Annotated in this window: 57 protein-coding genes (2 of these 57 cut by a window edge); 32 read left to right on the forward strand and 25 right to left on the reverse strand. The window is 69.1% G+C overall.

All coding sequences use genetic code 11. The features are described from left to right. On the reverse strand, positions 1 to 1,251 hold the 5' portion of the coding sequence (locus DI276_RS49185) for a S8 family peptidase (protein WP_198681374.1). 543 nt of this gene lie to the left of the window's left edge; only the first 1,251 of its 1,794 coding nucleotides appear in the window; it begins with the start codon at positions 1,249 to 1,251; the stop codon falls past the left edge of the window. A gap of 183 nt (positions 1,252 to 1,434) precedes the next feature. Between DI276_RS49185 and DI276_RS49190 the strand changes: the two genes are divergently transcribed. From DI276_RS49190 to DI276_RS49205, 4 genes are all read left to right on the forward strand, one after another. Further along, positions 1,435 to 2,361: a LuxR C-terminal-related transcriptional regulator gene (locus DI276_RS49190; protein WP_157985442.1), complete on the forward strand. Its 927-nt coding sequence runs from the start codon at positions 1,435 to 1,437 to the stop codon at positions 2,359 to 2,361. An 87-nt stretch (positions 2,362 to 2,448) separates the two neighbouring features. Continuing rightward, positions 2,449 to 2,997: a hypothetical protein gene (locus DI276_RS49195; protein WP_112277255.1), complete on the forward strand. Its 549-nt coding sequence runs from the start codon at positions 2,449 to 2,451 to the stop codon at positions 2,995 to 2,997. Positions 2,998 to 3,041: 44 nt separating this feature from the next. Beyond that, entirely contained in the window at positions 3,042 to 3,611 is a 570-nt protein-coding gene (locus DI276_RS49200; protein ID WP_157985443.1) for a hypothetical protein, read from the forward strand. 132 nt (positions 3,612 to 3,743) lie between these two features. Further along, positions 3,744 to 4,325 (forward strand): hypothetical protein, encoded by a 582-nt coding sequence (locus tag DI276_RS49205; protein WP_157985444.1) that lies wholly within the window; start codon positions 3,744 to 3,746, stop codon positions 4,323 to 4,325. A 71-nt stretch (positions 4,326 to 4,396) separates the two neighbouring features. Here DI276_RS49205 and DI276_RS49210 read toward each other — a convergent pair whose 3' ends face one another. Continuing rightward, positions 4,397 to 6,277 carry a S41 family peptidase gene (locus DI276_RS49210; RefSeq protein WP_112277258.1) on the reverse strand — a complete coding sequence of 627 codons (1,881 nt, stop codon included), beginning with the start codon at positions 6,275 to 6,277 and terminating at the stop codon, positions 4,397 to 4,399. A gap of 118 nt (positions 6,278 to 6,395) precedes the next feature. Between DI276_RS49210 and DI276_RS49215 the strand changes: the two genes are divergently transcribed. Next, positions 6,396 to 8,798 carry a hypothetical protein gene (locus tag DI276_RS49215; protein ID WP_112277259.1) on the forward strand — a complete coding sequence of 801 codons (2,403 nt, stop codon included), beginning with the start codon at positions 6,396 to 6,398 and terminating at the stop codon, positions 8,796 to 8,798. 15 nt (positions 8,799 to 8,813) lie between these two features. Next, positions 8,814 to 9,404, forward strand: coding sequence for a superoxide dismutase family protein (locus DI276_RS49220; protein WP_112277260.1), 591 nt, complete (start codon positions 8,814 to 8,816; stop codon positions 9,402 to 9,404). A 109-nt stretch (positions 9,405 to 9,513) separates the two neighbouring features. Here the strand turns inward: DI276_RS49220 and DI276_RS49225 are convergent, their stop codons facing one another. After that, complete coding sequence (locus DI276_RS49225) at positions 9,514 to 10,566, reverse strand: helix-turn-helix domain-containing protein (protein WP_198681375.1); 1,053 nt, start codon at positions 10,564 to 10,566, stop codon at positions 9,514 to 9,516. A 232-nt stretch (positions 10,567 to 10,798) separates the two neighbouring features. Between DI276_RS49225 and DI276_RS49230 the strand changes: the two genes are divergently transcribed. The 3 genes from DI276_RS49230 (at position 10,799) to DI276_RS49240 (ending at position 16,542) form a co-directional block, all read left to right on the forward strand. After that, positions 10,799 to 13,381 (forward strand): type 2 lanthipeptide synthetase LanM family protein, encoded by a 2,583-nt coding sequence (locus DI276_RS49230; protein WP_232837452.1) that lies wholly within the window; start codon positions 10,799 to 10,801, stop codon positions 13,379 to 13,381. Positions 13,382 to 13,407: 26 nt separating this feature from the next. Next, on the forward strand, positions 13,408 to 13,596 hold the full coding sequence (locus DI276_RS49235; protein ID WP_157985445.1) for a hypothetical protein: 189 nt from the start codon (positions 13,408 to 13,410) through the stop codon (positions 13,594 to 13,596). Between the two features lie 75 nt (positions 13,597 to 13,671). Then, the gene (locus DI276_RS49240; RefSeq protein WP_112277264.1) at positions 13,672 to 16,542 is read left to right on the forward strand and encodes an ATP-binding protein; all 2,871 of its coding nucleotides are present in this window, start codon (positions 13,672 to 13,674) and stop codon (positions 16,540 to 16,542) included. Here the strand turns inward: DI276_RS49240 and DI276_RS49245 are convergent. Next, entirely contained in the window at positions 16,491 to 16,895 is a 405-nt protein-coding gene (locus DI276_RS49245; RefSeq protein ID WP_112277265.1) for a hypothetical protein, read from the reverse strand. The two genes, DI276_RS49240 and DI276_RS49245, sit on opposite strands and share 52 nt — an antisense overlap. Positions 16,896 to 17,379: 484 nt before the next feature. Here DI276_RS49245 and DI276_RS49250 point away from each other — a divergent pair, with 484 nt between their 5' ends. Genes DI276_RS49250 through DI276_RS49260 form a run of 3 tightly spaced genes read left to right on the forward strand, consistent with a single transcriptional unit; the run spans position 17,380 to position 19,766 of the window. Next, positions 17,380 to 17,811, forward strand: a complete 432-nt coding sequence (locus DI276_RS49250; protein WP_112277266.1) for a DUF4383 domain-containing protein — start codon at positions 17,380 to 17,382, stop codon at positions 17,809 to 17,811. Beyond that, positions 17,795 to 18,772: a carboxylate-amine ligase gene (locus DI276_RS49255; RefSeq protein ID WP_232837462.1), complete on the forward strand. Its 978-nt coding sequence runs from the start codon at positions 17,795 to 17,797 to the stop codon at positions 18,770 to 18,772. Before DI276_RS49250 ends, DI276_RS49255 begins: the two co-directional genes overlap by 17 nt. Further along, positions 18,747 to 19,766 carry an iron-containing redox enzyme family protein gene (locus DI276_RS49260; protein ID WP_112277268.1) on the forward strand — a complete coding sequence of 340 codons (1,020 nt, stop codon included), beginning with the start codon at positions 18,747 to 18,749 and terminating at the stop codon, positions 19,764 to 19,766. Before DI276_RS49255 ends, DI276_RS49260 begins: the two co-directional genes overlap by 26 nt. Here the strand turns inward: DI276_RS49260 and DI276_RS49265 are convergent. Together DI276_RS49265 and DI276_RS49270 are read right to left on the reverse strand one after the other, a co-directional pair. Further along, entirely contained in the window at positions 19,688 to 19,930 is a 243-nt protein-coding gene (locus DI276_RS49265) for a CDGSH iron-sulfur domain-containing protein (protein ID WP_112277269.1), read from the reverse strand. The two genes, DI276_RS49260 and DI276_RS49265, sit on opposite strands and share 79 nt — an antisense overlap. After that, the gene (locus tag DI276_RS49270; RefSeq protein WP_198681376.1) at positions 19,899 to 20,564 is read right to left on the reverse strand and encodes a HemK2/MTQ2 family protein methyltransferase; all 666 of its coding nucleotides are present in this window, start codon (positions 20,562 to 20,564) and stop codon (positions 19,899 to 19,901) included. The genes DI276_RS49265 and DI276_RS49270 overlap by 32 nt, the downstream gene beginning before the upstream one ends. Positions 20,565 to 20,648: 84 nt before the next feature. Here DI276_RS49270 and DI276_RS49275 point away from each other — a divergent pair, with 84 nt between their 5' ends. Next, positions 20,649 to 21,224, forward strand: a complete 576-nt coding sequence (locus DI276_RS49275; protein WP_112277271.1) for a hypothetical protein — start codon at positions 20,649 to 20,651, stop codon at positions 21,222 to 21,224. Here DI276_RS49275 and DI276_RS49280 read toward each other — a convergent pair. Both DI276_RS49280 and DI276_RS49285 read right to left on the reverse strand, forming a co-directional pair. Next, positions 21,219 to 21,695, reverse strand: coding sequence for a DUF1360 domain-containing protein (locus DI276_RS49280; RefSeq protein WP_232837453.1), 477 nt, complete (start codon positions 21,693 to 21,695; stop codon positions 21,219 to 21,221). The two genes, DI276_RS49275 and DI276_RS49280, sit on opposite strands and share 6 nt — an antisense overlap. After that, positions 21,692 to 22,537, reverse strand: coding sequence for an SDR family NAD(P)-dependent oxidoreductase (locus tag DI276_RS49285; protein ID WP_332874771.1), 846 nt, complete (start codon positions 22,535 to 22,537; stop codon positions 21,692 to 21,694). The genes DI276_RS49280 and DI276_RS49285 overlap by 4 nt, the downstream gene beginning before the upstream one ends. Positions 22,538 to 22,634: 97 nt before the next feature. On the opposite strand from DI276_RS49285, the gene DI276_RS49290 reads away from it, so the two are divergent. Genes DI276_RS49290 through DI276_RS49300 form a run of 3 tightly spaced genes read left to right on the forward strand, consistent with a single transcriptional unit; the run spans position 22,635 to position 25,656 of the window. Next, the gene (locus tag DI276_RS49290) at positions 22,635 to 23,630 is read left to right on the forward strand and encodes an efflux RND transporter periplasmic adaptor subunit (RefSeq protein ID WP_112277274.1); all 996 of its coding nucleotides are present in this window, start codon (positions 22,635 to 22,637) and stop codon (positions 23,628 to 23,630) included. After that, positions 23,630 to 24,328 carry an ABC transporter ATP-binding protein gene (locus tag DI276_RS49295; RefSeq protein ID WP_112277275.1) on the forward strand — a complete coding sequence of 233 codons (699 nt, stop codon included), beginning with the start codon at positions 23,630 to 23,632 and terminating at the stop codon, positions 24,326 to 24,328. The genes DI276_RS49290 and DI276_RS49295 overlap by 1 nt, the downstream gene beginning before the upstream one ends. Continuing rightward, complete coding sequence (locus DI276_RS49300) at positions 24,328 to 25,656, forward strand: ABC transporter permease (RefSeq protein WP_232837455.1); 1,329 nt, start codon at positions 24,328 to 24,330, stop codon at positions 25,654 to 25,656. The genes DI276_RS49295 and DI276_RS49300 overlap by 1 nt, the downstream gene beginning before the upstream one ends. Before the next feature lie 69 nt (positions 25,657 to 25,725). Here the strand turns inward: DI276_RS49300 and DI276_RS49305 are convergent, their stop codons facing one another. Continuing rightward, positions 25,726 to 26,511 (reverse strand): aldo/keto reductase, encoded by a 786-nt coding sequence (locus tag DI276_RS49305; protein WP_112277334.1) that lies wholly within the window; start codon positions 26,509 to 26,511, stop codon positions 25,726 to 25,728. Between the two features lie 52 nt (positions 26,512 to 26,563). After that, positions 26,564 to 27,337, reverse strand: coding sequence for an SDR family NAD(P)-dependent oxidoreductase (locus DI276_RS49310; RefSeq protein WP_112277277.1), 774 nt, complete (start codon positions 27,335 to 27,337; stop codon positions 26,564 to 26,566). An 83-nt stretch (positions 27,338 to 27,420) separates the two neighbouring features. Here DI276_RS49310 and DI276_RS49315 point away from each other — a divergent pair, with 83 nt between their 5' ends. From DI276_RS49315 to DI276_RS49325, 3 genes are read left to right on the forward strand one after another with little or no spacing between them, the layout of a single operon-like run. Continuing rightward, entirely contained in the window at positions 27,421 to 27,858 is a 438-nt protein-coding gene (locus DI276_RS49315; protein WP_112277278.1) for a MarR family winged helix-turn-helix transcriptional regulator, read from the forward strand. A 19-nt stretch (positions 27,859 to 27,877) separates the two neighbouring features. Beyond that, a complete protein-coding gene (locus tag DI276_RS49320) occupies positions 27,878 to 28,675 on the forward strand; it encodes a thymidylate synthase (RefSeq protein ID WP_112277279.1) in 798 nt (265 codons plus the stop codon). Next, on the forward strand, positions 28,672 to 29,127 hold the full coding sequence (locus tag DI276_RS49325) for a dihydrofolate reductase (protein WP_112277280.1): 456 nt from the start codon (positions 28,672 to 28,674) through the stop codon (positions 29,125 to 29,127). The genes DI276_RS49320 and DI276_RS49325 overlap by 4 nt, the downstream gene beginning before the upstream one ends. Here the strand turns inward: DI276_RS49325 and DI276_RS49330 are convergent. From DI276_RS49330 to DI276_RS49340, 3 genes are read right to left on the reverse strand one after another with little or no spacing between them, the layout of a single operon-like run. Further along, positions 29,124 to 29,666, reverse strand: coding sequence for a YciI family protein (locus DI276_RS49330; RefSeq protein ID WP_332874772.1), 543 nt, complete (start codon positions 29,664 to 29,666; stop codon positions 29,124 to 29,126). The two genes, DI276_RS49325 and DI276_RS49330, sit on opposite strands and share 4 nt — an antisense overlap. Further along, positions 29,639 to 29,998, reverse strand: a complete 360-nt coding sequence (locus tag DI276_RS49335) for an MmcQ/YjbR family DNA-binding protein (RefSeq protein ID WP_112277336.1) — start codon at positions 29,996 to 29,998, stop codon at positions 29,639 to 29,641. Before DI276_RS49335 ends, DI276_RS49330 begins: the two co-directional genes overlap by 28 nt. Positions 29,999 to 30,007: 9 nt before the next feature. Next, on the reverse strand, positions 30,008 to 30,898 hold the full coding sequence (locus tag DI276_RS49340) for a proteasome assembly chaperone family protein (RefSeq protein ID WP_232837456.1): 891 nt from the start codon (positions 30,896 to 30,898) through the stop codon (positions 30,008 to 30,010). A 146-nt stretch (positions 30,899 to 31,044) separates the two neighbouring features. On the opposite strand from DI276_RS49340, the gene DI276_RS49345 reads away from it, so the two are divergent. Both DI276_RS49345 and DI276_RS49350 read left to right on the forward strand, forming a co-directional pair. Beyond that, on the forward strand, positions 31,045 to 31,638 hold the full coding sequence (locus DI276_RS49345) for a DUF4230 domain-containing protein (RefSeq protein ID WP_112277282.1): 594 nt from the start codon (positions 31,045 to 31,047) through the stop codon (positions 31,636 to 31,638). A 61-nt stretch (positions 31,639 to 31,699) separates the two neighbouring features. After that, a complete protein-coding gene (locus tag DI276_RS49350) occupies positions 31,700 to 33,304 on the forward strand; it encodes a serine/threonine-protein kinase (protein WP_112277283.1) in 1,605 nt (534 codons plus the stop codon). A gap of 16 nt (positions 33,305 to 33,320) precedes the next feature. Here the strand turns inward: DI276_RS49350 and DI276_RS49355 are convergent, their stop codons facing one another. The 5 genes from DI276_RS49355 to DI276_RS49375 all read right to left on the reverse strand — a co-directional run bounded on the left by DI276_RS49355 (position 33,321) and on the right by DI276_RS49375 (position 39,989). Beyond that, positions 33,321 to 33,551 carry a hypothetical protein gene (locus DI276_RS49355; protein WP_112277284.1) on the reverse strand — a complete coding sequence of 77 codons (231 nt, stop codon included), beginning with the start codon at positions 33,549 to 33,551 and terminating at the stop codon, positions 33,321 to 33,323. Between the two features lie 85 nt (positions 33,552 to 33,636). Beyond that, positions 33,637 to 35,634 carry a transglutaminaseTgpA domain-containing protein gene (locus DI276_RS49360; RefSeq protein ID WP_198681377.1) on the reverse strand — a complete coding sequence of 666 codons (1,998 nt, stop codon included), beginning with the start codon at positions 35,632 to 35,634 and terminating at the stop codon, positions 33,637 to 33,639. A 121-nt stretch (positions 35,635 to 35,755) separates the two neighbouring features. Next, complete coding sequence (locus tag DI276_RS49365; RefSeq protein ID WP_232837457.1) at positions 35,756 to 36,862, reverse strand: DUF58 domain-containing protein; 1,107 nt, start codon at positions 36,860 to 36,862, stop codon at positions 35,756 to 35,758. Then, positions 36,859 to 37,818: an AAA family ATPase gene (locus DI276_RS49370; RefSeq protein WP_112277286.1), complete on the reverse strand. Its 960-nt coding sequence runs from the start codon at positions 37,816 to 37,818 to the stop codon at positions 36,859 to 36,861. Before DI276_RS49370 ends, DI276_RS49365 begins: the two co-directional genes overlap by 4 nt. Next, on the reverse strand, positions 37,815 to 39,989 hold the full coding sequence (locus DI276_RS49375) for an NHL repeat-containing protein (protein ID WP_157985446.1): 2,175 nt from the start codon (positions 39,987 to 39,989) through the stop codon (positions 37,815 to 37,817). The genes DI276_RS49370 and DI276_RS49375 overlap by 4 nt, the downstream gene beginning before the upstream one ends. Positions 39,990 to 40,174: 185 nt before the next feature. On the opposite strand from DI276_RS49375, the gene DI276_RS49380 reads away from it, so the two are divergent. Continuing rightward, positions 40,175 to 40,819 carry a hypothetical protein gene (locus DI276_RS49380; protein ID WP_112277288.1) on the forward strand — a complete coding sequence of 215 codons (645 nt, stop codon included), beginning with the start codon at positions 40,175 to 40,177 and terminating at the stop codon, positions 40,817 to 40,819. 178 nt (positions 40,820 to 40,997) lie between these two features. On the opposite strand, the gene DI276_RS49385 is transcribed toward DI276_RS49380, so the two are convergent. Next, entirely contained in the window at positions 40,998 to 41,669 is a 672-nt protein-coding gene (locus DI276_RS49385; protein WP_198681378.1) for a fibronectin type III domain-containing protein, read from the reverse strand. Next, entirely contained in the window at positions 41,666 to 42,268 is a 603-nt protein-coding gene (locus DI276_RS49390) for a hypothetical protein (RefSeq protein WP_112277289.1), read from the reverse strand. The genes DI276_RS49385 and DI276_RS49390 overlap by 4 nt, the downstream gene beginning before the upstream one ends. Positions 42,269 to 42,348: 80 nt before the next feature. On the opposite strand from DI276_RS49390, the gene DI276_RS49395 reads away from it, so the two are divergent. Continuing rightward, complete coding sequence (locus DI276_RS49395) at positions 42,349 to 43,236, forward strand: LysR family transcriptional regulator (protein ID WP_112277290.1); 888 nt, start codon at positions 42,349 to 42,351, stop codon at positions 43,234 to 43,236. On the opposite strand, the gene DI276_RS49400 is transcribed toward DI276_RS49395, so the two are convergent. After that, positions 43,139 to 44,002, reverse strand: a complete 864-nt coding sequence (locus DI276_RS49400) for an EamA family transporter (RefSeq protein ID WP_112277291.1) — start codon at positions 44,000 to 44,002, stop codon at positions 43,139 to 43,141. The two genes, DI276_RS49395 and DI276_RS49400, sit on opposite strands and share 98 nt — an antisense overlap. Positions 44,003 to 44,095: 93 nt before the next feature. Between DI276_RS49400 and DI276_RS49405 the strand changes: the two genes are divergently transcribed. After that, complete coding sequence (locus DI276_RS49405; RefSeq protein WP_112277292.1) at positions 44,096 to 45,004, forward strand: RluA family pseudouridine synthase; 909 nt, start codon at positions 44,096 to 44,098, stop codon at positions 45,002 to 45,004. On the opposite strand, the gene DI276_RS49410 is transcribed toward DI276_RS49405, so the two are convergent. Continuing rightward, positions 44,999 to 45,892, reverse strand: a complete 894-nt coding sequence (locus DI276_RS49410) for a phosphotransferase family protein (RefSeq protein ID WP_157985447.1) — start codon at positions 45,890 to 45,892, stop codon at positions 44,999 to 45,001. The two genes, DI276_RS49405 and DI276_RS49410, sit on opposite strands and share 6 nt — an antisense overlap. Before the next feature lie 249 nt (positions 45,893 to 46,141). On the opposite strand from DI276_RS49410, the gene DI276_RS49415 reads away from it, so the two are divergent. Further along, positions 46,142 to 46,528, forward strand: a complete 387-nt coding sequence (locus DI276_RS49415) for a DUF222 domain-containing protein (protein WP_112277294.1) — start codon at positions 46,142 to 46,144, stop codon at positions 46,526 to 46,528. Then, a complete protein-coding gene (locus tag DI276_RS49420; protein WP_112277295.1) occupies positions 46,465 to 47,466 on the forward strand; it encodes an HNH endonuclease signature motif containing protein in 1,002 nt (333 codons plus the stop codon). Before DI276_RS49415 ends, DI276_RS49420 begins: the two co-directional genes overlap by 64 nt. Here DI276_RS49420 and DI276_RS49425 read toward each other — a convergent pair. Next, entirely contained in the window at positions 47,361 to 47,783 is a 423-nt protein-coding gene (locus tag DI276_RS49425; RefSeq protein WP_112277296.1) for an ester cyclase, read from the reverse strand. The genes DI276_RS49420 and DI276_RS49425 overlap by 106 nt on opposite strands. 105 nt (positions 47,784 to 47,888) lie before the next feature. Between DI276_RS49425 and DI276_RS49430 the strand changes: the two genes are divergently transcribed. Then, positions 47,889 to 48,503, forward strand: coding sequence for a TetR/AcrR family transcriptional regulator (locus tag DI276_RS49430; RefSeq protein ID WP_112277297.1), 615 nt, complete (start codon positions 47,889 to 47,891; stop codon positions 48,501 to 48,503). A gap of 41 nt (positions 48,504 to 48,544) precedes the next feature. Next, complete coding sequence (locus tag DI276_RS49435) at positions 48,545 to 49,222, forward strand: alpha/beta hydrolase (protein ID WP_112277298.1); 678 nt, start codon at positions 48,545 to 48,547, stop codon at positions 49,220 to 49,222. Here DI276_RS49435 and DI276_RS49440 read toward each other — a convergent pair. Next, positions 49,209 to 52,457 (reverse strand): GH92 family glycosyl hydrolase, encoded by a 3,249-nt coding sequence (locus DI276_RS49440; protein ID WP_408610657.1) that lies wholly within the window; start codon positions 52,455 to 52,457, stop codon positions 49,209 to 49,211. The two genes, DI276_RS49435 and DI276_RS49440, sit on opposite strands and share 14 nt — an antisense overlap. A gap of 60 nt (positions 52,458 to 52,517) precedes the next feature. Here DI276_RS49440 and DI276_RS49445 point away from each other — a divergent pair, with 60 nt between their 5' ends. Continuing rightward, the gene (locus tag DI276_RS49445; RefSeq protein ID WP_157985448.1) at positions 52,518 to 53,732 is read left to right on the forward strand and encodes a BNR-4 repeat-containing protein; all 1,215 of its coding nucleotides are present in this window, start codon (positions 52,518 to 52,520) and stop codon (positions 53,730 to 53,732) included. A 12-nt stretch (positions 53,733 to 53,744) separates the two neighbouring features. Here DI276_RS49445 and DI276_RS49450 read toward each other — a convergent pair whose 3' ends face one another. Continuing rightward, positions 53,745 to 54,176 (reverse strand): hypothetical protein, encoded by a 432-nt coding sequence (locus DI276_RS49450; protein WP_112277301.1) that lies wholly within the window; start codon positions 54,174 to 54,176, stop codon positions 53,745 to 53,747. Positions 54,177 to 54,233: 57 nt separating this feature from the next. Between DI276_RS49450 and DI276_RS49455 the strand changes: the two genes are divergently transcribed. From DI276_RS49455 to DI276_RS49465, 3 genes are all read left to right on the forward strand, one after another. Beyond that, positions 54,234 to 54,617, forward strand: coding sequence for a VOC family protein (locus tag DI276_RS49455; protein ID WP_112277302.1), 384 nt, complete (start codon positions 54,234 to 54,236; stop codon positions 54,615 to 54,617). 98 nt (positions 54,618 to 54,715) lie between these two features. Then, positions 54,716 to 55,405, forward strand: coding sequence for a chitinase (locus DI276_RS49460; protein WP_112277303.1), 690 nt, complete (start codon positions 54,716 to 54,718; stop codon positions 55,403 to 55,405). Positions 55,406 to 55,556: 151 nt separating this feature from the next. Continuing rightward, positions 55,557 to 55,622, forward strand: partial view of a chitinase gene (locus DI276_RS49465; RefSeq protein ID WP_232837459.1) — the 5' end (the start) only. 957 nt of this gene lie beyond the right edge of the window; only the first 66 of its 1,023 coding nucleotides appear in the window; it begins with the start codon at positions 55,557 to 55,559; the stop codon falls past the right edge of the window.

Genomic DNA, 55,622 nt, shown 5'->3' on the forward strand with positions numbered 1-55,622 from the left:
CGTGCCCTGGTAGGGCTTGTAGTTCTCCGCACCGGGGACGGTCGTGCCGGCGTTCAGCGTCGACCAGATGCCGTTCTCCGGCGTGGTGATGGTGCCGGGGGTGTCGGTGCCGCGACGGGTCTCGCCGCCGGGCGCTGCGATGTCGATGCGGGAGCCGAAGTTCGAGTAGAACGCCTTGTTGCCCTCACGGGACGAGGCGGCGACGGTGATCACACCGCTGCAGTTCGCCGGGGTGAAGTTGGCGACGTTCATGTTCGAGTTGCCGGCCGCCACGACGACCGTGGTGCCGCGGTTGATCGCGCCGTTGATCGCGTTCTGGTAGGTCGTCGAGCAGGACGACTGACCGCCCAGCGACATGTTGATGACCTTGGCGGGCGTGGCGTTCGCGGGCACACCCGCGACGGTGCCACCGGACGCCCAGGTGATCGCGTCGGCGATGTCCGAGGTCGCGCCACCGCACTTGGCGAGCACGCGCAACGGCTGGATCTTGGCGTCGTAGGCGATGCCCGCGATGCCCTTGGCGTTGTTCGCGGACGCGGCGATGGTGCCGGCCACGTGCGTGCCGTGCCAGGACGAGCTCTGGTCCTGCGCGGGCACCGGGTTGCCGTTGGCGTCGGTGCCGCACTCGCCGCGGGCGGTCCAGTCGCCTTCGTCGGCCGCGTTGCTGTCGCGGCCGCCACCGTCACGGGCACGCGCGGCGTCCGACACGAAGTCGTACCCCGCGACGACCCGGGCCGAGAGGTCGCTGTGCGCGACGTAACCGGTGTCGATCACGGCGACGGTCACGCCGGCGCCGGTCGAGCTGGACCACGCGCCGGGCACGTTCATGCCCGCGGTGGCTTCGAACAGGTCCCACTGCCGGGAGTAGTCGGTGTCGTTCGGGTCGGCGAACGGCTGCATCAGCAGGTCCGGCTCGACGTAGGCGACATCGGGGTCGGCCTTGAAGGCCTGGATGGTCGAGTCGGCGTTCGAGGTCTTCGAGCCGAGGTCGACGACGACCGCGCCGCTCGCCATGCGGCGGTGCAGCGACTTGCCCTTGTTACGAGCGTCGTCCGAGGCAGCGGTGTCGGACGAGGCTTCGGCGGTGCCGGGCTTGTAGCCGACGATCAGCCGCTCGAAGGGGCGGTTCACCTGGGTCGAGTCCGGTTGGGACTGGACCTGGGAGGGAGCGGCGTTGACTGGTGAGACAACGCTGAGCACTGCGGCGGAGACTGCCGCGGCGCACAGACTCGTGCGTCGCAATCCGTTCACGAGAGGTCCTTCCACACAGGGCCTTCGCGTGCCGTTGAGGGCGTCAGGGATCTGAACCGGCTGCGGAGGTGACGAGGACCGTAAGTCGCGGCGAACCCGGGAAAACAGGTCTAGCGGAGTCCGAATAACGACACTGACGTGTTCACGACAGGACCATTGCGCTGAATGGCGCACAATATGGCGGTGTTCGGACATCTGGGCGTCGCGCCGGAGCTGACAGCCGTCTACGAGCTCCTGGTCACGGGCGGCAGTCGCACGACAGACGAGATCGGCGTAGCCCCCGAGCTGCTGGAACAGATGCTCGGGCTCGGCATCGTCCGGCACCTGCCGGGCGACGTGTGGCAGGCCGTCGCACCCGACCTGGCCGTGGAGGCGCTGATCGCGGCCCGCGAGGAGCAGAACCGCAGGGCTCGCGCCGACGTGGGCCCGCTGATGGAGCTCTACCTGCGCAATCGCGACGAGGAGCTGGCGGACAACGCGTTCGTCGAGACCGTGACCGGCATCAGCGCCGTGCGCGAGCTGTGGCACACGCTGCTGAACGGCGCCCGTGATGAGGTGTGCGTGCTCGACCAGCCACCGTACGTGACGCCGCTGGGCGAGCACGTCGCGCTGGAAGACGAGACGCGGCAACGCGACGTGCAGTGGCGGGTGGTCTACGACCGGTCCGCTGTGGACCTGCCGGGCCGCGTCACCGAGATCATCGAACTGGTCGCGGCCGGCGAACGGGCCCGCGTCACGCCGACGCTGCCGTTCAAGCTCGCCGTGATCGACACGCACGCGGCCGTGCTGCCCGTCGCGAACGGCGACGTGGTCGACAAGGTGCTGCTGATCCGCCCGTCCGCGCTGCTGGACGTGCTGCGCTCGACGTTCGAGCTGTACTGGGACAAGGGAATCCCGTTCAGCCCCGGCGGGATCTACGCGGCGGCGGCCGATGTGGACCCGAACCTGCTGGGACTGCTCGCGGCCGGGCTGACCGACGAGTCGATCGCACGGCAGCTCGGGCTGGCTCCCCGGACCGTGCAACGGCGCGTGCGGCAGCTGATGGACCGGTGCGGCGCGCAGACCCGGTTCCAGGCCGGGGTGCAGGCGATGCGGCGCGGCTGGCTCTAGCGGCGCGAGCCGCGCCCTGGCGTGCAACCTCGCGTGATCTTCGCGGCGTTTCCCCCTGTGCAAGCGAAAACTCACATTGGGGGTTAGATGCGCAAGTCAATCGCAGCTGCTCTGGCCGGCTTGGCTCTCGTCGGTCTCGCGGGCACCGCGTCCGCCGACGACACCACGCCGGTCTACAAGACCAAAGCGGAGCTGCAGAAGCAGGCCGACGAGTTCACCGCGCACCAGCTGCAGAGCTTGCCGCAGATCTTCCCCGGCGCCCGGTTCGTCACGCCCGGCCTGTGGGGCGGCGAACGCGACGGGGTGCTGGAAGACGGCCAGCAGTACATGGCCAACGAGGTCAAGTACTTCTACAACGGCGAGAAGAGGAGCGTGATCACGCAGGTGATGGCTCCGGGCTTCTTCGGCAGCTCGCCGGAGGAGCTCTGCGAGCAGCACTACCGGAGCTGCACCGGCACCGTCAGCGACGACGAAGGCGGCGTGATCGTCTTCTCCGAGCTCGCCGAGTACCGCATGAGGTCGGTGCACAGCTTCCGCCCGAACGGCGAGGTGGTCTTCACGCAGGGCTCGCTGGACGACGATCCCGCGCAGCTCGGGACCGTGGCCGCCGACCGCGCCTACACGTTCACGAGGTAGCGGAACTCACCTCTGCGCAAGGGAAAACTCACGATGGGGGTTACGTGCACAAGGTAATGGCGGCTGCCCTGACGGGCGCGGCACTTCTCTCCGGTCTCGCGGGCACGGCGTCCGCACAGACGGACTTCCCGTGGCCACCGAAGGACGTCACGCCGGTCCACAAGACCAAGGCGGAACTGCGGAAGCAGGCTGACGAGTTCTCCGCACACCAGCACCGGAGCTACCCGGAGATCTTCCCCGGTGCGAGCAACGTCGACCCGAGCCCGTGGGGCGGCGGCGAGGCGGGGGACGTGTACGAGGACATGCAGTACATGGACAGCAGGGTCCACTTCACCTACCAGGGCAAGCTCGTGATGACGTACACGAAGGTCAACGCTCCGGGCGAGTTCAGGACGACGCCGGAACAGCTCTGCGAGCGGGTGCCGTGCGACGCCAAGGTCAGCGACAACAAGGGCGGTTTGATCGTCACCGCTGTGCACGAAAGCTACGGCGTCAACGTGGCGTGGAACTTCCGCCCGAACGGCGAGGTGGTCTGGACTCAGGCCTCGCTCGAGGAAGACCTCGCACAGCTCGCGACGATCGCTTCCGACCGCGCGTACACGTTCACGAGGTAGCAGAACAGGAGCGGGCGCTTCCGGTCATGGCGTCACCGGAAGCGCCCGCTCCAGCAAACGATCTTCGCGTGCAACCTCTGGTGATCTTGCGGCGTCTTCTTGTCCGCAAGCAAACACTCACCAGGGGGATTCATGCGCATGCGCAAGGTGATGGCGGCTGCCCTGACGGGCCTCGCACTCGTCGGTCTCGCGGGCACGGCTTCGGCGTCAGCGTCGTCACAGGCCGACTACCCGTGGCCGCCCAAGGACGTCACGCCGGTCCACAAGACCAAGGCGGAGCTGCAGAAGCAGGCGGACGGCTTCTCCGCCCGGCAGGAACGGACGTTCCCGCGGATCTTCCGCGGCGCCACGAACGTCGAGCCCGGTCCGTGGGGCGGCGAGGCGGCCGGCGTGTTCGACGACATGCAGTACATGGGCAACTGGACCACGTTCGACTACCAGGGCCAGAACCTCACGACCTACATGCAGGTCAACGCGCCCGGCCACATCAAGCTGTCGCCGAAGCAGCTCTGCGAGCGGGACAAGTGCACCGGAGAGGTCCGCGACCACCGGGGCGGCGTGACCGTCTTCACCGTGAACGACACGCACGGCATCCACGCGGCGTGGAACTTCCGCCCGACCGGCGAGGTCGTCTGGGCGCAGAGCTGGCAGGCGGGCACCGAGCCGCAGCTGGCGGCGGTGGCGTCCGACCGCGCGTACACGTTCACCAGGTAGTTCTGAGAACTGGGTAGCAGAACAGGAGCGGGCGCTTCCGGTCATGGCGTCACCGGAAGCGCCCGCCCTTCTCAACTGGCGACCTTGCGCGCGGCCACCAGCTGCCCGTCCGCGAACCCCTCGACGCGCACCTCGGTCCCGGTCGCGCTCAACGTCGCGGTGTGCGCTCCGTCGGTCACGTCCAGTGAGGTGGCCGGGCGGCCGTCGACGTAGATGTCCACCCGGTCGAGGTTCACGGTGTCCAGTGAGACGGTCGTCCCTGCGACCGCCACGCCCAGCCGCCGCACCGGCAGCGCGGCGAGCAGCGAGCCCGCCTTGGCGAGCAGATCCACGTTGCCCTGCAACAGGTCCGCGCGCGTGATCTGGTGCTGGTGCGTCGGCCGCACGCCCAGATCCTCGACGGGCGTACCGGAGAGCTTGCCGACGCGCAGCGTGCGGCGGATCGAGACACGCATGTTCGCCTTGTTGGGCAACGGCTTGTACGGCGACTCGGCGTCGCCGGGCGCCGGGATCTTCATCAGCGTCGACAGCAGTCCGTGCGTCCACACGTTCGCGCCGCCGGCACCGGTGTTGTCGTCCACACCGAGGATCGGGCCCAGCTCGTGGTCGGCCCAGCCCGCGGCGAAGATGTCGGTGGCGGAGTAGCAGCGCGCGTCGGTGATCAGCACGACCGGGCCGTGGTAGGTCTGCCCCACCGCGTTCGCGCCCTCGACGGGCGTGATGGTGTGGGCGCAGGAGAACGCCTGGCCGGTCTCGGTCGAGGTGTCGAGCGACGGGAACCACGGGCCGAGGTTGATCTGCCCGGTCGGGTCGTCCGCGTGCCGGCGGCAGATCCGCAGGTTCAGCGGCGTGCTGAGGAACTGCACGGGTTCCGGGTCGATGCGGCGCGGGGTCATCGTCTGCAGCAGGAACTCCGAGGCGAAGATGTGGCCTCCGCCGTTGTCGCGGACGTCGACGATGAGTCCGTTCTGCGGCAGGAGGTTCGCGAGCCGGACGAACTCGGCGAGGAACGCGTCCGGGTCGGTCACGCTGAACGTGAAGATCCGCAGGTGCCCGAACTCCCCGGACGGCGTGGTCACCGGGCGGGCGCGGAACACGCCGGGCATCGTCGTCGGCACGTCCTGCGCGCCCATCGCGACCGCGCCACCGGCGGACTCGGCCTGCACGACCTTGGGCGCGTGCAACAACTTCTTGGCGCGCGCCTTCTCGTCGGAGTCGAGGTCGACGCCCTGCGCGGCCGCGGCCGGGCTGAGCGAGTCGACGTCGGTCATGGGCGGCAGGTTGTCCGTCACCTGCCAGTCGACGCGGATCTCCTGGGCGGCGCCGCCGTTCTCGTCGCGGTAGGTGACGACGACCCAGTCCTCGTCCGGCGGGAGCTGGATCACCAAGGGGCGCAACGTGAGCGACTCCAGGCCGCGGGCGAGGTTCGCGGCGGTGTTGCTGCCCGCGAAGATCGCGCCGTTCAACGCCACAGCGCGGGCGATCGGCGTGCCGTTCCAGTGCGTCACCTCGGCGCCGACGGCGAGACCGTTGAAGTTCGCGACCGTGCGCGCGACGAGGTACTGCTCGGTGCCGTCGGCGGCGAAGCAGCGCTCCAGCTGGAACGGCAGGAAGGCGATCTTGCCCGCGAACGGCGCGGGCAGCAGGTAGTTCGTGTGCAGGTCGCGCACCGAGTGGAAGGTGCTCGACAGCTCGCGGTGGAACTGCCACTCGGGCTCGGCCGTGGCATCGGTCTGCCGTTCGAGTCTGGCTCTCAGCACTCTGAGTCTTTGCACGGGATTCACCGCGTGCATCGCGACTTTGAGCGGCAGGTGCGCGTAGTTCTGTTCCAGCAGGATCAGTGCCTGCTCGACGATGAGCTTGCGCTGCGCCAGGGTGAGCGTGCCCGCGGTGGCGAGGAACTCGGCAAGCCCGACGGAGTTTGCGACGTTCGGGTGAGCGGTTGCGGTCATGGTGGTGCCTCCTTGCCAAGTAGAGGCTTTCCAGGGCGCCTGGATACACCTTTTTCACCCGTTCGGCCGCTAACCGGAGCAGTTTTCCGGACGACAACTGGAGTAAAGGGAGGCCGCGATGAGCCTGAAGAGTCCTCGGGCCCTCGAACTGCGCATCCACGGGGTCAACAACACGCCCCCGGCCGCGCTGCTGGCGCTCCCCGAGCACGCCGTCGAGCAGTTCCGCGGCGATCGCTTCGGCAGCTTCTGGAAACCGAAGCCGGACAAGGTCGCCGAACTGCCACCGGACCACGCCGGGCGGGTGCCCGACGACGTGCGGCGCGAGGCGTACTCGTGGGGCGGCATGGCGCGCAGCAGCCCCGGCGTGCCCGGCAGCGGGGTGCCGTCGGTGCTCGCGAACGTGCTGGGGCGCATCGGATGGGCGTTGCTGCTCCCCTTCGGCCTCGCGAACGTCGCCTACTGGTCCCGCAAGCTGCCGGACGACTCGATGCCGACGACGAAGCGGATGGTGTGGTGGAACGCCGGGCGCGGCGCCGCTTCGACGCGGCTGTTCGGGCTCGGGCTCACCGTGCTGCTGGTGCTGTCGGTGTGCGAGGTCGCGATCGACGTCTACGCGATCCAGTGCTCGCTGCCGGGCACGACGTGCAAGCGACTGCCGGAGTTCATGGACCTGCTCGGCGATCCTGCCCCGCACATCAGGGTCCTGGCCGCCTCGGCCGTGCCGGTGTTGCTGCTGCTGGGGTTGCTGGCGCTGACGTCGTTGTCGCGCAGCCGGTACGAGATGACGACGATGCGCCGCGTGCCGGCGCGGCGGCCGGGCGTCATGCTCAGCCGGGCGTCGATGTGGGAAGGCAGCCCGCGGATCCGCCGGCTCACCCGGCTGCACCTCGCCGCCGGATGCTGCGTGGTGGTGCTGGTGACGAGCGCCCAGCAGTTGCAGCACGCGTTCTTCCTGACACTCACCGTGCTCGCGGGCGGCCTGCTGGCGGTCGTCATGGCGCGCGTGGTCGTCACCGCGACGGACTGCCCGGACGTGCCGTCGACCGAGAAGGGCGGCCTGTGGTCGTGGCTGCTGGTGATCTCGGCGGTGCTCGTGCTGGTGGTGCACGGGTTCGGGCTGTACTCGATCGCGCCGTCGTTCGACGGGCCGCTGTGGCTCGCGTCGTGGGGACCGCCCGTGGTCGCGGTGGCGCTGCTCGGTTCCGTGCTGGCGGCGTGGTCGTGGCGGCGCAACGACGCCAAGGGGCCGCTGGTCCTGCTCGTGCTGTTCGTGGCGTTCATGGTTGCCACGTACTGGTTTTCGCTTTCTTGGGTCGGAGCTGTCGTCGTCGGCGGGATCCTGGCGTGGCGGGCCAGGCCGCTTCCTGGTGACGAGTGGCAGGCCTGGCGCGGCGCGGGACCCGGTGTGCTGCTGGGGTTGTCGCTGACCACCTCGGTGATGCTGTCCGCCGTGCTGGTGCTGACGTTCCGGGGCTGGGTCGGGACGGGGTTGCGGGTGCCGTCGTTCTACTCGTGGTTCAGCGCGGCCTTCGCGGTGGCGCTGGTTCCGCTGGTGCTGCTGATTCTGGTGCAGGCGCTGACGTTGTTGTCCCGGTTGGCCAAGCCCGCCCTGCTGGACGACGAGGCCGAGGTGCTCGTCGTGCGGGTGCGGCACGTGGTCGCCGTGACGCACCGGGCCGAGAACGTCACGGGCGTGCTGTCCGTGTCCGGTGTGCTCGCGCTGATCCTGACCTGCTACCTGACGTTCGACTCGCCGGCGTGGACCGGGTGGCACGGCGTCACGTGGGTGCTGGGCAAGGGCGACTGGGTCACCGGGCTCGCCGGGGTCGCGGTGATCGGGTCGTTCGTCGGCGCGGGGATGCTCACGAACCGGCGTCCGCTCGGCCTGTTGTGGGACCTGATGTGCTTCCTGCCGCGCACGGCGCACCCGTTCTCGCCGCCCTGTTACGCGGAACGCGCGGTGCCGGAGATCGCCGACCGGACCCGCGAGTTCCTGGACTCGGGTGACGATCGTCGCGTGGTGCTGTCCGCGCACAGTCTGGGCGCCGTGCTGGCCGTCGCGGCGCTCTACGCGTTGCCGGAGGGGTATTTGCAGCGCGTGCAGCTGCTGACGTACGGAGTGCAGCTGCGGCCGTACTTCGGGCGGATCTTCCCCGAGCTGCTCGGTCCCGTCGTGCTGGGCACGCCGGAAGTCCGTGCGGGCGCGATGTTCTCGCGCGACCCGTGGCGCCGCGAGCCCGGGGTGTCGCCCGATCGCGGGCTTGCCGCGTTGCTGGGTCCGAGCTGGATCAACCTGTGGCGGCGCACCGACTACCTGGGTTTCCCCGTGCACGGCTGGGGGCCGAACCCCGTTGACCGCCGGGCAAGTGAGACGGACGGCTCACCGGACAAAGTGGAGACTCACGGCGGCTATCACCTGTGTGCGGCTTATGCGCAGGCCTTCCGAGACCTCGTCTCAATTGATCTGAACCAGTCACCCGATGGTGGACGTGGAGGGGGTGGGAACCTGGAACGCAGTTGAACTCCAAGGAGAGACATGCGCACGACTGTGGCGGCCCTCGTGGGTGCCGTACTGCTCACCGGTGGACTGGCCGCTTGTTCGAGCGAGGCCCCGACCTCCTCCGCACCGCAGCCCCCTGCGATCAAGCCGGTGGCGGAGACCTCGCTGGCAGCACCTGCCGCGTCCGGTGACCAGCCGAAGGGCATCACCTACGACGTCAAGCGGATCCCGGTGGGCGCCCAGCTCTCCACCGGCTCGTCCGTCGCCAATGGACAGACGACGGTCGAGCTGAAGGTGTCCGGCCTGCTGCCGAACACGAAGTACGGCTCGCACGTGCACACCAAGCCGTGCGGCGCCAAGCCCGCCGACTCCGGCCCGCACTACCAGCACACGAAGGACCCGGTGTCGCCGAGCGTCGACCCCAAGTACGCCAACGCGGAGAACGAGATCTGGCTCGACTTCACCACCGACGCCGCCGGTGCCGCGACCGGCACGGCCACGGTGAAGTGGGAGTTCCGCAAAGGCGAGGCGAACGCCGTGATCATCCACGCGACGCACTCCAGCACCGAGCACGGCAAGGCGGGCACGGCCGGTGACCGCCTCGCGTGCCTCACCGCGCAGTTCTGATCGGCAGTGGTGTGGCCCGGAACGTTGCCGGGGGAATTCGCGGTCAGACGGGTGCATCGTGGTGCCCTGCTGAGCGTGAATTACCTCGCCGACGTTCCGGGACGCGCCACTAGCAGGGCCAGGTCAGGGCCACACCCCCAGCGAGGTGTGGCCCTGACACCGGTTCCAGCACCGCCGCACGCACGAGGTTGAGCACCTCGTACCGTGGTCCGGCGCGGCGGACCAGTCCGCGCACGCTCAGCACGTGCGCGACGCGTTCGTCGTCCGCGTCCCCCTCCGCCATGCGCACCAGTGCGTCGCGCTCCTCGGCATCCAATGTGGACAGCGAGAGCCGCAACGAGTCGCGCAGGTGCGCCGAGGTCGGGTCCAGCGGGTTGGACCGCAGCCGCTCCAGCAGGTGCTGCGGCGAGTAGACCATGAACCACCCGGCGGCGAACTCCAGCGCCGACGGCAGCCCGTCGAGCTCCCGCACCAGCCCGGTCAGCGCGGCGTGGTTCGCGTCCTCCTGCCGGAACCCGGGCCGCACCCGCCGCACGTTGGTCACGAGCAACTGCACTGCCGCGTCGTCGGTCAACGGTCCCAACGGAAACACGTGCTCGCCCGCGATCCCGGTCGGCGCCAACGACGTGACGACGACCCGCAGCCGCGGGTGCCGCTCCAGCAGGTGCGCGTCCGGGGTGTGATCGGTGACGAGCACGGTGTCCTGGTCGTCGTCGATCACCGGCGTCCGCGAGACCGGCAGCCACGCCACCGACCAGCCGAGCCGGAAGTGCAGCTCCCCCGCCACCTCCAGCGCGAGCCGCGTCTTGCCCACCCCGCTGACCCCGGTGACGGTGACCAGCCGCCGCCCGTCGACGACCAGGTCGACGAGCGCGGCCACCTCGTCGTGCCGTCCCACGATCGCCGACGAGGGCGCGGGCGGCGGCACCGACACCGGACCCGCGGGCCGTCCGGCGGCCTCCTGCAGGTTTGCCCGGCTGTCGTCGTCCAGCCTCAGCCCGTCCGCGAGCAACCGGACCGTCTCGGCGCGCGGCGACCTCGTGCGGCCGCACTCCAGGTCGCGGATGGCCCGGACGCTCACCATCGCGAAATCGGCCAGTTGCTGCTGGGTGAGGCCGACCCGAATGCGATGGGTGCGCAGCAGTTCCCCGAATTCCCTCACGCCGACTCCCCCTCCAGGCCGCGGCCAACGAACCCGCAGGGGGTCGACAACACGGTGCAGCGGGTGCGCAGCAGTTCCCCGAACTCCCTCATGCTCGTTCCCTCCTCTGGGCACGAGTCTCGGGCCGCCGGCGTTTCGGAACATGGGGGTCGCACCCCCATATTCACGTTCGGCACAAATCTGGGGGCCCGGCCCCCATGTGCGTCGCGCGCACGCATGCGAGGTTCTGCCGGTGACCTCCGCGGCCGAGACCACCACGGGCGAGAGCTGGACAGCGGCTTTCGCCCACGCGCTGCGCCCGCTGATCGACGCCGCCCGCCTGGAGGTCGCGCCCCCGTTCGACGCCGCGTTCGCCGAGCAGCTCGGCCGGCGACTGGTCGGCATCGCTGCCCGCACGCTGGTGCTGGAGCTGCACAACGCGAAAGGCACCCTCTCCGCGGACACCAGCGAGGAGCGGTTCGCGGAGTTCACCCGGACTCTCGACCTGCAAGCGCTGTTCGTGCGCTACCCGGTGCTGGCCCGCCTCCTCGCGCAAGCCTGTGAGCAGGCCGTGAAGGCGCACCACGAGCTGTCTTCGCGCTTCACCCGGGACCGCGCGGAGATCGTCAGAACGATCTTCGACAACCACGACCCCGGCACGCTCCAGTCCATCGAGACGGGCCAGGGCGACCCCCACCAGCAGGGCCGCACGGTCGCGACCTTGACCTTCGAATCCGGCGCGCGCCTGATCTACCGCCCCCGCCCGGTACAGCTGCACGCGCACTTCGAAGCCCAGCTGTCCTGGTTTTCCAGGCGAACCGGAATCAGCTTCCGGACACCGAAACTCACCGCCAAAGACGGGTACGGGTGGCTCGAGTTCATCAGCCACGAGCCGTGCGCGGACATCAAGAACGTGGCCGACTTCTACCGTCGGCTCGGTGCGTTGCTCGCGCTGCTGTACGCGGTCGACGGCACGGACATGCACTTCGAGAACCTGATCGCGTGCGGCGACCAGCCGGTGCTGGTGGACGTGGAGACGCTGTTCCACCCGACGCCGACACTGACCGACGATCCCGCCGCCGAAGCACTCGCCCGGTCAGTGCATCGCACGGCCCTCCTCCCCCACGTGCTGTTGGGCGACAACGGCGCGAGCGACGTGTCCGGCGTTGGCGGGGATCGCGGCGTGCCGACCCCGGTGGACGTCGTCGACTGGGCCGACGCCGGCACGGACCGGATGCGGCTGGTCAGGCGGCCCAGCGAGTCGTCAGGGGCGTTCAACCGGCCGCTGCTGAACGGCACACCGGCGGAACCGGCCGACTACCAGGACTCGCTGCTGGCCGGGTTCCGCGCGGGCTACGACGCGATCGTGGCGCATCGGGACGAGCTGCTGCGCCTGGTCCGTGCGTGCGCCGACGACGAGGTGCGGTTCGTGGCGCGTGCGACGCGTCAGTACGTCGTGTTGTTGGACGAGTCGACGCACCCAAGCGTGCTGACCGACGCGATGGACCGAGACCTGGCGTTTGGTGTGCTGGAAACCAACGACCCGTTGCTCGACCAGCTCGTGCCGTTCGAGATCGCGGACCTGTGGTGTGGTGACGTGCCGTTGTTCACCTGCCGACCGGGGTCGCGCGACCTGTGGACCACGTCCGGGCTCCGGCTGCCGGGGATGCTGCCGGAGCCCGGACTGCGCGCCGTCGAACGCAAGATCGCTGCGATGAGCGAGGTCGACCGGCACGACCAGCAGTGGGTGATCACGGCCGCGCTGGCCTCCAGACCCAAGCCCGTGTCGCACCGCTCCGGAGCGCCGCTGCCCGGCCACGTCGCCGCGGTCGACCCGGATCCGGCGCGGCTGCTGGTGGCCGCGTGCGGGATCGCGGACCAGATCCTCGCGCACGCGGTGACGGGCAAGGACCGGGTGAACTGGCTGGGGCTCGAGCTCGTCGACGACCGGCACTGGACGGTGCAGCCGCTCGGCGCTGGTTTGTCCAACGGCTACACAGGAGTCGCGCTGTTCCTGGCCGAACTGGGAGCGTTGACCGGTGCCGCTCGGTACATCGACTTCGCGCGGGACGCGGTCCGTCCGCTGCCGAGACTGCTCGAGAACTTCGCGGAGGAGCCCGAACTGGTCGCCGCGGCGGGCGGCGGACTCCACGGCCTGGGCGGGATCTGCTACGGCCTCGCGCGCCTCACCTCGTTGCTGGGCCTCGACCACAGCCTGCTCACCGACGCGGTCGAGCTGATGCCGTTGGAGGACACGTCGTTCAGCGTCGTGGACGGCGTCGCCGGATCACTCGCCGCGATGCTCGCCGTCGGCACCGCTAAATCGCTGGCGCTGGCCGACCACTACGCGACGGTGCTACGTGGCGCGATTTGCCGGACGAATGGGTTCGCCCGCGGTCATGCGGGAATCGGATGGGCGCTGCGGCGTTACGCGGCGGCGGTTCCCGACGAGTCAACAGATGTGGCAGGAAAGGCTTTCCTCGAGGGCGACGCGATCGACCCGACCGACACCGGCTGGTGCTCCGGTCTGGCGGGCGCAGCCCTCGCCCGCGGCGACGACCGGCTGGCAACGCTGCTGGCTCCGCGGGAACCGTTGCGGGACATGAGTCTCTGCCACGGCGAACTGGGCGTCGTGGAGGCCCTGTCCGCTCACCACCCCGGCGCCGCGACCCGCCGCACGGCGCTGTTGCTGGGAGCACTGGACGAACACGGCGCCCGCTGCGCCACTCCGGGCGGCGTGCCGTCGCCCGGTCTGCTCACGGGTCTGGCCGGCATCGGTCACGGCCTGCTGCGCCAAGGGTTTCCCGTGCCGTCGGTCTTGCTGCTCGAACCGTGACACCGAACTGATGAGGAGTGCGCCTGATGAACGAGTCCCTGCACCGCCCGGCCGCCCTGCCCGAACCGGTCGAGAGCGTGCTCGGGGAGATGGAGCTCGCACCGAAGTCCACCGCCGGTGCGCGAGCCCGTGCCCTGGCCGGACTGACCGTCGCGATGGGCGTCTTCGCCTCCATCACACCCACGTTGTCGGACCCGACCGTCAGCGTGCGGTGAAAGATCCCGTGTTGCTCGCGGAATACGCCTGAGCAGTCGATACGGACGACGTCAGCCTGCGGTTAAGGTCCTGACATGCAGACCCGAGCGCCCCACGTGGTCGGCCGTGATCGAGAGGTCACGGCCCTCGCGCAGGCACTCGGACGCACCCGCGCCGGCCGCGGCGGCACGATCTTCCTGACCGGCGAGGCGGGTATCGGCAAGTCGCGGCTGGCGAGGTACGCGGCCGGCCAGGCCTATGACGAGGGCGTTCGGGTCCTCAAAGGCCGTGGCACGACGATCGGGCCGATGGTGCCGTTCCGCCCGATCGCGGAAGCCCTGCTGGGACTCTTCCGCGGCGAACCGCCGGACGACTCCGCGCTCGGCCCCTACAAACCCGTGCTGGGCACGCTGATCCCGGAGTGGCAGGACCACCAGTCCCCGACGGAATCTGTCGTGGTTCTGGCAGAAGCCGTGCTCCGGCTGCTCGCGTCCGTCGCCCGCAGGACACCGTGCCTGCTCGTCCTCGAGGACCTGCACGACGCCGACGCCGAGACCCTTGCGGTAATTGAATATTTGACGGACAACCTGGAGGACCAACCGGTTCTGCTGCTCGCCACGAGCCGCAACGAGCCGGGCAACACCCTGGACCTGATCCACCGGATCACCCAGCGGGGTGCGGCCACCAAGCTGGAGCTGCGCAGGCTGACCCGGCCGGAGGTCGAGCAGATGACCGCCGGCTGCCTGGAGAGCGAGCAGATCCCGGCGGAGCTGTCGGCTCGCTTGTGGACGGACAGCGCAGGAAACCCGTTCGTCGTCGAGGAACTGTTGCACGGCATGGTGAGCAGCGGCCTGCTCGTCGCGGACGCCACCGGCTGGCAGGTGCTCGGCGAGCTGAAGCTGCCGGTCCCGGCGGCGTTCGTGCGCAGTGTCGCCCACCGCACCGACCGGCTCGGGCCGCAGGGACGCGAGGTGCTGTCGATCGCGGCGGTGCTGGGGCACCGGTTCCCGCTGTCCGTCGTGCAACGGGTGACCGGCATCGACGACCGCCGGCTGCTCAACCACCTGCACGCGGGCGTGGCCGCGCAGCTCGTGACGCCCGACGAGCCCGCACCCGACTGGTACGCGTTCCGCCACCCGCTGACCGCGGATGCGTTGCTGGCACAGCTGACGCCCAACGAACGTGCGAACCTCTCCCAGCGCACGGCCGACGCGATCGAGGACCTGCACCCCGGACTGACCGGTGACTGGTGCCCGCTCGTCGCGAAGCTCAGGTTCGACGCCGGATCACCGGGTGCGGCCGGGTTGTTGTTCGCCGAGGCCGGGCGCCGCGCGCTGACCTCGGGCGCCGCCGGATCCGCGGTGACGTTGCTGGACCGCGCGCAGGGGTTGCTCACCGACGACGCGCGCGCCGAAGTGCTGGACACGCTGCTGCCGGCGCTCGCGGAGACCGGCGAGTTCGAGCGCGCCTTCGAGTTCGAGACGGACGTGGCGGAACTGAAGGACGGGCCGGGCAAGGCGAAGCTCCACACGCGACTCGCCCGGATCGCGCACCAGGCCGGACGGTTCCCGTACGGGGTGGAGCAGGTGCGCCTCGCCCGCGCCCTGCTCGGACCGGACGCGCCCGACGAGCTGACCGCGCAGCTGGACGTCACCTCGGCCTACCTGTCACTGATCGGCCCGAACGCCGACCGCGTCGAGTCGGCGGCGAGCCTCGCCCGGCAGGCGGCGGACGCGGCGGCACGGGCCGACCTGCCCGCCGTCGCGTGCGAGGCGTGGCAGCTGCTCGGAGTCATTGCGCGCGAACAGGATCTCGACGAGGCCAACCGGTGCTTCGACCGAGCGCTCGCGCTGGCCGACACGCACCAGATGCCGATCCAGCACACCTACGCGCTGGTGCGCCTGGCGGGCAACGACTGGCTCGCGGACGGCAGCACCGACACGTTGGAACGCGCACACCGGGAAGCGTGCCGCACGGGCGCGATCACGTTGACGTACAGCGTGAACGCCATCATGGCAGTCCAACTCGTGCTGACCGGCGCCTACGACGAAGCCGCCCGGCAGGTCGAGTCCTGTTTGGACGCGACCGCGCGACTCCGGTTCCACTCGCTGCACCGCTACCTGTTGATGGTCAAGGCAACGCTCGCCGCGCACCGCGGCAACCGGCAGGAAACCGACGACGCCGTCGGCAGGTTCGAGGCGGTCGCGAAGGGCGGTGCCCAGGAGGTACCGCTCTGCTACGGACTTGCGCGCGCGTTCTGCGCCCTGCTCGAGGAGAACCACGTGCTGGCGATGCAGGAGCTCGACCTCGCGGAGGCGAAGGAGTCGCAGAACCCCACGCCGTTCCACCTCTCCGGCTCGCACGGCCTGCGCGTGCTGCTCGCCGTCCTGGACGGCAGCTTCGGCTGGTCCGACTACCAGGTGCGGGTGAAGTCGAGTGCCGCGGGCATGCGCTGGAACCGCCAGTTCGCCGACCTCGCGCACGCCGTCCTGCTGGGCCGCGACGGCCTTCACTCCGAAGCGCGGCAAGCGTTCGACCGAGCACAGGAGGCCGCCGCGCTCTATCCGATGGCACGGCACCTCGGGCTGCGCCTGGTCGCGCCGGAAGCCGAGGCGTGGGGCGATCCGGTGACCTGGTTACGCGCCGCCGAGGAGCACTTCCACCAGGCGGGGATCCCGGCGGTGGCGTCGGCGTGCCGAGGACTGCTGCGGCAGGCGGGCGCGCCGGTGCAGCAACGCCGCAGCGGCACCGAGCAGGTGCCGAAACAGCTGCGCGGGCACGGCGTCACGGTCCGGGAGTTCGAGGTCTTCGTGCTGCTGGCCGACAGGATGGGCAACAAGGCCATCGGCACCCGCCTGCACATCTCGCCGCGCACGGTGGAAAAGCACGTGGCCTCGCTGATCGCGAAGACCGGTCAGCCGGACCGCGAGTCCCTGTCGGCGTACGCGGCGGCACTGAGCCGCTGACGCTCGCGCTTGAGCCGGGCCTCGTACTCGTGCCGCTTGCCGCCGGCCAGGTCCTTCCTGGCAGCCTGCGTGACGTCCCGGAACACCTCGTAGTAGGTGTCGTCGTACTGCTCGACGATCTCGAACGTCCACCGCCCCGGCAGCACGTTGCGCCCGAGCAGCTCGCGTTGCACCCGGTCGGCGTGCTCGTGGTGGCCCGCCTGCCGGAGCAGCTCGATGGCCTCGTCGAGGGTGAAGTCGGCCGAGCCGGTCAGCTGGTGGAACGAGTAGAGGTGGCCGCGGGCCCGTTCGGTGGTCTCGAGCGCGAGGCTGAGCTTGCCCAGCGCCTCGATCGTGAGGTCGTCGTCGTCCATGTCAGGCGTAATACCCGCCACGGGGTTGGCTCTACCTACCGCCGGGGTCGGACACCGCTGTACATGTCAGCCGCATACCTACCGAGGAAGAGCTTTGCCCACGGCTGGTCGGCGGACAACGCCGACCACGTCACGCGTAATACCCGCCGCACGTCGAGCTTCGCCCACGGCCGGTCGGCGGACGCCTGTCGCCCACGCCGTGCCGAACACCCAACGCGGATCGAGCTTCACCCAAGGCCGCTCGCCAGTCACCGCCGCCAGGCCAGGCCGAACACCCCGCCACGCGCCAAGCCCCACCCACGACCGCCCGCCAGTCACCGCCACCCACACCGCGCCAACTACCCACCACGCGCCGAGCCCCACCCACGGCCAGCCGTCAGTCACCGCCGTCCACGTCAGGCGTAATACCCGCCGTGGGTTTGCGCTTACCCCTGCCGGGTAGTCGATCACCGACTGTGTCCATCACAGAGCGAGGTGACCAATCATGGTCGACGTCACCACCCGCACGCGGGTCCAGCAGGCCGCACTCGTCGTCGCGGCCGTGTTCGCGCTGGTCGGCGTGCTCGGTTTCATTCCAGGCATCACCACGAACTACGACTCGATGACCTTCGCGGGCCACGAGTCCGGCGCGATGCTGCTCGGCATCTTCATGGTGTCGATCCTGCACAACCTCGTGCACCTGCTGTTCGGCGTCGCCGGCTTCCTGGCCGCGCGCACGGCGGCCGGCGCGCGGGCGTTCCTCATCGGCGGCGGCGCGATCTACCTCGTGCTGTGGCTGTACGGGCTGGTGATCGACAAGATGAGCGACGCCAACTTCGTGCCGCTCAACGCCGCGGACGACTGGCTGCACTTCGTCCTCGGCCTCGGCATGATCGGACTGGGAGTCGCGCTTGGCAAGCGTGCCGCAGTGCGCTGACACCGTTGGCGTAGAAGAAGAGTTTCTTCTCGTCGACACGGCGTCCGGACGTACCTCGGTGCGTGCGGACGCCGTGCTGGCGCGCGTCCAGGACACCGCGCTGACCAAGTTCCACGCCGAGCTCGCGGCCACACAGGTGGAGGCCGCGACCGGTCCGTGCACGTCGGTTTCCGAACTGGGCCAAGCACTCCGCGAAGCCCGCACGACGCTCGAGAAAGCAGCTGAGGAGGTCGGCGTCGGGATCATTTCCCGTGGCACGCCGCAGAAACCGTCACTGCAGCCGATCGTGTCCCACGAGCATCCGCGGTTCCGGCGCGTCCTCGACACCTACGCGGGCGTGGTGGAGCACTACGAGGCCTGCGGGTGCCATGTCCACGTCGGCGTGCCGGACCGCGAGACCGGCGTGCGCGTCCTCAACCACCTCCGGCCGTGGCTGCCGACCCTGCTGGCGCTGTCCGCCAACTCACCGGACAACGGCTACGCGAGCTGGCGGATGGTCGAGCAGTCGCGCTTCCCCGGTTCCGGAGTGCCGCCGGTGTTCGCCAACGCCGCCGACTACGACGCCCACGTCGCCCGGATGGTCGCGTGCGGGACGCTCGTCGACCGCGCCCAGTCGTTCTGGCTCGCCCGCCTGTCGCCGAAGCTGCCGACCGTGGAGTTCCGGGTGGCGGACGCGGCGGCCACGGTCGACGACGCGATGCTGCAGGCGGCCCTGTCGCGCGCTCTCGTCCACACGGCGTTCCTGGACGAGGAACCACAGCCGGTGCGCGACGACGTCTGCGCAGCGGCTGTCTGGGCGGCATCCAGGTACGGTCTGGACGGCGCGGCGGTCGACCCGTGGCACGAATGCCGGGTGCCCGCGACGGCGTTGCTCGAACGGCTGCTGGAGCACGTGACGCAGGCACTGCGCGCACGTGACGAGTTCGACCTGGTGCATGACCTCGTCGACCAGCGGGTATGACCCGGTGGTGAAGCTTCCCTCGCCCCGCGGACCGCTGTCCGAGACCGTCATCGCCACGCTGAGCGGCGACCCGGACGGCCGCCCGGTCCCGTTCACCGACGCCGACCCGTACGGCGAGGACCTGACCATCGCCCTGCACACGTTGTACGAGCTGCACTACCACGGCTTCGACGGCGTGCACCCCGCCTGGGAGTGGGACCCGGAGCTGCTCAAGTTCCGCGCGCAGGCCGAAATCGTCTTCCTCGCCGCGTTGCGGTCCGATGTGGACGCCGTCGATCTGGACACGGCACTGGAAGGGTTGCTGGTCGAGCACGTCCCCGGCAACGGCGTGTCGCACCACCTGCGGGACAACGGCACCTGGGACGAGATGCGCGAGTACTTCGCGCACCGTTCGGTGTACCACCACAAGGAAGCCGACCCGCACGCGTGGGTGATCCCGCGGCTGCGCGGACGAGCGAAGGCGGCACTGGTCGCGGTGGAGTTCGACGAGTTCGGCGGCGGCCGGGCCGACCGCATGCACTCCCAGCTGTACGCCGATCTGCTCGAGGGCGCCGGGATGTCACCCGAGTACCTGCACTACCTGGACGACGTGCCCGCACCGGCCATCGCGATCGTCAACATGATGTCGCTGTTCGGCCTGCACCGGTCGTTGCGCGGCGCGCTGGTCGGCCACTTCGCCGCTGCCGAGATCACCACCGCCCCGAGCGCCCAACGGCTCGCGCAGGCCCTCGAACGCCTCGACGCCGATCCGCGGTGCATCGAGTTCTTCACCGAGCACATCGAGGCCGACGCCGTGCACGAGCAGATCATGCGCCGCGACGTCATCGGCTCGCTGCTGGAGCAGGAACCGGAGTTGGAGCCGGACGTGGTGTTCGGCATCCAAGCGACGGAACTGCTCGAGGCGCGGCTCGCCGATCACCTGCTGTCGTCGTGGCGCTCCGGGGAGTCGTCGCTGCGGACGCGCTTGCGGTGGCTGGTGTCGCAGAACGGATAACGCTTGCTGCGGCGGCACGCGCACACCGCGACGACGAACCGGTCGCTGGTGTGCGTCACGCCGTCCTCCGTGACCAGTTCGACCGGTCCCTCGACGAGCACCGGCCCGTTCGGGACCACCGTCACCCTGCGTTCATTCCGATGGGGTGCGTTCTGGCCGGTCACCGCGGATCACCACCAGTTCCTCGTGTCGCTGGCCCGGCTCGATCAGGCCGTGCTGTTCCAGAAAGCCGATCCTGCCGTTCATCACCGGTCCGAACGGCACCGAGCAGCGTTGCACGATCGACGCCTTCAAGCCGTTGTCCCGCAACTGCCGCAACGTCGTGTCCGCTCCGCACAGTGCAGAGTGGACCATCAGCAGCACGCCACCCGGCACCAGCAGGTCGAACATCCTGGCGCACAACGGGTCCAGCAGCTGACGTCCGTCCAGCCCCGCGTCCCACGCGCGCGCCGGACCGCGAGCACAGGGACCGGCAGCCGGCACGTACGGCGGATTGGCGAGCACCAGGTCGAACCGCTCGTCCGCGACGACCTCCAGCGCGTTGCCCAGCCGCACCCGCAACGGCAACCGTTGCAGGGCGGCGTTGACCCGTGCGGTCCACACCGCACGCCGGGAAATGTCCACACCGGTCACTTCGGAGGCACCTGCGCGGATGGCCGCGATGGCCAGCGCTCCCGTGCCGGTGCCGATGTCCAGCACTCGCGCGCCCGGCGGAATCGCCGCCGCGTGCAGCGCGTCGACCAGCAGTGCAGTGTCGTCCTGAGGCGTGTACACGCCTGGTGCCCTGAGCAGCCTCACAAGCGAAGAATCCCCCGCCGGAAGACCTTGAAACACCGCGTTTTCGAGCGGGTTCGGCGGGTACACGAGGGTGTGCTGTCGACTGTGTTCCGCCTGCTCGCGAAGGCCAGGCACGCCCGCGCGTTGCATCCGCGCGGCGTCCTGACGACCGGAGAGCTGAGCGGTACTCCACCGTTTCCCGCCAACGCGACCGTGCCCGTGCGCCTCTCGAAGGGCGCCGGCACGGGTCCTGGCAAGCCGGACGTGCTCGGCATCGCACTGCGGGTGCCCACCGAGTCGGGCGACTGGGACCTGCTGCTGTCGAGCACCGGCACGGGCGAACGGACGCGGTTGCTGCCGAAGTTCGTGCGCCACTGGAAGGACGCTCGGCTCGGCACGCTCGCGCCGTACCGGTACCGCGGCGAGCTGGTCTGGTTCATGGCTGTTCCCGACGCCCTCGAGGGCGAGATGCCGTCGGGGTTCACCCTCCACGCCTCCGGCAAGGACGCCGACTGGCGCCAGGTCGCCACCGTGACGCTGCACCGTCAGGACCGCGACCTGGCGCCGGTCGCGTTCGACCCGACGCTCAACCTGCTGCCGGGAATGGAACTGGCGCCGCGCTGGCTCGCCCTGCTGCGCGAGCGGGCGTACGAGGGGAGCCGGCGCGGCCGCGAGTCATGACTTCAGCTTGTCGTACACCAGGTTCAGCGCGTCCGACGCCGCGACGGCCGTCAGCGCCGTCGACACCAGCCGGGTGAGCCGCGGCGCGAACACCAGTCCCGCGGTGAGCCCGCTCGCGATCCACACCCCCGCACAGAACGGGCACGTGAGCAGCTCGCCGATCGCGTGCTGCGCCGGGTGGTCCGACCGGGCGGTCTCCTTGAGCTCCGCGTGCCCCGCCGGTTCCTCGTAGCGGGTGAACGGCGCCCGCAGCGGGCTCGTCACCGCCTCCTTGGTCAGCAACCGGCTCGCCTTGTGCGTCGCCACACCGACCAGTGCGGTGTCGCGCAACGAGAACCGCTCGGGCAGCCGGACGCCGGTGAGGCGCCCGGCCACTGAGACCGCGCCCGCGAGAGCCGCGTAGCTGCCGATGGCGAGGAGGTAACCGGGCAACGGCCGGTGCTCGCCGTACGCCTGCCAGATCTTCTTCACTCGTCGGAGTCCTTCGCCGATCCCGGTTCCGTCATCGTCCGCATCATCTTGGCCTTCACCGGATCCGGCGCGACCTTCCCGGCGATCGCCTGGACCTTGTTCTTCAGCGACCCCGCGACCACGTGGTCGTCGCCCTTCATCAGCGCGTCGAAGCCCTGCTGCGCCACCTGCGCCGGGTCGTCCTTCTCGCTCGTCGCCACCTTGGTGTCCTGCATGCCCGCGCGCTCGAAGAACTCCGTGTCGGTCGGTCCCGGCATCAACGTCGTCACGGAAACCCCGGTGTCGCGCAGCTCTTCCCGCAGGCCCTGCGCGAACGACGCCAGGAAAGCCTTGGAAGCCGCGTAAACCGAGTGGAACGGGCCGGGCGCGGTCGCGGCCACCGAGGACGTGAAGAGCACCTTGCCCTCCTTGCGGTCCACCATGTCGCCGATCAGCCGATGGGCCAGATGCACGGAAGACCGGACGTTCAGGTCCACTATCTCCAGGTTGTCGCCGAGCGACGTGTCGCGGATGAAGTCACCACCGACGCCGACGCCCGCGTTCACGGCGAGCACGTCGACCGGGCGTCCCAGCGAACGCACGCGCGAGACCAGCAGCTCCACGCCCTCGTAACCGCGGAGGTCGACGCGCATCGCTTCCACGTGCACGCCACCGCTGCGCAGCTCGAGTTGCGCGGCCGTTTCGTCGATCCGTTCGTCCTCGGCCGCGACCACGACGTCGAAGCCGTTGTCGGCGAGCACTTTCGCGAGTTCGTAACCTATTCCACTCGATGCACCGGTTACCACGGCAAGCGCATTCACAGGTGTTCTCCTTCCGGTCGAACACCGGATACCCGTGGCCACCAGGTCGATGCGACATCGGCCGAAAGTCCGATGCAACCTCACCGGCCCGTGGGGTGTCCTTATCGGTAGGTTGGTCGAAACGACATGGGGGACTTTCGTGCGCAAAATTCTTCTCGCGCCGCTGTGCGCGCTGGTCACGGTAGCCGTGGCGGCGTGCAGTCCGTCAGGTCCGGATCAGGCCAATCCGGAGCTGGCGCAACGCGGCACGACGATGACCAAGGTCAAGCCGACCAGGCAGGACCTGACGACCAAGCTGAGCATCTCCGGCAAGGTCGAGATGAACCCGACGTTCGGGCTCGTCGCGCCGGTCGCGGGCCAGGTGCGGTACTTCGAGCTCCAGGCGCCCAACGGCACGCCCACCAAGCCCACCAGGGTCGCGACGGTGTGGAAGGACCAGACGCCGAACTACGTGGAGATCCCGGCCGGTGCCACGTTCGGCGGCCGGCTCGTCGACGACAAGGCGACGGTGACGGCGGGCATGCCGATCGCGTCGGCCAAGCACGTCGGCTACGCGATCGTCGGCGACATCGACGGCCAGCAGGCGTACAAGATCAACGGCGCGCTGACGGACGTGACGGTGCAGATCAAGAACGGTCCCGGCCCGTTCCCGTGCACCGTGCTCGGCACCATCGCCGCGCTGCCGCAGGGCACCATGCCGGAGAAGCCCACGCAGACGCCGGACACCAAGACCCCGCCGTCGGGCCAGACGAAGCAGCCCGAGCAGCCCAAGACGCCGGACCAGCCGCAGCAGCCGAGCTCCTCGACGGGTCTGCGCATCGTGTGCACCGCGCCCGCCGACGTGCAGATGATCAACGGCGCCAGCGCGTCGATCGAGGTCACCACCGGCAAGTCGACGCAGGCGCTGGTCGTTCCGGTCGAGGCCGTGGCCGGTCAGCAGGGCAAGGGCAAGGTCGACGTGATCCAGCCGGACGGCTCGCGCCGCACCACGGACGTCACGCTCGGCCTCACCGACGGCAAGGTCATCGAGGTCAAGTCGGGCCTCACCGGTGACGAGGAGCTCGGCGTGCCCGGCCCCAACCTGCCGGAAGCGCAGCAGCAGGGCGGCGACCAGCAGAAGCCGACGGGACCGTGATGACCGCCCCTCAGGTTCAAGTGCAGGCGCCGCTGCTCCAGCTCAACGGCATCACGAAAGTTCTGAAGGGCCAGGAGGAACCGCGCACCATCCTGTCCGGGGTGGACCTCACCGTCCACCCCGGGCAGAGCGTGGCGATCCTCGGCCGGTCCGGCTCCGGCAAGTCGACGCTGCTGTCGTTGATCGGGCTCTTCGACCGCGCGGACGAGGGCCAGTACTTCTTGCACGGCAACGACATCACCAAGCTGCCCGAGCGCAGGGCCGCGGCGTTGCGCAGCGCGGAGTTCGGGTTCGTGTTCCAGCGCTTCTTCCTGCTCAAGCACCTCACCGCGGCGCAGAACGTGGCGATGGCGCTGGTGAACGGCCAGGGCTGGTCGGCGCGCCGCAAGCGCAAGCAGCAGGTGATGGACGCGCTGGAGCAGGTCGGCATCGCGCATCTCGCGAAGTCCAAGCCCAGCAGGCTTTCCGGTGGTGAGCAGCAGCGCGTGGCCATCGCCCGTGCACTGGTCCGGCAGCCGCGCGTGATCCTCGCCGACGAGCCGACGGGCGCGCTCGACACCGAGACCGGCAACCTCGTCGTCGAGGTGCTGCTCAACACGACCAGGCAGGGCTGCGGCCTCGTGCTGGTCACGCACGACCACGACCACGCGCGCAAGATGGGCCGCGTGCTGGAGCTGCGCGACGGGCGGTTCAACTGATGCTTTCCGGCAAGTTCCGGTCCGCCCTGGTCATCGGCGGACAGGGCATCCGCGCCCGAAAACTGCGCACGTTCCTGTCGATGGTCTCGCTGTTCCTCGGCGTCCTCGCGGTCGTGACCGTGCAGGCGGGGGCCGAGATCGCCGAACGGGCGATGCTCACCGACGTCGAGCTCCAGTCCGGCAAGGACGGCACGATGATGGGCTACATCCCCGGCGAGAAGGGCGCGCCGGGGATCGTCGAGGCCACGCTGAAGGGCCGGGCCGACGCGGTCGCGATGATCAGCTCGAAGGCGGTCATCGGTGAGCCGGGCGTGCGGCCGATCAACGAGGGCGGCATGCCGTTCGAGTACGCGAACCGCGGTGGCGACTACAGCGGCCCGTCGGTGTACTGCGACGCGGGCGGTGTGTGCCAGGAGCAGAAGCCGCAGGAGAAGAAGCCGGACGGCCAGGCGATCGAGGTCAGCATGGTCGCGCTGACCGGCGACATCCGGCCGTTCAAGCCGTTCCGCCCGGTCTCGGGCAACTGGCTCGACTTCGGCTCGGCCCCGTCGCTCGCCCCGCGGATCGTGCTGAACGAGGAGGCCGCGAAGGGCCTGCGGATGTACCGCGTCCCCGGCGAGATGATGATCGAGGGCGCCACCCACCACGTGTCGCCGCAGATCATCGGCGTCGTGCAGGACGGCTACGGTCAGCCGCGGGTGTACCTGCGTCTCGACGAGCTGCGCACGTGGATGCCGGCCCCGGCGGCGACCAGCGAGCTCGACAGGTTCCGCGGCGGCGGCACCGGCCTCGAGGTCTACCTGCAGCCGGGTTCGGACGACCTGCAGCAGCTGCTGAAGGCCAAGCTCGTCGGTGCCGGGATCGAGCAGAACAACCTGCACTTCCGGGTGGTCAACTCCAAGGAGCGCATGGAGTCCCAGCTGAAGATCATGCGGTTGATCTTCCTGGGCATGGCGTTCCTGGTGCTGCTGATCGGCGTCGCGGGCATCCTGAACGTCGGCCTCGCCACGGTCGGTGAACGCGTCGAGGAGTTCGCGCTGCGCCGAGCGGTGGGCATGTCTCGCATGCTGCTCGCCGGCATCGTGCTCGCCGAGACGTTGCTGACCGGCCTGCTGACCGCCGCGCTGGCGATCGGCGCGGGTGCGGCGGGCCTGCAGGTCGCGCTGATGATGTTCGGCAGCCGCTTCCCGTCGTTGCAGGGCACCACCTTCCCGTGGGAGGCAGGCGTTGCCGGCGTGATCGCGGGTCTGCTCGCCGGTGTGCTGGGTGGGCTCATCCCGGCCATCCGCGCGGCGCGAATTCCGATCGCCACAGTCATGCGGGCCTGATCAGGAGGCGCAGGCCCGTCGCCGGCGAAGCCCCGGACCGTGAGAGACGGTCCGGGGTTTCGTACTTTCTCAGGCCTGGTTGAACTCGTCCGGGTTCGGGCCGATGCGGCCGCCTCGGTCCAGTGTGGACAGCGCGGCGAGCTCGTCTTCGGACAGCTCGAAGTCGAACACCGCGATGTTCTCCCGGATCCGCGCCGACGTCACGGACTTCGGGATCACCACGTTGCCGAGCTGCAGGTGCCAGCGCAGCACGATCTGCGCGGCCGAACGGTGGTGGCGCGCGGCGATCTCCGTGACGACCGGGTCGGACAGCAGCTCACCGCCCTGGCCCAGCGGCGACCAGGCCTCGGTCTGGACACCGTGCTCGGCGTGGAACGCGCGCAGCTCGCTCTGCTGCAGGTACGGGTGCAGCTCGACCTGGTTCACGGCCGGCACCACGCCGGTCTCGTCGATCAGGCGGCGCAGGTGCGCGGGCTGGAAGTTGGAGACGCCGATCGCGCGGACCCGGCCTTCCTTCTGCAGCTCGACGAACGCCTTCCAGGTGTCGACGTACAGCTCGCGGGCGGGCGTCGGCCAGTGGATCAGGTACAGGTCGAGCACGTCGAGCCCGAGCTTGTTCATCGACTCGTCGAACGCGCGCAGCGTCGGGTCGTAGCCCTGGTCGGCGTTCCACAGCTTCGTCGTGATGAACAGCTCGTCGCGGTCGACCATGCCGAGCGCCGCACCCACGCCGCTCTCGTTGCCGTAGATCGCGGCGGTGTCGATGCTGCGGTAGCCGGCCTTGATCGCCTCGCTGACCGCGGGCGTGGCCTCCGCGTCCGGCACCTGCCAGACGCCGAAACCGAGCTGGGGCATCTCGACGCCGTTGTTGAGCTTCACGATGTTCAAAACAGATCCTTACTCGTTTTCACGGAATCAGCGTCGGCGCGGTACCGCCGTCGACGCGCAACGCGGCACCGGTCGTCGCGGACGACAGGTCCGACGCCACGTAGGTGATGAGGTTCGCGACCTCGTGCGGGCGGATCAGGCGGCCCAGCAGCAACGTGGGCCGTTCGGTGCGGACGAACTCGGCCTCGCCGCCCTCGCCGACGCGGTCGCGGATGAACTCCTCGACGCCCGGCGTGAGGGTCGGGCCGGGCAGCACCGAGTTCACCGTGACACCGGTGCCCTTCACGGCCTGCGCCATGCCCCGCGCGATGGCGAGCTGCGCGGTCTTCGTCATGCCGTAATGGACCATCTCGGTGGGCGTGAAGACGGACGACTCGCTGCTCACGAAGATCACCCGGCCCCAGCCGCGCTCGACCATGCGCGGCGTGTAGTGCCGCGAGAGCCGTACACCGGACATGACGTTGGTGTCGAAGTACCGCTGCCACTCGGCGTCGTCGATCTCGAACACCGGTTTCGCGCCGTAGATGCCCATGTTGTTGACCAGCACGTCCACGTCGGGCAGCTGGTTCACCAGGCGAGACGCACCCTCGGCGGTCGCGATGTCGGCCGCGACACCAGACACATCAACACCAGGCAGGTCTCCGTTCAGCTTCGCCAGCGCCTCGTCCACGCGCTCCTGGCTACGACCGCTGATGACGACCGCGGCACCCGCCTTGAGCAGCGCCTCCGCCGTCGCGAAGCCGATGCCGGAGGTGGAGCCCGTCACCAGGGCCGTGCGTCCCGACAGATCCATGTCTCTCCCCGGTAGACTTGTTGAAGACGATAATGAGCGTACGCAATAGTTGCACACGCTGTCTATTCGAGAAGGGTTGACCTATGTCACTGGACGACGACGCCGTCCAGGCGCGCGCTCAGGGTTGGCGCACGCTCGCGGCGTTGCACGCACGCATCGAGGACCGTCTCGAGAGAGCGCTGCAGAAGGCGCACGAACTCTCCGTCAGCGAGTACACCGTTCTGGACGTCCTCAACCGCCAGGACGGCTTCCACCTGCGGATGAACCAGCTGTCCAACGCCGTGGTGCTTAGCCAGTCGGCCACGACGCGCCTGGTCACGCGCCTGGAGGAGCGCGGCCTGCTCGCCCGCTACCTGTGCCCGACGGACCGCCGCGGCATCTACACCGAGGTCACCGAGAAGGGCCACGAACTGCTCGCGCTCGCCCGTCCGACGCACGACCAGGCCCTGTCCGAGTCGCTGGCCGAGGCCGAGGGGATGCCGGAGCTGAAGCCACTCGTCGAGGCGCTCGCCAGGCTGTAGGTCAACTAAGCTCACCCGTATGGCCGACACGCAGTACGAAGACCTGCTCCGCCACGTCCTGAAGGAGGGCGTGCGCAAGGAGGACCGCACCGGCACCGGCACGCGGTCGATCTTCGGCCACCAGCTGCGCTACCCGCTCGCCGCCGGCTTCCCGCTGATCACGACGAAGAAGGTCCACTTCAAGTCGATCGCCTACGAGCTGCTGTGGTTCCTGCGCGGCGACAGCAACGTGAAGTGGCTGCAGGACCACGGCGTGACGATCTGGGACGAGTGGGCCGGCGCCGACGGCGAGCTCGGCCCGATCTACGGCGTGCAGTGGCGCTCGTGGCCGACCCCGGACGGCGGTCACGTCGACCAGATCGCGGACGTTCTCCGCACCTTGCGGGAGAACCCGGACTCGCGCCGGATCATCGTGTCCGCCTGGAACGTCGGCGAGATCCCGCAGATGGCGCTGCCGCCCTGCCACGCGTTCTTCCAGTTCTACGTGGCCGATGGCAAGCTGTCGTGCCAGCTCTACCAGCGCAGCGCGGACCTGTTCCTCGGCGTGCCGTTCAACATCGCCTCCTACGCGCTGCTGACCCACATGATCGCCGCGCAGACCGGGCTCGGGGTCGGCGACTTCATCTGGACCGGCGGCGACTGCCACATCTACGACAACCACGTCGAGCAGGTGGAACTGCAGCTGAGCCGCGAGGCGCGCCCGTTCCCGGAGCTGCGCATGGCCTCCGCGCCGTCCTTGTTCGACCACTCCTACGAGGACTTCGAGATCGTCGGTTACGACCCGCATCCCGGCATCAAGGCTCCGGTGGCGGTGTGATCGGCCTGATCTGGGCCCAGGCGCCGAACGGCGTGATCGGCCGCGACAACGCCATCCCGTGGCACGTCCCCGAGGACATGAAGCACTTCCGGGAGACCACCGCGGGTGCGGCCGTCCTGATGGGCCGCCGCACCTGGGAGTCGCTGCCGCCGCGCTTCCGGCCGTTGCCCGGCCGCCGCAACCTGGTGCTGTCGCGGACCCCGCAGGACGGCGCCGAGACGTTCGGCAGCATCGAGAAGGCGCTCGCCGACGTCACCGGCGACGCGTGGGTGATGGGCGGCTCGGCGGTCTACGCGGCCGCGCTGCCGTTCGCGGACCGCATCGAGGTCACCGAGATCCGCGAGGTCTTCGAGGGCGACACGTACGCGCCGGCGATCGACCGCGAGCCTCTGCACGTCGGTGAGTGGCAGGAGTCCAGCTCAGGCCTGCACTTCCGGTTCGTGAGCTACTAGCGACGGCCGCCGAACTGCCACTCGTGCACCTCGACCGCGTCGTAGCGGTCGAGGGTCAGCAGCGCCGCCGGGTCAGCTGACCGGACCAACGCCGCAGTACCCAGCCACTGGGTGCCGTCGTCGGACAGCAACGGCCCGTACGCGACCAACTCCTCCGTGCGCCCAGGCACGAGGTCGACGGGCTCCCCGGATCCGAACCCGAGCACGAGGTGACCTTCGCGGCCGCCGGTGAAGTCCCACATCGTCCGCCCGAGCACGTTGCGCCACCTGCGCACCAGCACGTCCCGGTACGCGCCGGCCTGGTAGCAGGGCTCGTCGAACGCGAACGCACGCGCCTCAGCCGCAGAAGGCACGTCGACGATGTGCACGCTGCCGGTCAACACCCCGCCGTCAAACACAGGACCGCGGGCGATCAGCGGGAACCGATCCATGTAGGACCAGTGCTCCTCGATCAGCTTCTCCCGCAACGGCAGCGAGCCGGGCCGGTCCCGGTGGTAGCAGAAGAACTCCACTACCTGCGCCTCGCCCGTGCGTGCCACGCCTCGACGATCAGCTCTTCCAACTCCCCCACCTCGATGTGCTCCAACCGCACCAGAATCGCCGGATACCCCTGGAAATGCGGTGTGGTGAAGTAGACCGACTCATCGGAGGCCAGCAACGCCTCCTTGGCCCCGAGATCCGGCACCCGTGCCGCCAGAATCGGCCCAGACGGCGCAGAAGACCCCAAAGCGGCGATATCGGTCTTGCGCAACGGCCGTTCCCACACGAAGAGCTTGTCCTTGACCCTCCAGTCGACGACGCCCTCCCGCACCCGCTCCGTCACGTCGGGCATGGAGGTGGCGATCCGGCGCACGTCGTTCCAGGTGGCCATCACAAGCTCCTACAGGTGGTCCGGCGGACGCTGCTGCTCGGCCAGGAACCGTTCGAACTCGGCCCCCAGTTCGTCCGCGCTGGGGAGGTCGGTGTTGCCGACAGTCTGGATGAAGGCGTCGTACTGCCGCTCGAGCGCTTCCACCACCTGGGCTACTTCTTCCGACTCCGCCACCTGCCGGTGGATCTCGGCATCAGCGGCCTGAGCCGCGTCGATCAACGACCCGATCGGCAACGCCAGGCCTGTCGCCCGTGCGACAGCGTCGAGCAGCGTCACCGCGGCGGTCGGGTACTGCGACTGCGCGAGGTAGTGCGGCACCTGGGCGGCGAAGCCCATCGCGTCGTGACCGGCCTGGCCGAGGCGGAACTCCAGCAGCCCGGAGACGTTGCCCGGCACCTGCACGCGGTTGAAGAACGGCTGGTACTCCGACACGAGCTCAGGCCGGGTCGCGTGGCCGATGACGTTCAACGGACGCGTGTGCGGCACACCCATCGGGATGCCGTGGAAACCGACGGTCAGGCGCACGCCCCAGCGGTCGATCAACGACTGGACCGCGCGCACGAACGCCTCCCAGCTGCGGTCCGGTTCGAGGCCGGTGAGCAGCAGGAACGGGTGACCGGCGCTGTCCCACAGCAGGTGCACGACCAGCTCGGGGGTGCCGTAGTCCTCCCAGTGGTCCGTCGCGTAGGTCATCAGCGGCCGGCGCGAGCGGTAGTCGATCAGGCTGTCGATGTCGAACCGGGCGACGACCCGGCTCTCCAGCGTCTCCAGCAGGTGCTCGGCGAGCAAACGGCCCGCGGCACCGGCGTCCATGAAGCCCTCGAAGTGGTGCAGCAGCACCGCACCTGTCAGGTCCGGCACCTCCGAGTCCACCTCGTACAGGTTCTCCGGGTCCAGCACCGCACGCCTCCAAAACCGTCGTTTCAATCTCGTCAAAGCCAACCATGTGGGCACGAGACTGATTCCGCACGGGTCGATTAGCCCATACGGCTCGTGTGAGCGCATCACCTCACGGGTACTCCAACGCGGTGGACAGGCGCTGGGTGATGCGTGGAGCTCTGGTCGCTGCCTTCTTCCTTCTCCTCGGCGCGACGCTGTTCGTGTTCGGGCAGTTCAAGCCCTTCGGTGACGCCTCGATCGACCGCAGCCAGCCCGCGATGCTCAAGTCGGTGCGGGACCTCAGCCAGTTTCACGCCGCGGCGGGCGAGTTCCAGGTCGTGCTGGACATCGAGCACGACGTGAAGTGGGTGCCGGCCCCGCTCGCCGGCGAGCGCACGTTGTTCGTGGCCGCCGGGTCGGTCAACGCCTACGTCGACTTCGGGACGCTCAAGGACGACGGGCTGATCGTGTCGCCGGACGGCAAGACCGTCGAGCTCCGGTTGCCGAAACCGCAGCTGGACAAGCCGAACATGCACCACGACCGCTCGTACGTCTTCAGCCAGGAACGCGGGTTGATCAACGACCTGCAGGCGCTGGCCGGACCTCCTGACGTGCAACGGTTCTACATCGCCGGTGAAGCCAAGATCGCCGAGGCGGCCCGGCAGTCGGAGCTGCTCAAACGCGCGGAGGACAACACCCGCGTGATGCTCACCGGGATGCTGCAGTCGTTGGGATTCCAGGTGAAAGTGCTGACGGACTGAACCCTTTGCCGCTGTGCCCCGAACGTCGGGTGAGCCGGCCGCAGCGGGATAGGATTCGTTGGTGGAAGACGATCTGATGGCCTGGGCGCCCGCCGCGGGTGCCGCGCCCGCACCCGCGATCGCGTTACCGGGCTTCAGCAGTTTCCGCGTGATCGCGCAGGGCGGCGAGGGCACGATCTACCGCGCCCGCCAGGACGGCCTGGGCCGCGACGTCGCGGTCAAGGTCCTGCAGGTCACCGACCCGGCCACCGTCGCCCGCTTCCGCCGCGAGCTGGCGATCACCGTGGAGCTGGGCCGCCAGCACCCGCACATCGTCACGGTGCTCGACACCGGCACGCTCCCGGACGGCCGGCCGTGCATCGTCATGGAGTACTACGAGCGCGGCTCGTTGCACGACCGTCTGCGCGCGATGGGCCCGTTGCCCGTGCCGGACGTGGTGTCCGCGGGCATCGCCGTGGCCGACGCGCTGGCGTTCGCACACGGCCAGGGCATCCTGCACCGCGACGTGAAGCCGCAGAACGTGCTCGTGCTGCCGACGTCCTACGTGCTGGCCGACTTCGGCATCGCGCGCGGCGCGGACGCGGGCCACTCCGCGTCGCTGCAGATGGTCAGCTACCGCCACGCCGCTCCGCAGATGCTGGAGGGCGGCACCCCGTCGTTCGCCGACGACGTCTGGTCGCTCGGCTCCGCCCTGTTCACGCTGCTGGAGGGCAAGCCGCCGTTCGCCTCGGACAACCCGGACGAGGACACGCTGCTCTCCTACGTCGGCCGCGTCACCCGCGCCGAACCCCGTTCGCTGACCCGCTTCGACGTGCCTGCCGCGCTGGTCGCGGTGATCAACCGCTGTCTGCGCAAGGACCGCGCCGAACGCTTCGGCTCCGCGCTGGAACTGCGCGACGCGTTGCTGGCGGTCAACTCCGGCACCGCGCTCTCGGTGTCCACTGTGGACCCGGACGCGACCGCGATGCTGGGCGACCGCACCTTCGTGATCCCGGACGGCCCGACCGAGGCACCGGGCTTCGGCCCGCGCGGGTTCGTGCCCGAGCCGGAACCGGAGCCAGAACCGGAGCAGGAACCTGAGCCGGACGACTCGTGGCGCGGCCAGTTGGAGGATCTGACCTACCGCCACCAGGATCTGGTCGTTGCTCCGCCGGTGCGCCCGGTCGCGACGCTGCCGTCCGTGGACCTGCCTCCGGTCGAACCGATGACCGGCCCGGTCCGCAAGTCGCGCCGCGGCGGCGTGCTGGCGCTGCTGGCCGTGGTGGCGGTGACGGGCGGCGTCATCGCGGGTCTGCTCCTCAACCGCCCGGCGGACCGGCAGTCCCAGTCGCCGGTGTCGACGACGCTGCCGGTGCCGACCACCGAGTCCACCGACGCGGGCCCGCCCCCGAACGCCGACCCGAAGTTCGTGCCGGTGCTGAAGCGCGCCGAGTACGAAGGCAAGGCGATCGAACTGGAGTGGTCGGACCCGAGCGCCGGCCAGGCCGAGTTCGTGGTGATCGACGTGACCGGCGCCAAGCCCGTTGCCGTGACCAGGGTGACCGGTGGTGGCACGAAGTACGTGATCGAGGACGGCGGCGGTGGCCGGCGTTGCTTCCAGATCGCGGCGTTCGGCTACAACGGCGAACGCGGCAGCTCGGCCAAGGTGTGCGCCGCCAAGAACTAGCGGTGTCGCTCAGCCGTCACATGCTCGCCCAGAGGTAGTACTGGTTGCTGTCCGCCGCCAGCCGGCAACTGGTCTGCTTGCCGTGCTCCTGCTGATAGGCCGCACCGTCGGTCTGGCATTCCTGCAGGCCCGCGGAGTCGGCGATGTACGGGCCCATGACCGACACGTCGCCCGGTGCCGCGGACGCCGTTCCTCCCAGCGCCGCGAACACGACCGCGGTAGCGCACACCATCTTCGTGAACTTCATGTCTCCCCCAGAGACTCGACGACTGGTTCGCTCACGAACGCTACCGCGCGAACTCCGGGAGTTGATCACAGTTGCACGGGTACCGCTAACGGCGCAGCAGCGGCCGCGGATCGACGGCCCACACCGCCTTGCGCCACCAGGAAGCCTTGCGCCGCACCGCCTTCCGCACCTGCCGGGCCAGTCGCCAGCTGTCCTCCTGGCGGGTCGGCTGCGGTGCGAACGCGGCCTCGTCCACCAGCACCGCCAGCCGCACGCCCGCATCACCCCACTCGCGCCCCACGTCCGGCACCGTCCGGCTGGCCCGCGGCCGCAACCCGGCGAGCTGCAACGAGTCCAGCACCTCGTGCCACGCCCCGACCGGCCCGGCCGCCCTCAACCGCACCCGCCGCGCAGTCCGCGCCACGTACAGCCCCACCAGCAGCAACACCGGCGCGAACACCCAGAACGGGAACCCGGCTGGTTTTTCCGGAGCGGCAACAGCGTCCGGCTGCACCGGCGTCGGCTGCACCAGCGGCGGCACCGAAGGCAACGACGTGGGCGTCGGCTTCGCGGTCGTGGACGCGAGCCGGTTCAGCACCTCCCGCTTGGACGCGGCACTGGGCCCGCTTCCGTTGCCGGACACGGGATCGAACGCCACCCACCCCCACCCGCTGAAGTACACCTCCGGCCAGGCCGTGGCATCCGCGGCCCGGACGATCCGTTCCCCGTTCTGCTCCGGCACCGGCTGGAACCCGACCACCACCCGCGTGGGCAACCCGACCGCCCGCGCGAGCACCGCGTAAGCCGACGCGAACTGCTCGGCCGTCCCCGCCCCAGCACCGGACTCTCCCGCCGCACCGAACAGGAACGTCTCCAGCCGCGCATAAGACGACCCGACCGGCGCCTCCGCGTCCGGCCGCCGGTTGAGCCGCACGACCTGCTCCAACGCCACCGCCTTCTCGTACGGCGTGCGGGCGCTCTGGGTGGCCTGCCGCGCATACTCCGCCAACGTGAACGGCAACCGCGGCAACGCCGTGTACCTCGTCGCGTCGACAGGCACCTTCGCCTCGCTCAGATCCGTGTCGGCAGGCGTCTCGAGCGTGCCGCGCACGGTGTAGCTGAGTCCGGTCCTGAGCCCGTCCGCCACCACCAGCGACCCGGTGTCCGGATCCACCATCGCGTTGCTCAACGACACCGCCTGCGGCTTCCCCACCCCAGGCAACCACTCCCCCTGCAGCCCGGTGATCGTGAGGTCGACGCTGGCGTCCTGGAACTTCCCACCAGTGGGCAAGTCCGGCGCGTCCACCACCCCCAGCGGCCCATAGGTGCTGGCCGCCTCCCACGACGCCCCGGAGTACCGGCTGAGCGTCACCAGCCGCACCGGCACCTCAGGCCCGCGCATCCGGAAGAGCTCCGCCTCCCCCTGCGCGGCCCACGCGGCAAGCTGCGGCAACGGATTCGCGATGGCCACGTTGGTGACCGGCGGCGTGACCAACTTGCGCGGCTCAAACCCGTTGGTGGGCAACACGAACGCCACCAAGGTCAACGCCGCCAGCGCCGTCGCCAACACCGCAGGCGGCACCACGGGCCCACGCCGGTCGATGATCAGCCATCCCAACGCCAGCAACACCACCAGCACGAGCGCCACCAGCCCGTACTTGTCCGCGCGCCCCGTGGTGAGCAACGCCGCCGACACGTACAGCACCGCCGCCCCCAACGCGGGCACGAACAACGCCGTGTTCCGCTTGGTCACCGACAACACCGTCACCGTGGACACACCGATGATCAGCAACAGGCCGGGCACCAGAAGCTCCGGCGTGGCAGGGGCCGGCCGCGCGGCCGTGAGGAGTCTGGGGACGGTGTCGAGCAACACCCACGTCGGGTCGCGGTCCGGGGACGCGCCACGGGCCGCGAAGAAACCGCCTGACATCGCCAGCACCATGACGGCCAGCGCGGCCAGGCCAGCCGGCACCAGGCGCTTCAGCAGCAGGGCGAGGAAGCCGGTGAACGCGGCCAGTCCGAAGTAGACGAACGCGCCGTCCCAGGCCTGGGCCAGTTGGAGGGAGGCGACGAGCAGGATGGCGGCCACCCACGCGTACTTCATCACGACACCGCCCAACCAGACGCGCGGGACGAACCGATCCGACGACCAGATGCGCAAGCCAGACCGACCCGGCCGCCAGACCCGCATACCTCATCAGGCGCGCCCGCAAGCCACGCGTACTTCATCGGGCCACCACCGCGTTCCACGAGTCGACCAGGTCCTCGGCCTTCGCCCCGCTGATCACCAAAACCGACCCGGCCGCCCCCACCGGACGCTTCTCCTCCACCACCAGCACAACGCCGAACGCAGCCCGCCCAGCCTCCAGCACCAGCGCGGGCACGGCGGTTCCGCTGATCACCGCCACCACGTCGAGGTCGCGCACCGGCACCGAAGGACGTCCATCGACGTCCTGCAGCTCCAGGTCCGCCAGTGCGGCCAGGATCGGCGCCGAGTCCTGGGTTTCCTCCAGGTCGGTGCCGCCGGACGACGTCAGCAGCCGCACCGGGTGGCCCTGTTCCAGGGCTGAGGTGATCAGCGACGCCGCCACCTCGACCGCCTCCTCGAACCGCTGCTCGAGCGAGTACGACGAAGCTCTGTCGTCGAGCAGCACGGCCAGGTGTGGGCGGGCGGGGTCGGCGTCCTCGCGGATCATCAGCGTGCCGGTGCGCGCGGACGTCGCCCAGTGCAGGCGGCGCAGGTCGTCGCCCGGCACGTATTCGCGCAGGCCCACCAGGTCGGTGCCGCCGCGTTCGACGCGTTCGTCGGCGCCTACCTGGCCGCGGCGGGCGCCGGACGGCAGGCCGCGCACGGGCAGCACGCGCGGCACGACGCGCACCTGCACCACCTCGCCCAGCACGGTGCGCGTCTGGGCCAGACCGGCCAAGCCCTTGCGCCGCAACGTCAGCGGGCCGACGTCGAACACGCCGCGTCGCTCGGTCGGAATCGCGTAGTCGACGGCCTCGACCGCACCCGGCGACAGCAGCGGCACGTCCACGGCCATGGCCGTACCCGCGACCAGATCCACCGCGTCCAACGCCACCGGCCAGCGACCGGAAGACGACAGTTCCAACCGGCCGCTGCACCGGGCCAGGCGCGGCACGGTGCGTGGACGGACGGTCCGCGACACCGTCAGCGGCGAGGCCACCAGCACCGAGACCGCAGAGGCGACCACCAAAGCAACTAAAGCCAAACCGAACGCCGCCATGCCCGCGTAGCGCCACCACAGGCCGACGCCGAGCATCAGCAGGCCCAGCACCGCGGTTCCGGTGCCGCGCAACGTGAGTCTCATGCGGGCTTGGGCACCGGCACGCGCGAGAGGACGTCGGCCAGCACCTCGGACGTCGTCACGCCCGCCAGCACGCTCTCCCGCGTCAGCACCAGGCGGTGGGCCAGCACCGGATCCGCGATGTCCTGGACGTCCTGCGGCACCACGAAATGCCGGCCCTTCGACGCCGCGTACACCTGCGCACACCGCACCAGCGTCCGCAGACCACGCGTCGACGTGCCGAGCCGCAGCCGCTCGTCCGAACGCGTGCCCACGCCCAAAGAGGACACGTACTGCAGGATCGGATCGGCCACGTGCAGCAGCGAAAGCCGCCCGCTGAACGCACTCACCTCGCGCGGTGACGTCACCGTGCGCACGTCGGCGATCCGGCCCGCGCCACTGCCCGGACGCAGCACGTCCAGCTCGTCCTCCACCGACGGGTAGCCGATCGAGGTGCGCACCATGAACCTGTCCAGCTGCGCCTCCGGCAACCGGTACGTGCCGTCGAGGTCGATCGGGTTCTGCGTCGCCACCACGAGGAACGGGTCGGGCACCGCGTGCCCGACGCCGTCGATCGTGACCGTCCGCTCCTCCATGACCTCCAGCAACGCCGACTGCGTCTTGGCCGCCGCGCGGTTGATCTCGTCCGCCAGCACGATGTTCGCGAACACCGGACCCGGCCGGAACCGGATCTGCCCCGTCTGCGGGTCGTACACCGACGTGCCCGTGACGTCGGACGGCAGCAGGTCCGGCGTGAACTGCACCCGCCGCGACACACCGCCCAACGCACCCGCGACCGCACGCGCCAGCGTCGTCTTTCCCGTGCCCGGCACGTCTTCCAGCAGCACGTGGCCGCCGGCGAACATCGCCACCAGCACCAGGTCGATCACGTCGCGCTTGCCGCGCACCGCGCTCTCGACCGCGTCACCGAGCCGGGTGTGCAGGTCGCGGAAGGCGGAAACCTCACCGGTGTCGATCACTTTTCCTCTTCTCCGTGACCATTTCTGCGAACACCGATGCGCAACAGGAACGCGCACGCCAGCAACCCGAGGCCACCCGCGCCCATCGGCGCGGTCTCCACACCGGCAGGAGCCATCCGGGGCACGCAGCCGGGCCTGCCCTGGCACTCGTCCAGGATGTAGAGCGCGTTCTTCGCGGCGGACTCCACCTGGCCACCGCCGGATGCCGCGTAAGCACGCACCACGATCGTGTTGCTGCCCTCTTCCAGGTCGACCGGCGCGCTGGTGGCGCTGCACGCGATGCCGACCGAGTAGCCCTGTGTCTTGTTCACGACCTCGCAGCGCCCGTTGTGGCTCGCCCAGTCCGCCGGTGGCGCCATGTTCACCGTGCGCCTGGACGACATGCGCCCACCGGTGATCGAGGAGATCACCGCGGCACCCGCGGTCGGCAACGACGGCGGTGGCGGCGGCGGGGGTGTGGTCGTCGTCGTGACGACGGGCGGCGGGTTGTTCGGCGGTGGTGTCGGCCCCGGATTCGGCGGTGGGTTGGGCGGCGGGTTGTTGGGCGGCGGAGGCGGCGTGGTCGGCCCCGTCACCGTGAACGCCGTCATGCCCGCGGCACCAGCGGTGGTAGCCGTCGACGCGCGCACCGTCACGTCCAGCCTGCCGCTCGTGCAGAACGTGGAACCCGTGCACGGCAACGACAAGTCGGCAGACGTACCGGCCGACTGGGCCGACACCGAACCACCGCTGAACGAGCCGGAACCCGTCACGGTGTAGCCGACGACCGGCTCAGCCGACACGGCAGCCGTCCAGCTCACCGTCACGACCACGGTCGAAGAGCTGCGCGATTTCTCCCGCACCGTCACACCCGCGGGAGCACCCGGAGCCGAGCCGGCCGGATTGGACGGCTGCGAAGACGGCACCGATGGCGGCGGCTGCTCTCCGTTCGGCGGCGGGTTGTTGTTGCCGTTGCCGGGATTGCGCGGCGGCTTCACCGGCTCGTTCGGGTTCGGCGGCGGGGGCGGCGGCACCGACGGCGGCGGCGAGCGGTCCGGGTCCTTCACCGGCAGCTCGGGGCTGCGGATCGTCAACGACCGCGTCGCGCCGTCCGCGTCCACCAGCACACCGTTCGAGGAGCCCGGCACGTTCACGAACAACCGGCCGTCGTCGAACACCAGCTCGGGGTCGGACCCGCCGGACGTGCGCACGTCGTCCCCACCGCGCTGCCCGCCGCGGTCCAGGACGATGACCTTGCCGGATCCCTTGCACGGCACGTAGACCTTGTCGCGGAACACCGCGGGCCGACCGGGCTTCGGGCACCCGAGCGCACCCACGTCGACCCGCATCACCTGGCCGTCCACGACGAGCACCACCACGGACGAGTCCGGCAGCGACGCGGGCACGAGGTCCGTCGGCGCGGTCTGCGCGGCGATCACCTCGGCATCGGTGCGGTCGGTCGAACGGGACACGTCCTCACCCGTGCCGTCGCGCACCACGACACCACCGTCGAGGCCGATCAGGGTGACGCCCTGGTCGTGCGGCACCAGCACGGTGCGCGGCCCGGCACCCGTGACCTGCCGCTGCGACCGCTCCTCGAACCGCTCCTCGTCGTAGGACCAGTCGAGCGACCGCAACGTGCCGCCGTGGTCGACCAGCCACAGCACACCGCGCTCGTCCACGACGGCGTCGGCAAGCGGTTGCCCGGCCTCCCACGTCTGCCCGACGTCGGCCAGCGTCAACGGGTCCGCGGTGTGGATCGTGCCGGACGCGCGGTCGACGACGAACACCATCCCGTTGGACACCAGCACCTTGCTCGACGCACCGGGCGGCGCCTGCCGCCGGCCGGACGCCAGCAGCGTGGCCAGGTCGATGACCGTGATCTCGCCGGTGCGCCGGTTCAGGACGATCAGCCGGCCGTCCTCCTGCGCGATCTCCAGCTGCGAGTCGGGCCCGCTGATCTGCAGCCGCGTCTGGGGTTTGCCCGACACCGGGTTGATCTGCACGACCTCACCGCGCTGGTCGTCGCCCAGCCACGTGAGCCCGTCCGACACCGCGACCGACGTCCGCGAGATGCCCTGCCCCAGCGCGGCGCCCGCGAGCACCAGCACACCCAGCAGTGCCGCGACGAAACTCGCCGATTCCCGTCCTCCACCGGAGATAATGCGTCTGATCCGGTGCCACCAAGCCATGCGCGCCTCCCTCGCCCGCCGGGGATGCTAGCCCCCGGCTATGACAACTTCGGACGGTGCACGGTTCCCGGATCGCCCGGTCAGCCGACTGGCGGACATCAACGAATGTAATGACGAGGTCTGACAGTTTTGGAAACCGAATGGCGCTCCCCCAATCCGATCAACGCGTAGGGCAGAGTGGTCGTATGGAGATCCCCGGCATGGGACTGGCCAAGCAGGCGCTCGGCGCCGCGATCGAGACCACCGCGACCGTGGCCGCCGTGCCAGGCCGCGTGCTGAGCCTGATCGGCGAGGTCGAGCAGCTCGTCCGCAAGGTCAGCGGCACGGTCGACGCCATCGACGACATCGTGAAGAAGGCCGACGCCCTGGTCGACCGCACCGACCACGTCGTCGCGGACGCGGAGAAGGCCGTCGACGAGGTCCGCGCGATCACGGCGACCGCGAGCGACGTCGCGGAGCGTGCGGCGCACGTCGTCACGACAGCCGGCCACACCGCGCACACGGCCAACGAGCTGCTCGGCCTCTACGAACCGATCGCCAAGCAGGCCCAGCCGCTCGCGAAGCGGTTCGTGGAGGAGCTCTCGCCGCACGAGGTCGAGGCCGCGATCAAGCTCGTCGACGAGCTGCCGGTGCTGACCGAGCACCTCATCAGCGACATCCTGCCGATCCTGGGGACGCTGGACCGGGTCGGTCCGGAGGTGCACCAGCTGCTCGAGGTCACGAGCGACATGCGCCAGGCCATCCTCGGCATCCCCGGCTTCGCGTTCATGCGTCGGCGCGGCGAGAAAAAAGAAGGGGAAGAAGGTGTGAAAGCGGTCGAGAACGGGTAGTCGGCCCGAATGACCGCCGATGCACGCGTGGACCAACTGACCTGGTGGCTGCTCAGCAGTGTTTTCGGACTGCTGTCCTTGATCAACATCGGCCTCGCGTTAACCGAGAGAGCCAGCTGGCCCTACGTGCTCGCGGCCGTGCTGGTCGCCGCGAGCACGTGGAGCGCCAGACACGCGCTCAGATCTTCCCCGTCTTCTGCTGCGTCAGGTTCGACGGAGCCCCGAACCGGAAGGGCCGCACCCGATAGGTCGCGGTTTTCTCGTCTGGGAGTGTGATCAGCCCGAACGAGGTGACGTCCGGATCGAGCTGGGCGGCGACGCGGTAGTCGGCCGCGCCCGCCGGCTTGAGCTCGATCAGGTACCCCTCCTCGTCGGACGCGTGGTCCTCCCACGTTAACAAGATCCCGTTGGCGTGCTTCACCACCGCCCGCACGTTCCCCGGCACCGCCTCCGGCGCGGACACCGGATGCGTGCCCCCACCGCCCTTGCGCGGCTCCGCCCACTCGTGCCCGTCGGTCTCCGGCACCTCGTCGCCGGGCGGCAGCGTGATGTCCACAGTGGCCGACGCAGGCCCGCTGAACGGCCGGACCCGGTAGTAGAACTGGGTTTCCGGGATCAGGTCCGGGTGCCGGTAGGAGGTCTTGGACGGTGGCGTGAACTCCAGCACCACGTAGTCGCCGTCGGCCGCGTTCGCGTACTCGACGACCTGTCCGGCCGTCCCCGCTTCCGGACGCCAGTGCAGCGTCACGTCGGTCGGCGAGGTCAGCTCGGACGTCAGCACGGGGTCCTGCTGTTCTTGGCCGCAGGCAGCCAAGAACAGCAGTCCCACCAACGTCAAGCGCTTGATCACTTGCGCCAGAACTTGATGCCGCTCCACACGACCGTCGCCGGGCCCTGACCGCTCGCGGTCCGGTACGCGCCGAACTTGTCGTAGAAGTTCCCGCCACCACTCGCGTAGGTGTGCTTGCGCGAGCCGTTGATGTACGTGCGGTGCTGGCTGCCCACGACGTGCACGGTGTTGACCCGCACGGTCGTGCCGACAGTGGCCCCGGTGGCCACGGTGGTGCCACCGTGCACGGCGTACAACCGGCCGCCGCGCTCCACGGCGAGCATGAAGTACGGACCCGCGCCGGGGTCGTCCTTGAACGTCTGCTTCAGACTGATGCGGGTGCCACCGAGACTCGTGATCCGGAAGCTGCCCTCGAACTGTCGCGTGCCGCCGGTGTAAGTGGCGTACCGGCGTTCGGCACGCTGGTCACCGCTCGCGGTCGAACAGGTGAGCCGGAACGTCAGGTCGCTGACCGTGCCGCAGCCGCGCTGCTGCACGTTGAACGACGGTGAGTAGCTCGTCCACGGACCGGTTTCCACCTGAGCTAGTGCGGGCGAGCCCGACACGAGCAGACCGGTCGCCAGTGCGAACCCCGCGACGATGCGGAGTCGTTCGGACATACCGATACCTCCTCAAGACGTGCTGAAGACAGCACGTGTTTCCAGGGGGCGGTATCGGCAGCGTAGCCGATAATGATCTGATGTTCGACCTCCATCGCCTGCGACTGCTGCGCGAGCTCTCCCAGCGGGGCACGCTCGCCGCCGTCGCCCAGGCGCTGAACTACAGCCCGTCGTCGGTCTCGCAGCAGTTGTCGTTGCTGGAGACCGAGGTCGGCGTGCCGTTGCTGGAGCCGGTCGGCAGGCGGGTGAAGCTCACGCCGCAGGCCGAGATCCTGGTGCGGCACACCGAGGAGGTGCTGACCAGGCTGGAGCAGGCCGAGTCGGAGGTCGCCGCCTCGCTGCACGAGATCACCGGGACGCTGCGGGTCGCGACGTTCCAGACCGCGGCGCTCGCGTTGATCCCTGCGACGCTGGCCCGCATGCGAGACGAGCATCCGTCACTTCGGATCGAGTTCCAGGTCCTCGACCCCGCGGAAGCGCTTTCCGCCTTGCACGCGCGGGACTTCGACCTCGTGTTCGTCGAGGAGTGGCCGGACCAGCCGGAGGCGCGGCTCGCCGGGCTGGAATACCGGGAGCTGTGCCGGGACCCGATCCGGCTGGCCGTCCCACGTGGACTGTCCGACGCCGAGATCGGCTCGTTCCCGTGGATCATGGAGCCCGGTGGCTTCCCGCAACGGACGTTCAACGTGAACTGGTGCCGCAACAACGGCTACGAGCCGGACGTGCGCTTCTCGTCGACCGACGTGCTGGTGAAGCTGCGGTTCGTGGAACGCGGTCTCGCGGTCGCGCTGCTGCCGGACCTCATCTGGTACGACCGCGAGGTCACCGTCGACCTGCACGAGCTGCCGGTGCCGCAGTCCCGGCTGCTGTTCACTGCGGCACGGGCAGGACGAGGTCAGCATCCCGCTGTGCAGGCGTTTCGCGAGACGCTGGCGCTTTCCGTAGCGCCGCTCCAACCCCAGCAGTGATCACCAACCCGATGGCGCACAACGAGATCACGCTCAGGTGCTGGCCGAGCAGCACCGCGCCGGCCAGCGCGGCCGCGGCGGGTTCGAGTGCGAGCACGACCCCGAACGTGCTGGCCTGCAGCGTCTTCAGCGCCTTGATCTCGAGCGTGTACGGAATCGCGGACGCCAGCAGCGCCACCAGCGTGCCCAGCAAGAGGATCTTGGGCTCGAACAACGTGGTTCCGGCTGTCGACAGCCCGTACGGCAACGTGAGCGCCGCCGCGATCACGCTGGCACCCGCGAGTCCGCCGGTGCCGAGCCCCGCGGTCGCGAGCTTGCGTCCGGCCAGCACGTAACAGGCCCAGAACGCCGCCGCGAACAGCGCGAGCAGCACGCCGATCATGTCCAGGTGCGCGCCCGTGTACTCGCGCATGCCGAGGACGATCACACCGGCCAGCGCGAGCCCGACCCACACGAAGTCCTTCGCTCTCCTGCTCAGGACCGCCGCGAGCCCCAGCGGCCCCAGGAACTCGATCGTCACCGCCACGCCGAGCGGGATCCGGTCGAGCGCCAGGTAGAACGTGCCGTTCATGCCGGCCATCGTCATCCCGAGCACGAGGGTCTCCTGGCGGAACTTCGGTTTGGCGACCACGGCCAGCATCAGCGCCGCGATGCCGAGCCTGAGCGCCGTCGCACCGGGCGCGCCGATCTGCCCGAAGAGCTGGCTCGCGAACGCCGCGCCGAACTGCAGTGAGATGACCGAACCGAGGACCAGGAGGACTGCCATGCGTCCAGCTTTGTTCGTTCGCTCCCTTCAGTACAGCGAATGTTTCTGAGCGATATCGTTCGGTTTTCCCGAACCTTTAGACTTGCGGGTGCAATGAGACGCAAACCCTCCTCCCCGCTCCCCCAGCGCGCCGGCCTCGACGCCGCGCGGCTGAAGCTGCCGCCGTCCGGCTCGTGGCTGTCGCTGCGCGACCACCTGGTGGAACGCCTGCCGCGGGTCGCCCCCGCGCGGATCGAGGAGATGCTGCGCGAGGAGCGGATCTGGGGCGTCTCCGGTCCGCTGGGCATCGACACGCCGTTCGTGCCCGACAGCTACATCTGGTTCCACCGCGACCTGCCCGTCGAGGCCCCGGTCCCGTTCGAGGTGGGCGTGGTCTACCAGGACGACGACATCGTGGTCGCCGACAAGCCCCACTTCCTGGCGACGATCCCGCGCGGCCAGCACATCATGCAGACCGCGCTGGTCCGGCTGCGCGACTCGCTGGGCCTGCCCGACCTCTCCCCCGCGCACCGCCTGGACCGGGTCACGGCAGGGCTGGTGCTGTTCGTGGTGCGGCGCGAACTGCGCGGCAAGTACCAGACGATGTTCCGCGATCGCCTGGTGTCCAAGGAGTACGAGGCCATCGCCCCGTACTCCCCGTCGTTGTCGCTGCCCACCGTCGTGCGTTCGCGCATCATCAAGGAACGCGGCATCATCACCGCCTTCGAACAGGACGGTCCGCCGAACGCCGAGACCCACGTGTCCCTTGTGGAGCGTCGGGACTCGCTGGGCCGCTACCGCTTGCGGCCGCTGACCGGTCGCACCCACCAGCTGCGCCTGCACATGTCCGGTCTCGGCGTGCCGATCGTGAACGACGACTTCTACCCCGTGCTGCGGGAGCGCCCGCTGGACGACTTCTCGACTCCGTTGCAGCTGCTGGCCCGCACGTTGTCCTTTGTGGACCCCGTGTCCGGTGTCGATCGCTCGTTCACCTCGGGGTTGCGGCTGTCCGCCTGGTCATGACACGTGCGTGCGCCGGGTCTCGATCGACTGCGGCTCCCAGATCCGGTTCATCCGCTCAAGCAACCGCCCGGCGAGCGCGCTCATCGCGGGACGGGTCTCGGTGAATCCCGCCACCACCCGCGCCCGGAACATCAACCGGCCGCGCGCGGTCGTGCTGTACCAGAACCAGTCCTCGTCGACGACCCTGGCGAGGTGATCGGTGCCGTCCCGCTCGGCCCGCTGCACCAGCGCGTCACCCTGCACCAGCCACCGCACGCAGGCGTCCTCCAGCGGCTCGACCCGGCCGCGTTCCTCGAAGTAGGCCTGCTCGGCGGCCTCCCGCAGCTCTCGCGGCGTCTCGGACACCGTCGCGCAGGTCGGAAAGCCCATCCGCAGGTACACGAGCTCGGTGAGCCCGTCGCCCAGCATCGCGCCCTCGAAGTCGACGAACCGGGCTCCGCGTTCGGTGTACATGTCGTTGCCCGGGCACGGGTCGCCGTGCAGGAGGTCGAACCTGCCGGTGTCCTCGAAGTTCAGTTCGTCCTCGGCGTTTCCGATCTCGACGTCCAGCGCCCTGACGAACCGCAGGAACGGTTCCGGGTCCGGGACGGGCTGACGCGGCAGCCGGCCGGCGTGCTCCGGACCGGTGGCCATGTGCAGTTTGGCGAGGCCGCGGGCGTAGTCGATCACCCAGTCCTCTTCGGGCGGGTCTGAGCGCAGCCGTTCCATCACCACGGTCTGGTTGTCCCGGTCCAGGTCGAGGATGCGCGGGACCAGGCCGGTGTGCTCGGCCAGTCTCAGCGCGGTGATCTCGCGGTCGAACGCGGCTCGCTCGCCGATCACCTGCTTGATGATCCGGTCGCCGTCCGCCCAGACGTTGGACCGCTGGCCGCTCTCCAGTTTCTGCATGTCCCCATCCTGGCGTGCTGTTGCGCCTTGCGGCGACCCGAATTTCTGTGGTTCCGTTTTGTTGGCGGTTGCGGCGCATGGTCGAGTTGCGTGCGTCGGCTTTCTTTTGCGTGCGTGGTTTCCAGTGGTTGCGTTGCGTCTAGAGAGAAGAGAACTAACGGTGCCATATGCAGTCTGAGCTGCATGTCCACCCCATTGTGTGGCCACCAGCCCAGTTTGGAGAAATTGATCTCGAATAGAATATGAGCTATGGAAGCCGTCGAGGTTCTCGATGCTCTCTCGTATCATCAGAGTCAGGTTGCCTATCATCAGGCGCAGTTTTTGCGGGCGCTCGCGGATTACGCCATCGCGTGTGAAGGCGAGGAGTTCTTCGACGCCGAGATCTCGGCCGCGATGCGGTGGACGCCCGGCTGGACCACCGACCAGATCGCACTGGCCCTCGGCCTCGCCACCAAGCTGCCCAAGACCCTGGATGCCTTGGAGAAGGGCGAGATCAACCTCTACAAGGCGCGGGTGCTGTACGACAAGACGCTCCCGCTGTCGGCGGACTTGGCCGCCGAGGTGGAGAACGCGTGCTGGCCAAGGCGCCGGACCAGACCGGTGCGCAGACGCGGCGGCTGGCCAGCAGGGTCGTGATGCGGGTGGATCCGGAGGGGCACCGGGATCGCGTTGAGATGCGCAAGGCGCAGCGGTGCACCGGCGTCGACAAGCCCGAGGACGGCACGGCGAAGTTCTGGGCCTTCCTGTCGGTGGAGCAGGCCGCTGCTTTTTACGAGCGCGTCGACACGATCGCCCGCCAGGCGCAGTCGCCCACCGATCCGCGGACGCTGGACCAGATCCGCGCCGACGTCGTCGCGGCCTTGCTGCTCGCGACGCCGGGCAAGGCCAGCGCGGTCAAGGTCGAGCTGTACGTGACGGTGTCGGCCGCGACGCTGCTGGGCCTGTCCGAACAGCCCGGCGAACTCGCCGGCTACGGCCCGATCACCGCCGACCTGGCCCGCGAGCTGGCCGGGGACTCGACCTGGCGGCGACTGCTCACCGACCCGGTCACCGGCGAGGCCCTCGAATTCGGCACCAGCACCTATCGGCCACCGGCGAAGCTGCGCCGGTTTGTGTGGACGCGGGACCGGATCTGCCGCTTCCCCGGTTGCATGCGGCCCTCCCACAAATCGGACCTGGACCACACGGTGCCATTCCCGCTCGGATCGACCTCGGCGGCCAATCTGGGCGTGTTCTGCCGGTATCACCACCGCGTCAAGCACCGCTCAGCCTGGAAACCACCCAGCCCAGCCCAGGCACGTTCCACTTCCGCAGCCCCGCAGGCAAGACCTACGTCCGCGAACCCGAACCAGTGCTCGGCGACCCGCCACCCTTCTGATGCTCCAGTCGCAGATCGTGATCTTGACTGCATCTTGCCAGCGGGCAAGGTTCCCGTCGGACATGGCGGTCACCAGCGGCAGGAGTTCTTTCACAGGTCCAACTGGTCGCGCATCGCGTCGGCGTCGAGCAGGGCCCAGTGCTCGACGATTCGGCCGTTGCGGACGCGGACCATGTCCATGCCGAGGACCTCGTAGCGTCGGCCGGAGTCGGTGCGGGTGCCCCGCAGGGTGTACCGGTTGACGGAGGTGTCGCCAGAGACGACGTTCTGCTCGATCGTCACCGAGACGTCGTGGAACTCGCTGCTCGCGCTCATCCGCTCCCACTTCTGTCGCCAGGCTTCGCGTCCCCGATGATCGCCTTGGGTGCCGCCCCGGTGATCGACGACCTCAGGGGCGATCAGTTCCAGGGCGTCCTCGAGCCGACCTTCCAGGACCTCCGCGAAGCTCTCGACGCAGCGCCGGTGAATCTCTCCTGGCCCTGGGTGCGGGAGGTCTGCTGCTTCCTGCGGCATGCGGCATCTCCTCTGGTGAGGGGTAGGCGAGGCAGCAAGTGGGGAGCTCCCCGGTTGCGGTTCGGCTACCGTAACCGGGGAAGTCCCCGATTAGCAAGGAGGGCCATGTCGTCGCAGAGCCCCGGACCTGCGCCCCGCCCGGAACCCCAGCGTCGTCGTCGCGTGGACGCTCAGCGCAACTACGACCTGCTCGTGTCCGCGGCCAGGGACGTCTTCCACGATCAGGGCGTCGACGCCCCGCTCGACGACATCGCCCGCCGGGCCGGCGTCGGCAACGCCACGATGTATCGGCACTTCCCGACGCGCCGCGAACTGATCATCGCCGTCTACTCCGAGGAAGTGGCCGCGCTCTGCGCCCGGAGCCAGTCCCTGCTGGCCGCTGGCCTTCCCAGCGAAGCCCTCTTCGGTTGGCTTCAGGACTTCATCGCACACGTAGCAGCCAAACGGGAACTGGCGCTGTCGATCACCGATGACCGCACGAGCCAGCGCTCCGCGCTGTTCGACCGCTGGCACCACTCGATGCACACCGCCGCGTCCGCCCTGCTGACCCAGGCACAGAACGCCGGTGCTGTCCGCCCCGACCTCAAGGCATCGGAACTACTCGCCCTGGCCAACGGGATCGCACTGACTGCCTCCGACGCCACTCAAGCAGAGCGACTCGTCCTCCTGATCAGACAGGGCACGGACACTCCCTCGACACCGGCCGACAGCATCCGCTGAAGCCGTGCCCGGACCCCACGCCCCAAGGCAAGCTGGGAGTCATGGACTTCGTGATGCTGCACGGCACCACCCAAACCCCGGCCTGCTGGCAACCGCTGCAGACCCTCCTCCACCAGTCCGGCCACCGAACCTTCGCAGCCGACCTGACGGCCCAGGAGGACTGGCGAGCCGAGGACTACGCCGACGAAGTCCACCGCCAGTTCCCAGAAACGAAGTCCCCCACCATTATCGCCCACTCCGGCGGCGGCCTGCTGACCCCGGCCACCGCGAAGCGGCTGAACGCCGGCCACCTGGTCTGGATCGGCGCTCTCATCCCAGACCTGACCGGCACCACGAGCATGCTGGAAGAACTGGAAGACCACGGCGAGGACATGTTCCCGCCGGAGTGGTTCGAGTGGTCCGGCGCCGACCTGCTGACCGAACCGGCCATCAGCGCCTACTTCCTGTTCCACGACTGCAACCTGGAACAGCTGAAGTTCGCCCTCACCACCCTGCGTCTCTTCCAGCCGCAAGGAGCGTTCCACCAACGTCACCGCCACGACGATCTGCCGCCGAGCACCGTGATCGTCCCCAGGCAGGACCGCGTCATCAGGCCGGAATGGATGTGCCGAGCCGCGGCACAGCGGCTCGGCACGACTCCGATCGAGATCGACGGCGACCACTGCCCGCACATCCCGCGCGCACAGGAGATCGCCGAAATCATCCTCAGGCGAGAGTGAGCGCGTACAGCTCCACCCGCGGATCGTTGGGCAGCGTCACCGATCGAACGGTCTTCAAAGAATCCAGCCGCAACGACTGACCGAACAACCGCACCGGCGGTCCGTCGACGCCCTGCCCGGCCTTGATCCGGTGCGGCATCTCCAGCACCGCCGCACCGCCACCGGCCCAGTCCGGCACGGAAGCCGAGACCTCAGCAGACGTGCCGTCGGTGTACCAAACGGTGAAAGCGGCCGACACCGGTCCGTTGTGCGACGCACTCACCACGTGCAGCCACGAGAACTGCCCGGACGGCAACAACAGCCCTTGGCCCCGAGCCTCGACGAAGTTCGCCGCGGTACCGGCGGGGTCCGGCGCCTGGTAGGTGATGCCGCCCCACGTCACGGGTCCGGCCGAGGGCAGCAGCGCCGCGTCGTAGCTCCAGCCGCCACCGTCGAAGTTGCCGGCAGCGGAAGCGTCGACCGTGGCCGTGCCGTCGTGGTTCCGCTCCGGCCCGACATCCACCGAACACGACGAGAAGGCGCACACCGCGGCCGGCTTCACCTCGATCACGGCCTTCATCGACACGGACCCAACGACAACCGAAACCTCATACGAGCCAACGCCCACACCCGCAGGCACCGACACCGTCAACGGCACGGTCTTCTGCACCGGCTGATGTCGCGACACGATGACGAACGGCCGTGCACCACTCACAGTCCAGCCCGCGGGCGCCGACACCTCAGGCCGCACGGACACAGCGGAAGGCGACTGCGCCAAGACGTCCAGCTGCAAGGTCGCAGACTGCGCGACATCCGAAGTCGGCATCACCAGCGAGGTGTTCCGCAACGAAGCAGACAGAGCGCGGCGCGAGTCCACGTTGCCGTCGTTCAACGAAGGCGGCTCGTCGGACCGACCAGTGCCCCACGACGAAGGCTTCGAAGACACCGCGTAGGACAGCTTTCCGCCGCGCTGCAACGAAGACCAGTCGAGCCAGGTCTTCCGCACGTCCCGCCCGTTCAAAGAAGCAGAGGAAACGTACCGCGCAGAGTCCGAGACACCCGGCGCCGAAACCACCAAAGTGCCGCCCTGCGCGCCGTACTGTCCGATTCGGACAGAAGCGGACGGGAACTGCGGCGAGGACAGCGCGAGGAAGTCGGCCCCGTTGAAGGTCGGGTAGATGCCCAGCGACGAGAAGACGTACCAGGCCGACATCGTGCCCAGGTCGTCGTTGCCGGTCATGCCGTCCGGACCGGTCGTGAACAACGTCATCGCCGCGCGCACGACCGTCGCGGTCTTCCACGGCGTGCCCGTCCACAGGTACATGTACGGCGCGAGCAGGTCGGGCTCGTTGTTCGGGTTGTAGGTCGGCTTGCCGTAGTAGTCGTACGGTTCGGTGATCCAGTCGTGCCGCGCGGTACCGGCCGGATCGACGAGCAGCTTCTCGTAGGCGAAGAACGAGTCCAGCCGCTGCTCGGCCGCCCGGCGACCGCCCATCAGCGACACCAGACCGGCCGGATCCTGCGGCACGAGCCACTGGTACTGGTAGGCGCCGCCCTCGTGGAACTGGTGGGACGCGTCCACCGGGTTGTACGGCGTCAGCCAGGTGCCGGCGACCGTGCGCGGCCGGAAGTGACCGGTGGAGGCGTCCCAGAGGTTCCGGTACCACTGGCCGCGGTCAGCGAACAGCCGCGCGTCGGAGCGATGGCCCAGACCGCGAGCCATCAACGCCAGTGAAGCATCCGCCGCCGAGTACTCCAGCGAAGCCGAAGCCGGGTGATCGCAGTCGTTGTCGCCGCCCTTGTGCGCGCAGTCCGTGCCCTTCTTCAGGCCGGACGGGATGTAGCCGCGATCCGAGTAGTACTCAACGCCAGACCGCCCGTTGTACGGCGATGAAGCGGGAGGCAGCGACAAGGCGTTGGCGCGCAACAGCTTGTACGTCTCCTCCTCGTACCCGCGCAGCAGACCCTTCGACCAGGCCTCGACCAGGAACGGCGTGACCGGGTCGCCGGTCATGATGTTGGTCTCGGAGGACGCCAACGCCCAGCGCGGCAACCATCCTCCATCCCGCCCGCTGGCCACAACGGACAGTGCGACGTCACGAGCCACCCGTGGTTCGAGGATCTGCAGGAGCTGGTTCTGTGGTCTGTACGTGTCCCACAACGAGAAGTTCTGGTACGGCGTGTAACCGGAAGCCGTGCGCACGCGACCGTCGAAGCCCATGTACTTGCCGTCGACGTCACCAGCCAGGTTCGGGTGCAGCACCGAGTGGTACAGCGCGGTGTAGAAGGCGACCTGCCGGTCCCGCGACCCGCCGGACACGCGCACTGCGTCCAACTGCTTGCGCCAGACCTCGCGAGCAGCGGCGACAACACCGTCGAAGTCGAACGTCGGAGCCTCCGCCGCGAGGTTCCGGCGCGCACCCTCCAGGCCGGTGTAGGACAGGCCGATCTTCAGCACGACATCACGGTCGGCCGACGCGTCGAACGTGACCCACGCGCCGTTGCCACCGGCGCCGGCAGCGTCACGGGAGCCGGGCGTGGGAACGCTCCCCCGCCACGAGCCGAACGACGCGAACGGCCGGTCGAACGTGGCCGTGAAGTAGACGGTGTGCTCGTCCTTGCCCGCGCAGAACCGGCCGTTGCGCACCCGGCCCTCGATCGTCCGGTCACCGACGACGTGGATCTCGGAGTCGAGCACCGTCTGGTTCGAGCGCCCGGTGTTGAACAGGACGTTGGCAGCCGCAGAAGAAGGGAACGTGTAGCGCTGCCATCCGGTCCGCTGAGTGGAACTGAGCTCGGCGTTGACGCCGTAGCGGGACAGCCCGACGCGGTAGTAACCGGGCTGCGCGGCTTCGTCCGAATGGCTGAAAGCCGACTTGTAGGCGTTGATGTCAACGTTGTCAACGGACCCGACTGTCGGCATCACCGGCAGCTCGCCCATGACGCCGCAGCCCACGCCCGACAGGTGTGTCTGCGAGAACCCGTAGATGGAGGTGGCCTTGTAGTCGTACCCGCCCTGACCTCCCGTATCAGGGCTGACCTGCACCATCCCGAACGGCACCGACGCACCGGGGAAGGTGTTGCCGAAGTTCTGCGTACCCACGAAGGGGTTCACCAGCGACGAGGGGTCTTCCGCCTGTGCCGTGTGAGCGAGGGCGGCTTGCGCGGGAACTGTTAGACCCAGTAACAGCCCGGTTACAACCAGTGTCCGCATGAAAACGCAGTATTGTCTGATCGTCGCCGCCCCGACACCCATCGGAGGTCGGCGATGCGTGCGTTGGCCGCAGCGCTGCTGCTAATCGGCATTTTCACTCCAGTGGCGCAATCCGCGCCCACACTGGACACCGTCACGACCACGTCCGTCTACGGCTGCCTGCGCACCAACGGCGCGGGCGTGTACGACGCGACGGTCAACAAGACGTTCGTGACGTACTCCGGCACCAGGCACGACATCTACGTGAAGGCGTTCGACCACACCGCGAACACGTGGTCGGCGGCGGCCAAGGTCGCCACGCTGAACCTGACGCACGACAACGCCTATCACGACTACCCGGTGCTCACGCAGCTCGGCGACGGCAGGCTCGCGATCTTCCGCGCCACGCACACGAAGTCGATGCAGTTCTACACCGCGCCCACGCCACGTTCGATCACCGGCACCTGGACCGCGCGCACGATCTCCACGGACAAGAACACCTACCCGGAGCCGGTCGTCACCGGCAGCACGATCAACCTGTTCTACAGCCACAACACGGACCTGTCGCACCCGTACCGCACCTACAAGATGATCAAGTCAACGGACCACGGCAAGACCTGGTCCGCGCCGCGCATGATCATCGACTCGGGCCGCACGGCGGACAAGTACAGCGAGGTGTACGCGTTCGGCGTGACGCAGCGGAACGGCCGCATCTACCTGACCTGGTCGATGCACGGCGGCCCCAAGGGCCACAACGGTGGCGGCAAGAACATCCACGTCGCCTACTTCGACACGGCTGCGAGCACGTTGTCGACGGTCGGCGGCGCCACGCTCGGCACCACGGTCGACGCGGCGGACCTCGACAAGACCCGAGTCGTGACCACGAATCCGACCGATCTCCCGGCCGGCAAGGCACTGCCGGAGGAGAACCCCGTGACGGTGCCGCTCAACGACGGCTCGCTCGTGCTGGGTTACGGCGTGCACACCAGCAGCAGCGCCAAGATCGTGCTGGCGCGGTTCGCCGGCAACGCCTGGACGTCCACGACGGTCGACACCTCGACGTCGTTGTTCAAGGATCTCGTCGCGACCGGCACCGGCGTCGACTTCTCCTACGCCAGCGCGGACCGGAAGCGGCTGCTGGTGAAGTCGTGGACGCCCGGTGGGAGCGCGATCACCAAGCACGACCTCGCGGTGCCGTACTCGGCCGGCGCCGACACGACGTTCTACGCCAACTTCGTGGAGAACCGGCCGAGCGACCTGGTCGCGAACACCATCGACCACGAGACCCGCAAGACCAACCACACGGGCAAGTGGCCGGTGTTCACCATCAGGAACTGATCTGGCCAGGACCTAGCAACGCTTGTTGGTGTAGGCGGTGTAGTTGTCGGCTTGCTGGACGCTGACGAGGCCGTATGCGGCCGTGCACTCGGACAGGGTGTTGGTGCCCTTGCTCCACAGCTCCACGGGGGCGAACTGGTCGCTGTTCCAGCCCTTGTGCTCCGGTGTGCGGTCGCTGGCACTGCTGTAGACGGCGATCGAGGTCTGGGTGTTCCAGTGCCGGCCCGTCGCGCGGAAGCTCTCCCAGATGTAGACGTAGGCGAAGTTCTTCCCGCAGCCGGCGAACTGCTTCACCGACGCGATGTTGTCGCCCCGCCACTTGATGTGCGCGGTCGCCCCGATCTGCGCCGCGCTGGCGCAGCCGGGTGCCCGCTCGGCATTGGCGACCCCGGGAAAGACGAACCCCAGCAGCACGAACCCGGTGGCGATGATTGCCCTCTTCATGAGCCGATCATCGCCACTCGCGCTGACAAGTCCCTGACACCGGAGTAGGCAGGTGTCATGCCCGTACAGCTCAACCACACCATCGTGCACGCCACCGACCAGGAGCGCTCGGCCCGGTTCCTGACCGAGCTCCTCGACCTGCCGGAGCCGGTCCGCTTCGGCCCGTTCCTCGTCGTCGAGGTCGCCAACGGCGTCTCGCTCGACTACCTGACCAGCGACGGCCCGATCACCAGCCAGCACTACGCGTTCCTGGTGACCGAGGACGAGTTCGACCGGATCTACGGCCGGATCCAGGACCGCGGCCTCGACCACTGGGCCGACCCGTTCCACAGTCAGCCCAACCAGATCAACCGCAACGACGGTGGCCGCGGCGTCTACTGGGACGACCCGGACGGCCACGCGCTGGAGATCATCACCAGGCCGTACGGTTCCGGTTCCTAAAAGGTATAGACCACCTCTTGTGCTCGGGGTGCCGAGCCTGCCACCGTGAGAGCGGTAACACAGTGTGGGCGCGCAGATGCTCTGAGGAGTTGGTCCCCATGTTCGGAACACGCGCCGCCGCCCTGATCGTCGCGCTGATCGGCGTCTTCACGCTCGTTCAGCCGGCGACGGCGGCGCCGTTCATCGTCACCGAAGCGCAGTTCAACCGCATGTTCCCGTCCCGCAACAGCTTCTACACCTACAGCGGCCTGAGGAACGCGATGGCCACGTTCGGCTCGTTCGCGAACCAGGGCAGCGACACGGTGAAGAAGCAGGAGCTGGCGGCGTTCCTCGCGAACGTCTCGCACGAGACCGGCGACCTGGTGTACATCCGCGAGATCAACCAGAGCGGCGACTACTGCGACGAGACGAGGCCGTACGGTTGCCCGCGCGGAACCAGGGCGTACTACGGCCGCGGTCCGATCCAGCTCTCGTGGAACTTCAACTACTACTCGGCCGGTCAGCACCTCGGCATCGACCTGCTGAACAACCCGGACCGGGTGGCCACCGACGCCACGGTCTCGTGGCGGACCGCGATCTGGTACTGGATGACGCAGACCGGCCCCGGCACCATGACCCCGCACAACGCGATGGTCAACTCGCGCGGCTTCGGTCAGACGATCCGCAGCATCAACGGTTCACTGGAGTGCGACGGCAAGAACCCCGGAACGGTCGAGAGCCGCGTGTCGAAGTACCGCCAGTTCACCGGCGTCATCGGCGTGGCAACGGGTAGCAACCTGTACTGCTGAAATGACAGAACAGGTCTAGACCCTTGACTGGTCTGAACCAATGATGCCAATCTCAGCGAAGTTCACATCCTTGATTCCTCGGGCGCGCAGACTCCAGGAGTGGGTGACCTTGCTGAGAAAACGCATCTTGGCGTCTATCGCGGCAGGTGTGATGGCGGCGGCAATGGCCGTCATCGCACCGACCGCTGCTTCACAGGCCGAAGTGTCCGCACAGGCG

This window comes from Lentzea terrae (genome assembly GCF_003265345.1).
In the GTDB taxonomy this organism is placed as follows: domain Bacteria; phylum Actinomycetota; class Actinomycetes; order Mycobacteriales; family Pseudonocardiaceae; genus Lentzea; species Lentzea terrae.

Coding starts and splice junctions, on each gene's coding strand:
- DI276_RS49195 (WP_112277255.1), top strand. CDS start 2,449: ATGCGCAAGTCAATCGCAGCTGCTCTGGCCGGCTTGGCTCTCGTCGGT.
- DI276_RS49205 (WP_157985444.1), top strand. CDS start 3,744: ATGCGCATGCGCAAGGTGATGGCGGCTGCCCTGACGGGCCTCGCACTC.
- DI276_RS49210 (WP_112277258.1), bottom strand. CDS start 6,277: ATGACCGCAACCGCTCACCCGAACGTCGCAAACTCCGTCGGGCTTGCC.
- DI276_RS49215 (WP_112277259.1), top strand. CDS start 6,396: ATGAGCCTGAAGAGTCCTCGGGCCCTCGAACTGCGCATCCACGGGGTC.
- DI276_RS49220 (WP_112277260.1), top strand. CDS start 8,814: ATGCGCACGACTGTGGCGGCCCTCGTGGGTGCCGTACTGCTCACCGGT.
- DI276_RS49235 (WP_157985445.1), top strand. CDS start 13,408: ATGAACGAGTCCCTGCACCGCCCGGCCGCCCTGCCCGAACCGGTCGAG.
- DI276_RS49240 (WP_112277264.1), top strand. CDS start 13,672: ATGCAGACCCGAGCGCCCCACGTGGTCGGCCGTGATCGAGAGGTCACG.
- DI276_RS49245 (WP_112277265.1), bottom strand. CDS start 16,895: ATGGACGACGACGACCTCACGATCGAGGCGCTGGGCAAGCTCAGCCTC.
- DI276_RS49250 (WP_112277266.1), top strand. CDS start 17,380: ATGGTCGACGTCACCACCCGCACGCGGGTCCAGCAGGCCGCACTCGTC.
- DI276_RS49260 (WP_112277268.1), top strand. CDS start 18,747: ATGACCTCGTCGACCAGCGGGTATGACCCGGTGGTGAAGCTTCCCTCG.
- DI276_RS49295 (WP_112277275.1), top strand. CDS start 23,630: ATGACCGCCCCTCAGGTTCAAGTGCAGGCGCCGCTGCTCCAGCTCAAC.
- DI276_RS49300 (WP_232837455.1), top strand. CDS start 24,328: ATGCTTTCCGGCAAGTTCCGGTCCGCCCTGGTCATCGGCGGACAGGGC.
- DI276_RS49305 (WP_112277334.1), bottom strand. CDS start 26,511: ATGCCCCAGCTCGGTTTCGGCGTCTGGCAGGTGCCGGACGCGGAGGCC.
- DI276_RS49310 (WP_112277277.1), bottom strand. CDS start 27,337: ATGGATCTGTCGGGACGCACGGCCCTGGTGACGGGCTCCACCTCCGGC.
- DI276_RS49315 (WP_112277278.1), top strand. CDS start 27,421: ATGTCACTGGACGACGACGCCGTCCAGGCGCGCGCTCAGGGTTGGCGC.
- DI276_RS49320 (WP_112277279.1), top strand. CDS start 27,878: ATGGCCGACACGCAGTACGAAGACCTGCTCCGCCACGTCCTGAAGGAG.
- DI276_RS49335 (WP_112277336.1), bottom strand. CDS start 29,998: ATGGCCACCTGGAACGACGTGCGCCGGATCGCCACCTCCATGCCCGAC.
- DI276_RS49345 (WP_112277282.1), top strand. CDS start 31,045: ATGCGTGGAGCTCTGGTCGCTGCCTTCTTCCTTCTCCTCGGCGCGACG.
- DI276_RS49355 (WP_112277284.1), bottom strand. CDS start 33,551: ATGAAGTTCACGAAGATGGTGTGCGCTACCGCGGTCGTGTTCGCGGCG.
- DI276_RS49360 (WP_198681377.1), bottom strand. CDS start 35,634: ATGAAGTACGCGTGGGTGGCCGCCATCCTGCTCGTCGCCTCCCTCCAA.
- DI276_RS49365 (WP_232837457.1), bottom strand. CDS start 36,862: ATGAGACTCACGTTGCGCGGCACCGGAACCGCGGTGCTGGGCCTGCTG.
- DI276_RS49375 (WP_157985446.1), bottom strand. CDS start 39,989: ATGGCTTGGTGGCACCGGATCAGACGCATTATCTCCGGTGGAGGACGG.
- DI276_RS49380 (WP_112277288.1), top strand. CDS start 40,175: ATGGAGATCCCCGGCATGGGACTGGCCAAGCAGGCGCTCGGCGCCGCG.
- DI276_RS49390 (WP_112277289.1), bottom strand. CDS start 42,268: ATGTCCGAACGACTCCGCATCGTCGCGGGGTTCGCACTGGCGACCGGT.
- DI276_RS49395 (WP_112277290.1), top strand. CDS start 42,349: ATGTTCGACCTCCATCGCCTGCGACTGCTGCGCGAGCTCTCCCAGCGG.
- DI276_RS49400 (WP_112277291.1), bottom strand. CDS start 44,002: ATGGCAGTCCTCCTGGTCCTCGGTTCGGTCATCTCACTGCAGTTCGGC.
- DI276_RS49405 (WP_112277292.1), top strand. CDS start 44,096: ATGAGACGCAAACCCTCCTCCCCGCTCCCCCAGCGCGCCGGCCTCGAC.
- DI276_RS49410 (WP_157985447.1), bottom strand. CDS start 45,892: ATGCAGAAACTGGAGAGCGGCCAGCGGTCCAACGTCTGGGCGGACGGC.
- DI276_RS49415 (WP_112277294.1), top strand. CDS start 46,142: ATGGAAGCCGTCGAGGTTCTCGATGCTCTCTCGTATCATCAGAGTCAG.
- DI276_RS49425 (WP_112277296.1), bottom strand. CDS start 47,783: ATGCCGCAGGAAGCAGCAGACCTCCCGCACCCAGGGCCAGGAGAGATT.
- DI276_RS49430 (WP_112277297.1), top strand. CDS start 47,889: ATGTCGTCGCAGAGCCCCGGACCTGCGCCCCGCCCGGAACCCCAGCGT.
- DI276_RS49435 (WP_112277298.1), top strand. CDS start 48,545: ATGGACTTCGTGATGCTGCACGGCACCACCCAAACCCCGGCCTGCTGG.
- DI276_RS49440 (WP_408610657.1), bottom strand. CDS start 52,457: ATGGGTGTCGGGGCGGCGACGATCAGACAATACTGCGTTTTCATGCGG.
- DI276_RS49450 (WP_112277301.1), bottom strand. CDS start 54,176: ATGAAGAGGGCAATCATCGCCACCGGGTTCGTGCTGCTGGGGTTCGTC.
- DI276_RS49455 (WP_112277302.1), top strand. CDS start 54,234: ATGCCCGTACAGCTCAACCACACCATCGTGCACGCCACCGACCAGGAG.
- DI276_RS49460 (WP_112277303.1), top strand. CDS start 54,716: ATGTTCGGAACACGCGCCGCCGCCCTGATCGTCGCGCTGATCGGCGTC.